This is a genomic window from Curtobacterium sp. 1544 (assembly GCF_040544915.1).
Classification (GTDB): Bacteria; Actinomycetota; Actinomycetes; order Actinomycetales; family Microbacteriaceae; genus Curtobacterium; species Curtobacterium pusillum_C.
Genome location: NZ_JBEPKX010000021.1, coordinates 1 through 57,099 on the forward strand (window position 1 = coordinate 1; position 57,099 = coordinate 57,099).

Genomic DNA, 57,099 nt, shown 5'->3' on the forward strand with positions numbered 1-57,099 from the left:
CCCGGGGGGGGGCGGGCTCCCGGGGCCCGGTGGGGCCCCCCTTCTCCCCCCCCCCCGGGGGGGGGGGGGGCGCGCGGGGGGGGGGGGGGGGGCCGGGGGGGGGGGGCCCCGGGGCCCCCGCGCCTCCAGTCCGTCTGCGGTCGCGTCAGCGGCGCGTGCTTGGATGGTCGCGTGACTGACGCGCCCCTCTCCGACGAACCCGCCTCCTTCGAGGTCACCGACTCCACCGTCGTCTACGAGGGGGCGGTCTGGGACGTCCGACGCGACACGATCGCGTACCACGACGACACGATGGTGCGGGAGTACATCGACCACACGGGTGCCGTCGCCGTCTACGCCGAGGACTCCGAGGGCCGCGTCCTCGTCATCCAGCAGTACCGGCACCCCGTCCGCGTGCGCGACTGGGAGCTGCCGGCGGGCCTGCTGGACATGGAGGGCGAGGACCGGCTCACCGCGGCGAAGCGCGAGCTGGCAGAGGAGGCCGATCTCGAGGCCGACGAGTGGGAGCACCTCGTCACGTACAACACGTCCTCCGGGGGGAGCGACGAGTTCCTGCAGGTCTTCCGTGCCCGCGGCGTCCGACCCACCGCGACGGCCTTCGACCGCGAGGCCGAGGAGGCCGACATCGTGAAGCGCTGGGTCCCGCGGGCCGAGCTGGTGGAGGCGATCCTCGACGGACGGCTGCACAACTCCGGGCTCGTCGTGGCCGTGCTCGCGGTGGACGCTGCCGAGCGGCGCGCGTCGTGAGCCTCGCGGACCTCGTCGAGGCTGCAAGCTGGACGCACGAGCCCGCCGCGACCGTCCTCGACGGTGGTCGCCTCCGGGTGGAGGCCCTCGAAGGCAGCGACGCCTGGCGCACCACCTCGTACGGGTTCGTCCACGACTCCGAGCACGCGCTGCTCCAGCCCGCCGACGGGGCGTTCTCGGTCGAGGTGTCGTTCGTGCTCGACTACGCGGAGCAGTTCGACCAGGCCGGCGTCTTCCTCCGCGTCGACGAGCGGACGTGGATCAAGGCGGGTGTCGAGGTCTCCGACGGACAGCCGCAGGTCGGTGCCGTCGTCACGCACGGGGTGTCGGACTGGTCGGTCGCGCCGGTGCTGGAGTGGGTCGGACGGACGGTGACGGTCCGGGCGAGCCGGGACGGTGACGCCGTGACGATCCGAGCGTGGGCGGACGGGGAGGAGCCACGCCTGGTCCGGGTCGCACCGCTCGCGCCCGACGCGGTGGTGGCAGCGGGGCTCTTCTGCGCCGCGCCGACGCGCAGCGGGCTGACGGTGACGTTCACCGGGTACCGGGTGGGCGAGCCGGACGCCGCGCTGCACTGACGGGCGCTGTGCCGGTTAGCCTTTCGGGGTGATGCCCCTCGACCGTGCCACGGAGACCTACCTGCGGCACATCGCGATCGAGCGCGGGCTTTCGCAGCACACCCTGTCGGCGTACCGGCGGGACCTCGGGACGTTCGCGTCCTGGATCGCGACCGCTCCGGTCGTCGAGTCGGACGGAGCCGACCGGGCCGGGGGCTCCGCGGTGCTCGACGACGTCGGGCGCATCGGCCGTGCGGACCTCGCCGGCTTCGTGACACACCTGGCCACCCGACCGTCGGGCCCGTTGGCGCCCCGGTCGGTCGCGCGGATGCTCAGCTCGGTGCGCTCGTTCACGGCGTTCGCCGCCGGGGAGGGCTGGCTGCAGCTCGACCCGGGTGCGTCCGTCCGTCCGCCGAAGGCGCCGATGCGGCTGCCGAAGGCGATCTCCGTGCACGACATGGAGCGGTTGCTCGCCGCGGCGTCGACCGGGTCCGCGGACGGCGCGGCCGACGATCTCGTCGGACTGCGGGACAAGGCGTTGCTCGAACTGCTCTACGCCACCGGGGCGCGGATCTCCGAGGCCGTGGGGCTCTCGGTCGACGACGTCACGACGCTGTCGGACGCCGGCGGGGAGCTCTCCGTGGTGAAGGTCACCGGCAAGGGGAACAAGCAGCGTGTGGTCCCGCTCGGCAGCTACGCCCGGGCCGCGATCGACGCCTACCTCGTGCGGGCGCGGCCGGTGTTCGCGGCGCGAGGGGCATCGACTCCGGCGCTGTTCCTCGGCGCCCGGGGAGCGCGGCTGTCCCGGCAGAGCGCCTGGCTCGTGATCCAGGCGGCGGCGTCACGCGCTGAGCTCGCCGAGCACGTGTCGCCGCACACCTTCCGGCACTCGTTCGCGACGCACCTGCTCGAGGGCGGGGCCGACGTGCGTGTCGTGCAGGAACTGCTCGGGCACGCGAGCGTCGCGACGACGCAGATCTACACGATGGTCACGGCGGACATGCTCCGGGACGTGTACCAGACGTCGCACCCGCGGGCCCGGCGGTAGCGGCGCGGGCGGGCGCACCCGTCAGAACAGGTGGAACTGTGACGACGCGGCCACCGCGGCGGTCGCCACCCCGAGGACCAGGGCGCTCGCCGAAGCACTCCGGGCGAGGACACGCCAGCCGCCGGTCGCGCCCGGCCACACCACGGCGAGCAAGCCGGTGACGATCGCGGCGGCGCTGCACACGCCCCACGGGTTCATCACCACCGAGAGTGCGGCGAACAGGACGGCGAGCGACGAGAACGCGCTGAACCGGTGCACGCCCGAACCGCCGGACGCCCAGGACCCCGTCCGGACCGCTGCCGGTTGCACCGAGAACGACGGACCCACCGGCGCGACGGCGACCGGGACGATCGGCTCGGTACGGCTCGGCAACACGCGGGTGGCGGCTCCCCAGGCGTGACCGTCCCACCAGCGCAGGCGGCTGGCGTCCTGCGGGTCCGGGAACCAGCCGGCGGCCGGCAGCGTCACGGGGAGCTCCTCGAGGTGCGGTGGATGGTGCCCCTCGACGCTACGGGAGTGCGGAAACCGGCCACAGTCCCAGGCCGGGTGTCAGCAGAAGTGCCGACACCCGGAGCGGTTCACGCGGGGACGGGCGCCGCGTCCACCTCGCGCATGACGTCCTTCACCGCGGCGAGCAGCCGGGCGTTGAAGTCCACGCCGAGCTGGTTCGGCACCGTGACGAGCACCGTGTCCGCCGCCCGTACGGCCTTGTCGGCCGCGAGTTCCGCCACGAGGTCCTCCGGCGACCCGATGTACGAGCGACCGAACCGGGCGAGGCCTCCGTCGAGGTGCCCGACCTGGTCCTGCCCCTCGACCTGCGCCCGCACGCCGAAGTAGTGCCGCGACTCGTCGTCGACGATCGGGATGATGCTGCGCGAGACCGAGACCCGCGGGGTCCGCTCCCACCCCATCTGCTCCCACGTCGACCGGAAGCGCTCGATCTGCTCGGCCTGGAGCTCGTCGAACGGCACACCGGTGTCCTCGGTGAGCAGGGTCGACGACATCAGGTTCATGCCCTGTTCGGCGGTCCACTCGGCGGTCGCCCGTGTGCCGGCGCCCCACCAGATGCGGTCGCCGAGCCCGTCGGACAGCGGGGAGATCGGCAGCGAGCCGACCGAGCCGGTCATCTGCGGGTTCGCGTTCGCCATCGGTTCCCCGGCGATCGCCCGGCGGAACACGTCGGTGTGCGTCCGCGCCATGTCGCCGCCGTTCTCGTCGGAGGAGTCCGGCACGTACCCGAACTGCTGGTAACCGGCGAGGGCGGTCTCGGGTGACCCGCGGGAGACGCCGAGCTGCAGTCGGCCGCCGGAGATGAGGTCGGCCGCTGCCGCTTCCTCGGCCATGTACAGCGGGTTCTCGTACCGCATGTCGATCACGCCGGTACCGATCTCGATGCGGCTGGTCCGGGCGGCGATCGCGGAGAGCAGCGGGAACGGTGCGGCCTGCTGCGGGGCGAAGTGGTGGACGCGGAAGTACGCGCCGTCGACGCCTGCTTCCTCGGCGGCGACCGCGAGGTCGATCGCCTGCACGAGGGCCTCGCGGCCGCTGCGCACCTTGGAGCCCGGCACGTCGCGCCAGTGTCCGAACGACAGGAACCCGATCTTCGTCATGTCGATACGAACGTATTCGACCGCATGGCCATTCCGTGACGACTACGGTGTCCGGCATGGACGATCCCCAGCAGGCGCTCGAGACGGAACGCGTGCGCAACGAGCGGCTCCTCGCGGACGTCGAGCGGAGCATGCGGGACGTCAGCGACGCCCGGCTGGACGCCAACTCCGACGACGAGCACGACCCGGAGGGTGCGACCCTCGCCTGGGAGCGTGGCTCGCTCGGCGCGGTGCGCGACGACGCGCGCGAGCGGCTCCGGCTGGTCGACGCCGCGCTCGCGCGGCTCGACGCGGGAACCTACGGGCGCTGCGCGGTCGGCGGCGAGCCGATCCCGGAGGCTCGGCTCGACGCCGTCCCGTGGGCCGCGACGTGCGTCGCCCACGCATGACGGGCCCGTAGACGGTCACCAGCTGACGGACTGGAGGCGCGGGTCGGGCCCGCCCCGCGCCTCCAGTCCGGATCCGCGCCGCCTTCGGAACGCACCGCGCGTCCACCGCGCGCGCCGAGGATTCCCAGCCGCGCGCCCTACATTTCCGCACATGGAAGGCGACCCGAACGAGCGGACCGACGCGGTCGAACGCGCCGAGGCGCCGCATCGCCGGTTCCAGTGGTTCCACGACGTCCGGGCCTGGATCCACGCCCGGCCGCACCTGCACCTCTTCTACAAGGTGCTCGTCGGGATCGTCGGCGGGCTGGTCGTCGTGATCGGGCTGATCCTCGTCCCGCTGCCGGGGCCCGGGTGGCTCGTGGTGTTCATCGGGCTGACGATCCTCGCGAGCGAGTTCCACTTCTTCCACAAGATCATCACGTGGCTCCGAGCCCAGCTGCACCGCTTCTGGGACTGGGCGAAGGCGCACGGGCCGCAGTGGTTGCGGAACGCCGCCGACCGGGGCAAGGCGGACGTCGATGCGGCACACGCCGACGCCCACCGCAGTGTCGGCGTCCGCAAGCGCGCTCGCCCCGGCCATTGACGCGCGCCCTCGCGCACCGCGGGTCCGGCGAGCCGGCCGCGTGTGACGTGCGCGCGCCGCTCAGTCGGCGGACGCCACCCGGACGGAGCCGGTGCAGGTGCGCTCGAGGACCTCGGCGGCCTGTTCCTCCACCACGGCGGCGTCCCGCGACACGAGCTGCAGCACGAGGGCGACCGCGGCGGCGAGGACGATGAACGCGCCGTACCCGGCGATGACCGGCACGAGGCCGACCGTCGGCTCGAGCAGGCCACCGATGACGGCCGGGACGCCGAAGGCCAGGTAGCTCACGACGTAGATCGTCGACAGGAGTCCGGCGCGGTGGGTCGGGGCGGCGGTCGCGAGGAGCATCCGCAGCGGTGCCTGGAACCCGGCGCCGAAGCCGACGCCGGCGATCGCGCTGCCGACGACCAGTCCGGGCAGGGAGTTCGCCATCACGAACGCGACGGTGACGATCGGTCCGAGCACGAGGGCGACGAGTCCGACCATGACCGCGCGGCGGGCGTCCATCCGCTGCGTCGCGAGCCCCGTCAGCGCGCCGACGCCGGTGACGACGGCGATGAGGGCTCCGGCGGCGAAGTGGTTCGTGATCCCGAACACCGCTCCGAGGGCCGAGGGGACGAGCGACAGGAACATCCCGCCGAGGGCCCAGCTGGCGACGAGGGAGCCGGCGACGCTGCGGAAGAGTCGGCGCGAGGACCGGGGGACGCTGATGCGCGGCGCGAGGGAGCGGAGGGCTCCGGGGCGTCGGGTGACCCGCTCGGGGACGACCACGAGCGCGATGACCATGAGCACGAGGAGCGCCCCGAACAGCACGTAGACGAGCTGTTCCGGCGCGGGACCCCACTGCACGAGGGCGCCGCTCGACATGGCCCCGGTGGCGAGGGCGATCGGCGGGATGACACCGTTCAGGACGCCGGCGAGGTTCGGGAACCGCTCGAGGGAGTTGTCGATGAGCGCGGCTCCGAGCGCGCCGATGAGCAGGCCGACCGAGATGCCCTGCACGATGCGGTCGACGATGAGTGCGCCGACGCCGTCCGCGATCGCGAAGAGCCCGAGCGACAGCGCGACACCGAGTCCGCCGACGACGAGCACGGGCTTGCGGCCGACGTGGTCCGACAGGCGGCCGGCGACCAGCAGGCTCGCGAGCAGGCCGGCGACGTAGATCGCGAACACGCCGGTGAGCATGAGCGGCGTGAGGTGCCACTCGGCTGCGTAGACGGGGTAGATCGGCGAGGGGACCGCGGACGAGGCGACGGACACCAGGAGCATCGCCGCGAGGATCCAGAACCCGGCGACCGAGCGAGCTGACTGCGCCATGTGCGCCACCTTCCGTTGCGAACGGGACAGTACGAAGAGAGTCGTACAGTATCGAGTCGTGCTGTACGACGCAAGTCGTACTACGAGCCGAACGGTGGTAGCGTCCCGTCCATGCCCGCGCCCGTGGATGCCCCCGAACACCTGCCGCAACCGTCCGTGGCGGAGATGGACCTCCCCGTCGTCATGGACGCCCTGAGCGACCCCATCCGGCTCGCGATCCTGCACCGGTACCTCGTGGACGCCGCCGGTGGGATCCGCAGCTGCGGGTGGGTCGGCATCGACCGGCCGAAGTCCACGCTGACCCACCACTTCCGCGTCCTGCGCGAGGCCGGGTTGCTCGAGCAGCAGCAGGAGGGCCTCACCCGCTCGAGCCGCGTGCGCATCGACGACGTGCAGCAGCGGTTCCCGGGCCTGCTCGACCTGGTGTTCGCGTGGCAGGTCCCCGCGGCACTCATGCGCGAGGACGTCCCCGCGTGAGCGCCACCCACGTCCTGCCGACGATCGTCGCGGACGCCGCCGTCACCGATGCGCTGCGCCAGGACCTGACCGACGCCGGGTTCACCGTCGAACGGGTCGACGCGCTGTGGGGCGCCGAGGCTGCGGCGTCGCTGCACCGCGGTTCCCGGGTGGCCGCACTCCGTGCTCTCGCCGCTCGGGACACGACGGCACTCACCACCCTCGCCACGCTCTTCGTGCTCGGGCTCCCCGTGTCGCGGCCCGACGCCGAGCGTGCGTTCGCGACGACCGGAGTCGCGGCCGTCGCCGCCGCCGGGCTCGTCCGGGCGGACGGCGACGGTGACGCGGCCGTCCGACCGACCGTGGACCTCCGCCCCTACGCCTTCGTCGACGACCTCGGCGCGGGCAGCTGGTGGATCGTCTCCGACCTCGGGGAACTCGCACTCGGCACGGCCCTCGGCGAGGAGCACGTCCTCGGCATCGGCGGTGCGACCACCACGCTGTCCGGCCTGCAGGTCCCCGTGCACGTCCGCCGGGTGCTCGACCTCGGCACCGGCTGCGGCATCCAGGCCCTGCACGCCCGACGATTCGCCGACCAGGTGGTCGCGACCGACATCTCGCACCGCGCGCTCGACATCGCCCGGTTCAACGCGGACCTCAACGGCGTCGACGGGATCGAGTTCCGGTACGGCTCGCTGTTCGAACCGGTCGCGGGGGAGCGCTTCGACCGCATCGTGTCGAACCCGCCGTTCGTGATCACGCCCCGCCGCGAGGGTGTCCCCTCGTACGAGTACCGCGACGGCGGCATGGTCGGTGACGCCCTGGTGGAGACCGTCCTCCGCGGGCTGACGGACCACCTGGAACCCGGTGGGACCGCGCAGCTGCTCGGCAACTGGGAGTACCACTGGGGCGTCGACGGACTCGACCGCGTGCGCTCCTGGTTCGAGGACGCCGACGCCGACGGGCGAGGGCTCGACGCGTGGGTGCTCGAGCGGGAGCGGCAGGACCCGGCCGCCTACGCCGAGACCTGGATCCGCGACGGCGGCACGAAGCCCGGCACGGAGGAGTTCGACGACCTGGTGGACGCCTGGCTCGACGACTTCCAGGACCGCCGGGTCACCGGCGTCGGCTTCGGCTACGTCGTGGTCCGGAAGCCCCTGCCGGGAGGCACGGTGCAGCTCCGCCGCTTCGAGCGCGTCCCCGAGACGCTCGGCTCCAACCCCGCGGGGCTGGGCGCGACGGTGGCGCGCGCGCTCGACGCGGCCGCGTGGCTGGCCGCGCACGACGACGTCGCGCTGGCATCGGCGCACCTCGTGGTGGCGGGCGACGTCACCGAAGAGCGCCACTACTGGCCCGGCAACGACGACCCCACCGTGATGACCCTCGTGCAGGGCGGCGGGCTCGGTCGTCGTGTGGACGCCGACACGGCGCTCGCCGCGTTCGTCGGGGCCTGCGACGGCGACCTGTCGGTGGCCGCGATCGTCGGGGCGCTCGCGCAGATCACGGGCGTCGACGAACAGGCACTCGCGGCGGACCTGCTGCCGGCCGCGCGTGACCTGGTGCTCGACGGGCTGTTGGCGCCCCGGGCCTGAGCGTCAGGAGCGGTGGTCGCGCCAGCTGTGCTCGGGGGCGTAGCCGAGGAGCTCACGGGCCTTCTCCGACGACAGCAGTGAGCTGACGCCGTCGATGTCCGCGCGACGCTCGATGTCCGGCACGTACCGGTCGACGAGTTCGATCGTCGGGGTGTCCATGACGGTGTCCGGGCTGGCGATGACGAACGCCTCGAACCCGGTGAGCTCGGCCTCGACGGCCCGGCGCACGGCCTGCGCGCCGTCCCGGGAATCGATGTAGGACCAGAGGTTGAACGTCTTCGCCTCGGGGGTGGCGTCCCACGGGAACGCCGGGTAGTCGGTCTCGTCCATCACGTTCGAGAACCGCAGGCCGATCATCTTCAGCTCGGGGTCCCAGTGGGTGAAGTGCCGGGCCATCTCCTCCTCGACGGCCTTGCCGAGGGAGTACGACGACTTCGGGCGGACGGCGAAGTCCTCGTCGACGGGCAGGTACGGCGGGTGGTGCTCGCCCATGGGGATGCCGAGCAGGGTCTCGCTCGACGCCCACACCAGGTTCTTTATCTTCGCGGCACGTGCGGCGTGGAAGACGTTGATCGACGCCGTGACGTTGTTCGTGATCAGGGCGACGTCGGGCACCTGGCCCGGCGCGGGGATCGCGCCGAGGTGCACCACGGCGTCGACGTGGTCGTACCGGTCGTCCACGCCGGTGAAGGCACCGAGCACCTGGCCGTAGTCACCGAGGTCGGTGCGGACGAACTGCACCCGCTCGGGCTTGTCGGGGGAGGGGACGCGGTCGAGCAGGACCACGTCGTACCCGTGCGCGTCGAGGTCGCGCACCACCGCTCGTCCGAGCTTGCCGCTGCCACCGGTCACCACTACACGCGTCATCGCGTTGCTCCACATCGTCGTCGGGCCGACGTCGCCGTCGGCACGACCCATCTTGCCGTGCGGTCGCCGGGCGTTCCCAGGCCCTGCCGGTACCTGTCCGCGCGACGCAGGCCGCGCCTCTCCCCACCGGCACGGCCGGCCCGCCGCTGGCGCGTCGGTCCGGAACCGGCGGCGTGGGCCCTGGCTACGAGGAGGGGACCGCCTGCGCGATCGCGAGCCGCGCGACCAGCTCGACGTGCTCGGCCATGTCGCGCGTCGGGTCGAAGAGCCACTGGATCTGCATGCCGTCCGAGACCGCGAGCAGCACGCTCGTCAGCTCCTCGACGTCGACGTCGGAGCGGAGCCGACCGTCCTCCTGCATGGCGCGGAAGTCGGCGGACAGGTCCTTCCGGCTGCGCTCGTAGCGCTGCCGGAAGTACTCGTGCGCGGGGTGCTCCGGGTCCGTCGCTGCCGCAGCGGAGAGGTTCACGAACATCTGCACGAGTCCGGGCACCTCGGCGTTGTGCCGCACGATCGCCGCGAGCAGCTCGGCGGGGTCGTCGGCGTGCCAGTCGTGCTGCAGGTCCATCTCGTCGCGTCGGCGGAGGATCTCGACCCAGAGTTCGTCCTTCGAGTCGAAGTAGTGCAGCAGCCCGGCCTGGGTGAGCCCCACGGCGTCGGCGATGTCCTTGATGCTCGTGCGCCGGAAGCCCTGCTGCGCGACGAGCTCGAGCGCCGTCGTGAGGATCTCCCCACGCTTCGCGATGCCCTTCGCGTACGAACCCCGTCGTGCCATGGCAGGACTGTACCGCCCGGAGTCCGTCCAGAAAACCTAGCAGTGATTGGTTTTGATGGTACGGTGGCGTGAGCCGCCGAGGAAGGCGTGCGAGTCGCCGACGACGGTGGCGTACCCGATGGAGGTTGCAGTGGCCAACGACGCCCTGACCGTTTCCGACACCCCGACTGCAGTCGCGCCCACGCGCGGTCGAGGTGCGCCGCTCATGTACACGCTCGGCATGCCGATCGCGATGCTCGGTCTGTACATCGCCCTGCTGCCCCCGGTCCTCGTCGCGATGGCGCTCAAGGTCGCCGAGATCGCGCCGGACAACCAGGCGGGCGTGCTCGGCCTGGCGCTCGGGATCGGCGCGTTCGCCGCGATGGTCGCCAACCCCCTGGCCGGTCGCTTCAGCGACCGGACCGCCGGGAGGCTCGGCATGCGTCGTCCGTGGATCATCGGTGGCACCGTGGTCGGGTTCGCAGCCCTCGTGGTCGTCGCGACGACGTCCTCCACCGTCGTGCTCGTGATCGGCTGGGGCATCGCGCAGATCGCCTACAACGCCACGATCGCGGCGCTCACGGCCGTCATGCCGGACCACGTCACGCGCTCGCAGCGCGGTCGGGTCGCAGCACTGCTCGGCCTCGCGCAGAACCTCGCACTCGTGGGCGGCACGTTCCTCGTGCAGCTCTTCTCGACCTCGGCGACGCAGATGATCGTCCCCGGCGCCATCGGGTCGGTCGTCGTGGTGCTCTACGCGCTCCTGTTCCGCGACCGTGTGCTGACGAACCGCCCGACCTCGAAGCTGGGCATCGGGCAGCTCTTCGGCTCGTTCGTCTTCAACCCCGTGAAGCACCCGGACCTCGGCTGGGCCTGGCTGACGCGCTTCATGATGGTCGCCGCGCAGTACACGGCGGTCAGCTACCTCACCTACTTCCTGCGGGACGACATCGGCGTGAACCAGTCGAACCTCGCGAACGCGGTGTTCCAGGGCACGCTCTGGAACGTCGTCGGCATCGTGCTGACCTCCCTGATCGCGGGGTGGCTGTCGGACAAGCTCGGCCGCCGCAAGCTCTTCGTCGCGGTCGCCGGCATCGTCGGGGTCGTCGGCCTCGTGATCATCGCGCTTTCGCCGTCGCTCGGCATGGTCCTCGTGGGCGAGTTCGTCATGGGTGCCGGCATGGGCGTGTTCTACGCCGTCGACCTCGCCCTCATCACCGACGTGCTGCCCTCCGACCAGGACAACGCGAAGGACCTCGGCGTGGTGAACATCGCGCAGGCCCTGCCGCAGTCGATCGTCCCGGCCGCCGCCCCCGGCGTGATCGCCCTGACCGGCGGCTACAGCGGCTTCTTCATCACCGGCGCCGTCGTCGGGCTGCTCGGCATCGTCTCGGTGTCCCGCATCCGCGGCGTCCGCTGACGCCCGTCGACCCACGAAAGGACCGATCACCGTGACTGATCTGCAGACCGTGAGCACCGCCTCCAGTCCGCTGGCGGAGCGCATCGACGCGCTCCTGGAGCAGCTGACCACCGAGGAGAAGGTGCAGCTGCTCACCGGGCGTGACTTCTGGACCACCTGGCCGATCGAGAAGATCGGGCTCCGCCGCATCCTGATGTCGGACGGCCCCTCCGGCGTCCGTGGCGAGGTCTGGGACGAGCGCGACCCGTCGCTGAACCTGCCGTCCGCGACCGCCCTGTCGGCGTCGTGGGACCGCGCGATCGCGAAGCGCTACGGCGCCGCAGCGGCCGTCGAGGCCCGCCGCAAGGGCGTCGACGTCGTCCTCGGCCCGACCATCAACCTGCACCGCTCGCCCCTCGGCGGTCGGCACTTCGAGGCGTTCAGCGAGGACCCGGTGCTCACCGGTGACCTGGCGGCGTCCTACGTCGAGGGCGTGCAGGAGAACGGCGTCGCCGCGACGCCGAAGCACTACATCGCGAACGACTACGAGACCGACCGCTTCACCGCGTCGACCGAGGTGAGCGACCGTGCCCTGCGGGAGCTGTACCTGCTCGCGTTCGAGAAGGCCGTGACCGAGGCGCACGCCTGGGCGATCATGTCGTCCTACAACTCGATCAACGGCGTCACCGCGTCCGAGAACGAGCTGCTCGAGACGCCGCTGAACTCGGAGTGGGGCTTCGACGGCATCGTCGTCTCCGACTGGACCGGCGTCCGCTCGGTCGACTCGGCGAAGGCGTCGCAGGACGTCGCGATGCCCGGGCCGAACCAGTGGTGGAGCGAGGGGCCCCTCCTCGACGCCGTACGCTCCGGCGACGTCCCCGAGGCCGCGATCGACCGCAAGGTCCGTCGGATCCTGACCCTCGCCGCCCGCGTCGGCGCGCTCGAGGGCTTCGAGCCGGTCGCCGCGTCGCCCGTGCACGTCGAGGACGGCATCGCGTTCGTCCGCGAGGCCGAGGCCGAGGGCACCGTCCTCGTCCGCAACACCGGCGTCCTGCCGCTCGATGCCCCCGCGGTGTCGCGCATCGCCGTGATCGGCCACAACGCCGACCAGGCCCGCACCCAGGGCGGCGGCTCGGCCACCGTCGTGCCGTCGCAGGTCGTCTCGCCGCTCGACGGGATCCGCTCGGCGTTCCCGGGGGCCACGGTCGACTACGAGATCGGCGCCGTCGTGCAGGAGGGCATCGCGGAGTTCCCGCTGTCCACCATCACGAACCCCGGGACCGGCGAGCCCGGTGCCCGCGTCGCGTTCGTGCGCGACGGAACCGAGCTGTACGTCGAGGACCGCCGCGCCACCGCGCTGTTCTGGTTCGGCGGCGACGCCCCGACGCGCGAGGCCGACCGGCTCGACATCACGACGACCTACACGGCGCCCTCGACGGGCACCGTCCGGATCGGCATCGGCGCTGCCGGGCGCTCCCGCATGTGGATCGACGGCGAGCTCGTGCTCGACGAGGACGTCCCGTTCGAGGGCGACCAGCTCGGCGCAGCCTTCCTCAACCCGCCGGCGCGTTCCGTCCCCGTGTCCGTGACGGAGGGCCAGCAGGTCGCGATCCGGATCGAGTACGACGTCATCCAGGACGAGACCCTCGGCGGTGTGCTCGCGTACCAGTTCGGCACCGAGCCGTCCGACGAGGACCCGTCGGTCCTCATCGACGCCGCCGTCGCGACGGCCACCGGCGCGGACGTCGCCGTGGTCGTGGTCGGCACGAACTCGAAGGTCGAGTCCGAGGGCTACGACCGCACCTCGCTCGCGCTCCCCGGCCACCAGGACGACCTCGTCCGCGCGGTCGCCGCGGCGAACCCGAACACGATCGTGGTCGTGAACGCGGGTTCGCCGGTGGAGATGCCGTGGCGGAACGACGTCGCTGCGGTCCTCCTCACCTGGTTCGGCGGGCAGGAGTACGGCAACGCGGTCGCCGACGTCCTCACGGGTGCGACGGAGCCGGGCGGGCGCCTGCCCACCACCTGGCCGGCGACGATGGCCGACGTCCCCGTGCTCGACGTCACCCCGGTCGACGGGAAGGTGTCCTACGACGAGGGCGTGCACATCGGCTACCGGGCGTGGCTCCGTGCCGGTACCGAGCCGGCGTACCCGTTCGGCCACGGCCTCGGCTACACGACCTGGACGATCGACGGCGTCACGGCGACGCCGACGGTGCGCGAGGGCGATGCGGTGATCGTGACGGCGACCGTCGCGAACACGGGTGACCGCGCCGGCAAGCACGTCGTGCAGGTGTACGCGTCGCGGGAGTCCTCGGCGGTCGACCGTCCGGTGCGCTGGCTCGTCGGCTTCGCCCCGGTGCGGCTCGGTGCGGGCGAGTCGACCGAGGTGTCGATCGAGGTCCCGGCCCGGGCGTTCGCCCACTGGGACGGCGCCTGGGCCTACGAGGCCGGAGCGTTCACGCTGCACGTCGGCGCATCGGTGATGGCCGAATCCGGCAGAGTTCAGGTCGATCTGGACTGAAGTCGTCCGGTTTCCGCGCTCGTGCGATGTTCATTCAGTAACATCGATCTGCGCCAGGCGGCTGGTTACCGTCGGCGCGCGCACCGAGACGGGGTCGTCACGTGAGCGACACGGCCTCCTGATCCGGCCGATGGAGCCCTGGTGATCCTGGTGCGTCCAGAATGCGTCCCCGCGTCCGCGCGGGGGCGCATTCGTCTTCGGTGGGCGCAGGACAACCGGTTGACTTCCGCTGATCGCTTCTGCTCAGTCGAACAAACTGCTGACAATGTGTCAGGAAGTAGGTCCACAATCCGCGGTTTCGTGTGACAAACCGCCCGGTAGGTGGAACGATGAGGACGCCATCCCGTACGGATCAGGGACGAGATGGCCATCCGGCAGGGCTCCCGGGAGCCTCACCATCCCCGCTGCGGGCCCGCCGGATGCCCTGCTCGGCCGGAGCTCAGCGTCCCTCCCGCACCGCCGGGGCGATCTCCTCGGCGACGATGCGCAGGATGCGTTCGTGCGACGCCGCGTCGCCGTTCGCGGGCAGGGTGATCACCAGCTCGTCCGTCGACGTCACGGCGGGATCGGCGAGCAGGGCGTCGACGATGGCCGCGGGCTCGCCGGAGAGGACCTTGCTGAACCGGAACGGCGGGGTGCCCGACAGCGGTCGGCCCTCGTCGTCCATGCCGCTCGCGTACCCGGTCAGGAACTCCTCGTGCACCGCACGGTCGTGGTCGTCGAGCAGGGGGACGACGATGCGGCCGACGGCCACCTTCGGTGTGCGCCCGGTGTGTTCGCCAGCGCCCTGGAGCTCGGCGAACCGGTTCCGGTACGCCGCGATCTGCGCCGCCTGCGCCTCGGCGAACGGTGCGCCGGTGTCCTCGGTGTTCAGGGTCGAGCAGTGCAGCAGCAGCCCCTTCTCGGCCGTGCGGACCGCGGTGCCCATGCTGCCGCCGCCCCACCACACCCGGCCGCGGAGGTCCGGGCTGAGCGGCTGCAGCGTCAGGTCCGCGCCGGCCGGGATGCTCTCGTAGCCCTTCCCGGCGCTGCCGAGCGGGTCGCCGTCCAGGACCTCGAGCAGGCGTGCCGCGCGGGCTTCGGCCTCGTCGCGGAAACTCCGCTCCGAGCCGCCGAACACGGGGTCGAGGATCGGCCCGTACCCGGCGATGCCCGTGCTGATGCCGAGCTGCACGCGGCCGCCGCTGAGGAGGTCCACCGTGCTGGCGTCCTCGGCGAGACGCACCGGGTCCTCGTAGCGCATACCGAGCACGGCGGTGCCGAAACCGATCGTGCGCGTGCGCTGGGCTGCCGCGGCGAAGAAGGTCATCGGGCTCGTCAGGAACGGTTCGAAGTGGCGTCCGCGCACCCAGCCCGTTCCGTAGCCGAGTGCCTCGGCGGTCTCGAACAGGCGGAGCCCGTCCTCGAGTGCGGCGGCCGCACCCGCGGTACCGCCGTGGTTCGGGACGAAGGAGAGGAAGCCGAGTTCGCGCACGACGCGAGTCTATGCGGACGCATCCAAGCTGGGCCTGGAGGCGCGGGGCGGGCCCGCACCGTGCCTCCCGTCCGTCTCCTGGTCACCACCCACCTGGGAGGATGGACCCATGACGGACGTCACCACGCTCCCACCGCTCGTCGCGGCACTGCCGGCCGCCGACGGCGGCGCCGTCGACCCCGACGAGGTCTACGAGGCCTTCGCCGCGTGGGCCGCCGAGGGCGGACGACCGCTGTACCCGGCGCAGGACGAAGCCGTCATCGAACTGGTGTCCGGCGCGAACGTCGTCCTGAGCACCCCCACCGGCACCGGGAAGTCCCTCGTCGCCGCCGGGGCGCACTTCGCCGCGCTCGCCGAGGGCAAGCGGAGCTACTACACGGCACCGATCAAGGCGCTCGTCTCCGAGAAGTTCTTCCAGCTCGTCGAACTGTTCGGTGCGCAGAACGTCGGCATGGTCACCGGTGACTCGAGCGTCAACGCCGACGCCCCGATCGTGTGCTGCACCGCGGAGATCCTGGCGAACCTCGCACTCCGGCAGGGACCCGACGCTGATGTGGACGTCGTCGTGATGGACGAGTTCCACTACTACGGCGACCCCGACCGCGGGTGGGCGTGGCAGGTGCCGCTCCTCGTGCTCGAGCGTGCGCAGTTCCTGCTCATGTCCGCGACCCTCGGCGACGTCACCACCATCGCCGACGACCTGTCCCGGCGGACCGGACGCCCCACCGCCCGCGTGACCGGGGTCTCGCGTCCCGTGCCCCTCGAGTACGAGTACGTCATGACGCCCGTGCAGGAGACCGTCGAGCGGCTGCTGGACGAGGGCAAGGCACCGATCTACATCGTGCACTTCGCGCAGGCCGCGGCGCTCGAACGGGCGCAGGCGCTGATGTCCGCGCGCGTGGCCGATCGCGATCGTCGTGATCAGATCGCCGACGCGATCGCGGGCTTCCGGTTCAGTGCCGGGTTCGGGCAGACCCTGTCGCGACTCATCCGGGCCGGCATCGGGGTCCACCACGCCGGCATGCTGCCGAAGTACCGACGGCTCGTCGAGCAGCTCGCCCAGCGCGGACTCCTGCCCGTGATCTGCGGCACCGACACCCTGGGTGTCGGGATCAACGTGCCGATCCGTTCGGTGCTGCTCACCGGGCTGACGAAGTTCGACGGCACGAAGATGCGGCAGCTCTCCGCCCGTGAGTTCCACCAGATCGCCGGTCGCGCCGGACGAGCCGGGTACGACACCGAGGGCGACGTCGTGGCCGAGGCGCCCGAACACGACATCGAGAACGCACGGTCGCTCGCCAAGGCCGGCGACGACCCGAAGAAGAAGAACAAGATCAAGCGCAAGAAGGCGCCCGAGGGGTTCGTCTCGTGGGGACAGGCGTCGTTCGAGCGGCTCATCGCGGCCGAACCCGAGCCGATGGTCTCGCGCATGCGCATCACGCACGCGATGGTGCTCTCCGTCGTGGCGCGCGGCGGTTCGGCGTTCGATGACGTCCGGGCACTCGTCTTCGACAACCACGAACCCCGGGCACGGCAGCTCGCCATGGCCCGGCGTGCGTTGACGATCGCGCGGACGCTGATCAACGCCCGGGTCATCGAGAAGGTCGACGGCGAGTACCGGTTGACCGTCGACATCGCGCCGAACTTCGCGCTCAACCAGCCGCTGTCGCCGTTCGCGCTCGCCGCGTTCGAGTTGCTCGACCCCTCGTCGCCCACCTACGCACTCGACATGGTGTCCATCGTCGAGGCCACCCTCGACGACCCCCGGGCGATCCTGTCGCAGCAGCAGTTCAAGGAGCGCGGTGAGGCCGTCGCCCGGATGAAGCAGGAGGGCATCGAGTACGACGAGCGGATGGAGTTGCTCGAGGAGGTCACGTGGCCCAAGCCGCTCGCGACGCTGCTCGAAGCGGCGTACGAGGCCTACGCCGCCGAGCAGCCGTGGGTGCTCGACTTCGCGCTCTCGCCCAAGGCCGTCGTCCGGGACATGTACGAGCGGGCGATGACCTTCGGCGACTTCGTGCGGTTCTACCAGCTCACCCGCTCCGAGGGACTCGTCCTCCGGTACCTGTCCGACGCGTACCGGACCATGCGGCAGACCATCGCCGACGAGCAGCGCACCCCGGAGCTCGACGACCTGATCGAGTGGCTCGGCGAGGTCGTCAAGCAGACCGACTCGTCGCTCGTCGACGAGTGGGAGGCGTTGCTGAACGGAGACGTCCTGCTCGCGTCGGAGGAACACGAGGAGATCGCGCCGCCGCAGCCCTCGCGACTCACGGGGAACCCGCGTGCCTTCCGGGTCCTCGTTCGCAACGCCCTGTTCCAGCGGGTGCTGCTCGCCGCGGCGGACGACGTCGCCGGACTCGGGGCGTTGGACGGGGCCTCGGGCTTCGGCGAGGACGCCTGGGACGCCGTGCTCGAGGAGTACTACGAGGCGCACGACGAGGTCGGGACGGATGCCGACGCCCGGTCGATGCAGTACCTGGTGCTGGACGAGGCCGGGGCCGTCGGCACAGCTGGCTCGGCGCGGGTCTGGCGTGCGCGGCAGATCTTCGCGGATCCCTCGGGTGACAAGGACTTCGGGTTCTCGGCGACGATCGACCTCGATGCGTCCGACGAAGCCGGTGAAGCGGTCGTGCGGGTCACCGAGATCGGCCGGTTCGACGGCTGGGCCGAGGTGGACGTCGACTGAGCGCATGCCGATCACCGTTCGAGACCTCGGCGCCGACGACGTCGACGCGCTGCAACGGGTGCTCGAGAGCGTCCCCGACTACGCCGAACGAATAACCGGGTACCCGCCCGGGCCGTCCGACGGTCTGAGTGCCCTGCTGGCGGTGCCCGACGGGTTCGACCCCGCGCACAAGCACGGGATCGGGCTGTGGGACGGGCCCGAACTGGTCGCGTTCGCCGACGTGCTCGTCGGGTACCCGTCGGTGTCCGTCGCCTTCATCGGCCTGCTCGTCGTCCGCGGTGACCGGCACGGGCGGGGGCTCGGCCGGAGGATGCACGACGCGGTCGTCGAGCGAGCGCATGCGGTGAGCACCGTCGATCGGCTGCGACTGGGGATCGTCGCGACGAACGCCGGGGTCGCGGAGCCGTTCTGGCGGGCGCTGGGGTACGAGCCGACGGGGGAGGAGAAGCCGTACCGGTACGACCACCTCGAGAGCGCGGTGGCGTTGTGGGAGCGCGGCATCTGACGAGCCGGACCCGCTGCGGCCGGTGCGGCCGGTGTCGGCACCGCCTCGTCTGCGAGTCGCCGTGTCGTCGCGGTCAGAACAGGGTCGCGGGCGGCGTCGCCTCCGGCAGGGCGGCCGGCTCGGTGACCTCGACCCCGGGCCAGCCCGGCCCGTGCGGGACGTCGGTGCCCTGCTGGTAGGCGGTCGCAGCACCGCGGGCACGGACGTCTGCTGCCTCGTTCATCTCGTGACCGACGTGGCCGCGGACCCACTCGAACGTGACCTTGCGGCCCTGGAGCTCGGCGTCGAGCTCCTTGATGATCTCGACGTTCATGACCGGCTTGCCGTCGGCCTTCCGCCAGCCCTTCCGCTTCCACCCGGCCAGCCACTCCGTGCAGGCCTTGATGGCGTACTGGCTGTCGCAGAGGATGTGCAGCGCTTCGCCGGTGTCCTTCGTCGCCCGGAGTAGCTGGAGCACGGCGGTGAGCTCGCCCTGGTTGTTCGTGGCGTTCGGCCAACCCCCGGCGGCCCAGCGGTCGTCGTCGACGTACCAGGCCCAGCCGGCGGGGCCGGGGTTGCCGAGGGCTGAGCCGTCTGCTGCGGCGACGATCGTCACGGTGGGACCTCCTGCGTGTGGCGAGTGCTGGTCAACCGTAACGGACCGCACCGACCGCACGGCACTCAGCGCGTGGCGGGGTCCAGGTTGAGGATCGTGTCCTCGTAGATCCAGCCGTTGTCCCGCACCTTCATGGTGGGGTTGAGCCAGCGGAGCTCTGCCATCGTGATGCCGAAGCGCTCCGCCACGGTGGTCTGTTCGTCACCGTGGGCGACCTGGTACGTCGACGGAGTGCCGCCGTCGGAGAAGACCTTGCCGTCCTTGCCGAACACGTAGCCGTACGCGCCGGGGCGGTCCTTGCCGACGGTCACGTGGAGGTCCGGGAACGGGGCGGGGAGCTTCCACGGCAGGGCTCCGACCGCCAGGACGGATCCCACCCACGGACGCGTGTCCGAGTCGCCGCCTTCCTTGGGTGCCGGGACGAGGACGACGTCGTGCAGCCAGTCCGGGTAGGCACCGGCCGCTGCGAGACTGACGGTCGCCGGTGCGTCCGCGTTGGGCTCCCAGGTGGTGGCGGCGACGGCCGCGTTGTCCCAGTAGTCGCCGTACTTCGCCGTGCGGCGGAACTCGACCGTCATCGGCTGCGGTTCCGTCGTCCGGTAGTCCGAGAACTGCGCCTCGAACCGGCCGTGGTCGTCGGCGACCACCCGGACGTGGATGCTGGTGTCCCCGCTCTTCGACACCGCATCGGTCTCGGCGACGACGGTGCCCGCCGGGACGATCTGCTTCGACGCGACGTGCTCCGTGCCGGGCGTCGAGTCCGGCTTCGGCGTCTGGCCGGTGGCGTCCTCGGCCGCCCGGGTCGGCTTCGGCACGCTGTCGTCCCCGCCGAACGCCGTGCATCCCGTGAGCAGCAGCCCCGTCAGTACCGTGCCGATGACCGCTGTCGTCGCGGTGCGTGGTCCTCGCATCGTTCCCCCTCGCCGAGATCGTAACGGGGGCGTGTGGGGAAGACAGCCGTCGTGACCGAACTGGTACTCGGGACACAGCGCCTACCGTGCACGGCATGAGTGACCTCGCACCGAACGAACCCGGTCCCGAACCGACCGATGCCCGCACCGACGACGACCTCGAGCAGGACGGCATCGATCCGTCGAAGGTGGTCGCTGCTCCCGGGACGGGAGGCTCCGACGACGCCGGCGACGTCGAGCCCGAACCGGGCGACCTGCACCTGCCGTGGCAGTCGGAGGAGGACCGCCGGCCCTAGCGCGCCCTCACGACACCGAGTCCGGGTGCGACCCCGTCCGCTGCCCCGACTCGAGCGACGCGATCGCCGCCAGCTCGTCGTCGCTCAGCACGAACCCGTCGACGTCGAGGTTCGACCGGATGCGCGACGGCGTCACCGACTTCGGCAGCACCACCACCCCCTGCTGGACGTTCCACCGCACGAGCACCTGCGCAACGCTCACCCCGTGGGCGTCCGCGATGCCCGTGAGCACCGGTTCCTCGATGAGCCGGCCGCGCCCGAGCGGCGACCACGCACCCGTCACGATTCCGTGCCGCTCGTGGAACGCCATGAGGTCGCGCTGCGGCAACCACGGGTGCCGCTCGACCTGGTTGAGCGCCGGGACCTCGCCGGTCTCGCCGATGATCCGTTCCAGGTGCGGCACCTGGAAGTTCGAGACACCGACGCTGCGCGCCCGGCCGGACTCGCGCAGCTCGACGAGTGCCCGCCAGGTCTCGACGTAGCGGTCGTTCGCCGCGGCCGGCCAGTGGATGAGGTACAGGTCGACGGTGTCGAGTCCCAGCCGCTCGAGACTGCCGTCGAACGCCCGCAGGGTCGCGTCGCGCCCCTGGTGGTCGTTCCACACCTTGGTCGTCACGAAGACGTCGTCACGGTCCAGCCTGGAGGCACGGATCGCCTTCCCGACGCCGGTCTCGTTGCCGTACATCTCGGCTGTGTCGACGTGCCGGTAGCCGGCGTCCAGCGCCAGACCGACGGCCGTCTCGGCTTCGGCGTCGTCGACCTTGTAGACGCCGAAGCCGATCGCGGGGATCGATGCGCCGTCGCGGAGGGGGACTGAGGTGACCATGCACCCATCCTGCCGATCGTGGCGGGCGCATGCCGCGCCTCCAGGCCGGGTTTCGCACCACGAGATCGACGTGACGCGCGTCGATCGACGCGCGGGATTTCGAAACGCGCGTGTTTCGACGACCGGGGTCAAGTGGGGATCGTCACCGGCTCGGTGTCGGGGATCGGGCTCGCGTCGCGACCGCGCAGGTCGGGGAGCCACCGCTTCGTGACGAGGGGCAGGACGACCCCGACGGCGGCCATCACGGCGCTGACCATCATGCCGCCGGACGCTCCGTGGCTGTCGATGAGGAAGCCCGCGACCGCCGAACCGCCCGCAGCCCCGATGAGCTGGCCGGTGCCCATCCAGCCGTAGGCCTCTGCCGTGTCCGAGAACTTCACCGTCGCGGACACCGACCCGAACATGACGGCGAGGGCCGGGGCGATGCCCGCACCCGCGATCACGAGCGCGAGGCAGAGCCACCAGAAGTTCGTGCCGCCGACGGCCAGGGCGAGCCCAACGAACACGATCGACATGCGCGTCCACAGGGTGTTCCGTGAGATCGGGCGGTGGCCGAGCGTCAGACCGCCGATGAGCGAACCGACCGCGAAGACGGCCAGGACGATGCCGGCGTTCGGGCTGCCCTCGCCGAAGACGCTCGTGACGCTCGCCTCGACCGCGGCGCACGCCCCGATGAGGAGGAGTCCGGTGAGGGTGGCCACGACGACGGACGGCCGCTTCAGCACGACGCCGAACGCCCGCTTCGACCGGGGGATGCGGACCCGGCCGAGCTCGGGGGAGCCGATGAACCAGGCGCCACCGACGACCAGGAACACCATCGCGAGGACGATCGCCTGCACGGTGCCGACCTGCGTCGCGACGAACGTGGTGATGACCGGGCCGGCGACCCAGATGAGTTCCTGCGCGCTCGCGTCGAGGGAGAAGAGGGGAGTGAGCTGCGAAGAGGTCACCATCTTGGGGTAGATGGTGCGCACGGCGGGCTGCACGGGCGGGACCGCGAGGCCGCCGATGAACCCGACGACCACGTACCCCCAGAGCGGCATGACCACGAAGGCGATCACGCCCATGCTCACGAGCGCGAAGATGCTCGTCAGGACGAGGACCGGACGCATGCCCCAGCTGCCCATCCACCGACTGGTGAGCGGGCCCGCGAGCGCCTGGCCGACACTCGTGGTCGCGAGCACGAGGCCCGCGGCGCCGTACGAGTGGAAGACGTGCTCGACGTGCAGCAGGTAGGCCAGCGACAGCATCCCGAACGGGAAGCGTGCGGTGAGCTGCGCGGCGATGACACGACCCACGCCAGGGGTCTTCAGGAGGGGGCCGTACGTGCTCACGACACGAGTGTACGGACCGGACGGCAGGGGGTGTCACCCGTCCGGGGGAGGTGTGGACGGCGGTCCGCTCGCGAGGCATCCGCGACACGCCGACGCGCTGATTCCACACATGTGGATCGAACCTGTCCACGGGTGTGGGGAAGTGTCGGTGGTCGGCTGGAGAATGGCGGAATCACGGGCCTCTCCGAGCTGTTCACACTGTGGAGGAGCTTGTGGAGAACTACACGGCTGTAACACTTCCTCTTGTGGTCGGTGACTCCGCCAGCCACTAGATGTAGTGTGGAGCCATCGCAGCGGCCCCTCCCGGACCTCGGCTGCGGACCAGCATCAGCACCACCTCCACAGCACGTACCACCCAGCAAGAAACCAGGGGAGAACATGGCCGTCACCGTCTACACCAAGCCGTCCTGCGTCCAGTGCACCGCGACGTACCGGGCCCTCGACAACAAGGGCATCGAGTACGAAGTGCACGACGTCTCCACGGACGAGGCCGCGCTCGAGCACGTCAAGAGCCTCGGCTACATGCAGGCCCCCGTCGTCGTGACCGACGACGACCACTGGTCGGGCTTCCGCCCCGACAAGATCGCGACGCTCAGCGCCGAACTGGCGTAACGCGCTTCACGTCCGCGGGTGGTGCCCCGAGCTCGTTCAGGAGGCTCGGATCACCACCCCGGACACCCCACGGTCCGTCTGTCCGCACCTTCTCACCCGGAGGGGCACCATGAGCCGACTGGTCTACTTCTCGAGCGTGTCCGGGTACACCGCGCGCTTCGTCGAGAAGCTCGGCCGCGACGCGGACCGGATCCCGCTCTACCCGAGCGACCCGTTCCTCCACGTGGACGAGCCCTACGTGCTGTTCCTGCCCACCTACGGCGGCGGCAACGGCGAGGGCGCGGTCCCCAAGCAGGTCATCAAGTTCCTCAACGACGCGCACAACCGCTCGCTCATCCGCGGTGTGGTCGTCGGCGGCAACACGAACTTCGGTGAGGCCTACGGCCTCGCGGGGGACGTCATCGCACAGAAGTGCAACGTCCCCGTTCTCTACAGATTCGAACTCTTCGGGACCCCTGACGACGTGTCGGCGGTCAACTCAGGATTGGATGCATTTTGGACGCAGCAGTTGCAGACGTCGATCTGACGTCGCCGCAGACGGGGATGGACTACCACTCCCTCAACGCGATGCTCAACCTCTACGACGCGGACGGGAACATCCAGTTCGACAAGGATCGTGAGGCCGCCAAGCAGTTCTTCCTGCAGCACGTCAACCAGAACACCGTCTTCTTCCACAACCTGAAGGAGCGGCTCGACTACCTGGTCGAGAACGAGTACTACGAGCGCGAGACGATCGACATGTACTCGCTCGAGTTCATCCAGAAGCTCAACGACCTGGCGTACTCGAAGAAGTTCCGGTTCCAGACGTTCCTCGGCGCGTTCAAGTACTACACGAGCTACACGCTCAAGACGTTCGACGGCAAGCGCTACCTCGAGCGCTTCGAGGACCGCGTCGTGATGACCGCCCTCGGCCTGGCGCAGGGCAACGAGCAGCTCGCGATCGACCTCGTCGAGGAGATCGTCGCCGGCCGCTTCCAGCCGGCGACCCCGACGTTCCTCAACACCGCGAAGGCCCAGCGCGGCGAGCTCGTCTCCTGCTTCCTCCTCCGCATCGAGGACAACATGGAGTCGATCTCGCGCGGCATCAACTCCTCGCTGCAGCTCTCGAAGCGCGGCGGCGGCGTGGCCCTGCTCCTCTCCAACATCCGCGAGGCCGGCGCCCCGATCAAGCAGATCGAGAACCAGTCCTCGGGCATCATCCCCGTGATGAAGCTGCTGGAAGACTCCTTCTCCTACGCGAACCAACTCGGTGCGCGTCAGGGTGCCGGTGCCGTCTACCTGTCGGCGCACCACCCGGACATCATGCGGTTCCTCGACACCAAGCGTGAGAACGCCGACGAGAAGATCCGCATCAAGACGCTCTCGCTGGGCGTCGTCGTGCCGGACATCACGTTCGAGCTCGCGAAGAACAACGAGGACATGTACCTGTTCTCGCCGTACGACGTCGAGAAGGTCTACGGCGTCCCGTTCGGCGACGTCCCGATCTCCGAGAACTACCGCGCGATGGTCGACGACCCGCGCATCAAGAAGACGAAGATCAAGGCGCGTGACTTCTTCACGACGATCGCCGAGATCCAGTTCGAGTCGGGCTACCCGTACATCGTGTTCGAGGACACGGTGAACAAGGCCAACCCGATCAAGGGTCGGATCAACATGTCCAACCTGTGCTCGGAGATCCTGCAGGTCAACACGCCGACCACGTTCAACGAGGACCTCTCATACAAGGAGATCGGTAAGGACATCTCCTGCAACCTCGGCTCGCTGAACATCGCGCTGACGATGGACTCGCCGGACTTCGGTCGCACCATCGAGACCGCCATCCGCGGCCTCACCTCGGTGTCGCAGATGTCGCACATCTCGTCGGTCCGCTCCGTCGAGGACGGCAACGACAAGTCGCACGCCATCGGCCTCGGCCAGATGAACCTGCACGGCTACCTCGCTCGCGAGCGCGTGTACTACGGCTCCGAAGAGGGCATCGACTTCACGAACATCTACTTCTACACGGTGCTGTTCCACGCCCTGCGTGCGTCGAACACGATCGCGATCGAGACCGGCGAGACCTTCGACGGCTTCCGCGACTCGAAGTACGCGTCGGGTGAGTTCTTCGACAAGTACACCGACGCCGTCTGGGCACCCGCGACTTCGCGCGTGGAGGAGCTCTTCGCCAAGGCGAACATCGCGATCCCGACGCAGGAGGACTGGGCCGCGCTGAAGGCCTCCGTCCAGGAGCACGGCATCTACAACCAGAACCTGCAGGCCGTCCCGCCGACCGGTTCGATCTCGTACATCAACCACTCCACCTCGTCGATCCACCCGATCGCGTCGAAGATCGAGATCCGCAAGGAAGGCAAGCTCGGTCGCGTCTACTACCCGGCGCCGTTCATGACGAACGACAACCTGGACTACTACCAGGACGCGTACGAGATCGGCCCGGAGAAGATCATCGACACGTACGCCGCGGCGACGCAGCACGTGGACCAGGGTCTGTCGCTCACGCTGTTCTTCAAGGACACCGCGACCACGCGCGACATCAACAAGGCGCAGATCTACGCATGGCGCAAGGGCATCAAGACGATCTACTACATCCGTCTGCGCCAGCTCGCGCTCGAGGGCACCGAGGTCGAGGGCTGCGTCAGCTGCATGCTGTAGCGGCTGGTCGCTGACGCGACTGCCCACATCCTGGAGGCGCGGTGCCAGCCCGCACCGCGCCTCCAGCCCGTCACTTAGTCACCATCTCTACAAAGGAACGTGCGTTGGTCGAGAAGCTGAAGCTCATCGATTCGGTCCAGGCCATCAACTGGAACCGCATCCAGGACGACAAGGACGTCGAGGTCTGGAACCGCCTCGTCAACAACTTCTGGCTGCCCGAGAAGGTGCCGCTGTCGAACGACGTGCAGTCGTGGAACACGCTCACGCCGGCCGAGCAGAAGCTGACCATGCGCGTCTTCACCGGACTGACGCTCCTGGACACCATCCAGGGCACCGTCGGCGCCGTGTCGCTCATCCCCGACGCGATCACCCCGCACGAAGAAGCCGTCTACACGAACATCGCGTTCATGGAGTCGGTGCACGCCAAGAGCTACTCGTCGATCTTCTCGACTCTCGCGTCGACGCCCGAGATCGATGAAGCCTTCCGCTGGTCCGAGGAGAACCCGAACCTGCAGAAGAAGGCCCAGATCGTCATGGACTACTACCAGGGCGACCAGCCGCTGAAGCGCAAGGTCGCCTCGACGCTGCTCGAGTCGTTCCTGTTCTACTCCGGCTTCTACCTGCCGATGCACTGGTCCTCGCGTGCGAAGCTCACGAACACCGCCGACCTCATTCGCCTGATCATCCGTGACGAAGCCGTCCACGGGTACTACATCGGGTACAAGTACCAGAAGGGGCTCGAGCAGCTCGGCCAGGCCGAGCGGGACGAGCTGAAGGACTACACGTTCTCGCTGCTGTTCGAGCTGTACGAGAACGAGGTGCAGTACACGCAGGACCTCTACGACGAAGTCGGTCTCACCGAGGACGTCAAGAAGTTCCTGCACTACAACGCCAACAAGGCGCTGATGAACCTGGGCTACGAGCCGATGTTCCCGAAGAACATCACGGACGTGAACCCGGCGATCCTGTCCGCCCTGTCGCCGAACGCTGACGAGAACCACGACTTCTTCTCGGGGTCGGGGTCGTCGTACGTGATCGGCAAGGCTGTGAACACTGAGGACGAGGACTGGGACTTCTAGGTCTCGCTCGCACTGGGGAGCGCCCCGCTGGCTTCGGCCGGCGGGGCGTTGGATCGCAGCCATACGTGGGTTTCGTCAAGCTACCTTGCTCATCGGGCTGATCTCGGCGCCCGACATTGGGTGCCATCGTCCGACTTTGGGTGCCATCTCGCTCTCGCATCCTGCTTATGCGGAGACGTGGGCTGGTGGCTTCGGGGTGGTATCGACCGAGCCACATGGCTGACAGCGTTGCAATCCTGACCCGACAGGCGCCTGAGCAGCCACCAGTTGCTCATCCAGGCCCGCGGTATTTTCGCCTCGATCAAGCAGATCCGTGATTTCATACGAGTTCGTTCCGGCGGAGCGATCGGATCAAAAGGAGTCCGTCCCGGTGGCATGTCCGCCGCTTGTGCGCGCTAATTCAGTCTATCGCCCGACGCTGCTTTCGTTTGCCTGCGCATGTTTAATTGCCGGCAATTTCGATCAATCCGATAAGAACTATTATCGGAGCTGACGCGGCAGGCGTGCACAGTGCCGCCGACGGCAAAAACGACGGCAAAAACGACGGCAGAAACGAGGGCAAGTGGACGAGGCGGGCGAGACCATCGAGATGGGTCGCGCGATGAGCTCGCCGGGCGTTCGCACTGTTCGTCGCGGTGCGTCTGCTGAGGAGCGTGCCGCGGCAGGCGGTCCCGGACAGCGTTCGCGCGGCTCCGCACCGCTGCGGGGGAGGGGCGCCCGGCTAGTTCGGGTGCCGTGGTGGTGCCGGCGGACGCGTCGCCGCGCGTCTTTGCCGAAGCGTCCCTGTCGCCGAACACGATCCGCGCGTACCGGTCGGACCTGCGGCATTTCGCGCGGTGGCGGGCCGGTTTCCTCGACCACGAGATCTCCGAACCGCACGAGCTCGAGCAGGTCAGTACCGCGCCGGTCGATCCGACCGAGGTTGCGGCGTTCCTCGCGGATAAGGCCAACGCTGTCCTCGCCGATGGCGGCCAGCGGTACGCGCCGGCAACGATCAGTCGCTACGTCGCCGCGATCGACTGGGAACACGCTCGCCGCGGCCACACCCCACCCGGCTCCACCCCGATCGTCCGCGACGTGTTGAAGGGCATCCGCCGCACCCGGTCGGTGCCGGTGCGGCGGGCGAAGCCGATGACGCTGAAGGCGCTGCAGACGACGCTGCTGCAGATCGACGTCGCTGACCTGCAGACCGGTGTCCTAGGGACCCGCGATCAGGCGTTGCTGCTGTTCAGATTCGTCGGCGCGTTCCGCGAATCCGAACTCACTGCGCTGACGGTCGCCGATCTCCGCCTCTTCGATGGCGAGGGCGTCTACGCCCGTGTCCGGAAGTCCAAGACCGACCAGGACGGCGCCGGCCGGATCAAGGTGCTGCAACAGGGCGCGAACCCGGTCACCTGCGTCCCCTGCGCGTACGTCCGACTGTCCCGACTGATGGCCGCGCAGGACGCCCGCGGTGAAGCGGGCCTCTTCGCCGCGTTCACCGGCGCGAGTCTCGCCGTGCACATCTGCGCCGACGGGCTCGGCCCGGATCGGTTGCCGCCGTCGATGCCGTTCTTCCGAGCCGTGTCGAAGTGGGGCCTGTTCCGGAGCAGCGGCATCAGCCCGACCACGGTAGGGAAGGCCGTCGCCCGCCGCGCGAGGGCCGCCGGGCTCGGGGAGGACGGCTGGTCTGGGCACTCCCTCCGCGCCGGATTCGTCACCGAAGCACGCAACGCCGGCGCCACGGACGTGGAGATCATGAACCAGACCCACCACACCAACGCCGCCACCCTGCAGATCTACGACCGCGAATACGCACCCCTCGTCCGCAACGCGGTCACCCGGATGCGCTTGTGAACCCCCAAACCTCCCCCAAACTCGGCCTTGACAGCAGGGCACTGCTCGAGGCGCACTGGGGCCGATTCGTCGCGTGGTGCGAGGCGGCAGACCACGATTCGCTCCCTGCGACGGGAGCAACGATCGAGCAGTTCCTGACGCTGTTCCCCGGGAGCGCGTCGACGCAGCGGCTCCGCCGGCGCACGATCCGCGCACACCACCTCGCCGCCGGCATCCCGGACCCGATACCCACGGTGGAGGCCCGGGTGTGGCCGCGACCAGAAGCCCCCGACCAGGCGGCCGTTGGAGGGGTGCTCGCGGCGATCCCGAAGTACCGGTACCCGGTCGGGCTCCGCGGCCGCCGCGACGCGTTTCTCATAGTCCTCCTTGGGGTCCTCCACCTGACCCGCGAACAAGCCCGCGCTATTACCCCTGCGGACCTCGCGGTGACGAGCATTGTCCGGATCCGCGGCCACGTCGTTACCTCAGTCGACGATCCGGCGTCGTGTGCGGCGTGTGCGGTGACCCGATGGCCGCGCATCGTCGGACCCGTCTGGACCGGATTCCGCGGCGACGTCATCAGACTCCTCGACCCCACAAAGGGGAACCTCGACCGGCACGACTGCGAGCAGGCGGTACCGGGGGAATGGCGTCGGGCGGAGCAACTGCTGTTGCCGTTAGACATTCACGGTTGGGCACGAACCGGTGTCGCGTTGTCGGGACGGTCGATGACGAGCCTCATTCCGAGCCGACGAGCAGCCGCCGCTGACGGTCCACCGCAGAGGGAGGTCCTCGGATTGGTCGAGCGGCGGCCCTCACGGTTCGACACGCTCACACTGCAGGAGACCTACACCGAGCTCGGCGCTACAGAAGCCGCTGTCGACACCGCACTCGCCAGACTCACCGCCATCTGGAACGACGCTCAAACGCTCGGCGCAGACCTCGACCAGGCAGCTACTCCACGCAAGCAGGAGATAGCAGCCGATACCAACAGATAGCGGCCCACCACCGGGCGTCGATGCGCTAGCGAGGACTATCAGACATCAGCCCGCACTGGCGTCCGCTGGGCCGTTCGTAATGAGCGCGGGAAGGGCCGTGCGCACCACTGGGTGCACACGGCCCTTCCTCTCTTCCCGCGCTAGCCGGCCTCTCGATTGAGATGGATAACGTGGTCGACGGCGTCCTGCCATCCGGATGCGTCGATGTCAGCGTGGATCATGTCCGGCAGCAGGCTCGTTTGAACCGTGAACTTCAGGGCCCGAGGTACAACAGGGATCCACCATGATGCGGTCGCGAATCCTGGAACCGCGCTGGCGTTGAAGAATTCCAACGGTTGCTCGCTCCGCGGATCGTTGACCCACAGTGTCTCGTTGGCCAGGACCTCGAGTCGGACGGGTTCGCGGCCTGGCCTCGTGCCGGTGAGGTCGGGCCAGTCGTCAGGATCCTCCGACACCGCGGTTGGGTCCCAGACGAGCGTCGAGGAGAAGAGCAGCGCCTGACTATGTAACCGGAACGCATCCAGCCAGAGTGATACTGGGCCTTCGGTCGCGAGAACCAACCGGTCCTGCAGTGCCCACGGCACTTCGGCCCGGCGGAGATCGATCAGGTCGGACATGCGCTTTCCTTCCACCGTTCTACTCAGGGTCACGCGATCAGTAACGGCAGTTCAAGTTGCTGCCTGCCCCGCACTTCGCGGTGCCAGTCTTTGCGCTGTCGTAGTAGGTCGTCTTGTTGGGCGTGAAGTACGCCTCCATCTGAACCCGGTCCACGATGCCCTTACCCGCGGCGGACGTTGGGTGATCCAGGTACACGTTCCCGGACCCGGAGCCATTCTCCGGCCCGCTCTTGCCTGCGAAGGTGTCACCGCACGCCGACCCGTTGCACAGCGCTGAAATGTACGCGTAGATCTTCGTGAGGTGACCGGCGCCGGTGCGAATGGAGGTGAAGTTGTACTTGTCGGAGCGGTAGCCGGGGCTGATCTTCCAAGTCTGCCGGGTCTTGTCCGTGATGTCGCACCCGTCAGGGCTGCAGTATCCGCCGTCGATCTCGGTGTTCATCTGCCAGGTTGCGTTTGAGTTGATGGCAACACCGCGGAGCTCATAGGTCAAGCCAGACGCAAGTACGTGAACTTTCGAGGAAGCTGCCGTCGATGGGCCCTGAAGCGCATCGAGAGCATCAGCAATCGCACGCGTCTGTTCGATCGCCGACGCGTTGGAAGCCGCGCCAGGGACAGAAACGGTCTTCCCGCCCGTCGTGTCAGCCTGAAGCGACCGCAAATCTGCGGCCCATGCGTCGGCTGACTGGGGATCAGCGCTCACGGACCGGGTCACGAGCGTGCGAAGCGTCTCGTCCGGAGACCCAACGAACCAGACAGTGCCGCTGGCGGGCGTGGCCCGACCTGGGGCAGGCGTATCGGTCGGCGTCGGCGTAGATGTTCGCGTCGGCGAAGCTGTCGGAGTTGGTGACTCGGGAGCTACCGGATTGTGTGTTGACTCCGGGGCCGTGGTCGGCGCGGGCGCGGACGTTGAAGCTGGGGTTGGCGTCGCGGTCCCGTCTGCGTTCGCGATCGTCGGCAGCATCAGTGTGGCGATGACACATCCGCTTGCTACCGCCGCGGTGGTGATTGTTCGAAGCTTCATACAGGTCCCCTAACGATCGGGAGGCGACCCTCTCGCCCCCACGATGACCATCGAGCAGCAGCCAACGACCGGTCAAGAGCATTCAAGAAGGCTGTGGTGAGCATCAAGAGCCGAAGCCGGACGGGTCCCCTACGACTCCGTCGACAACTTCGATGAGCCGACGGTAGGAGTCGTGGCGCCAGGTCTAGACCCTCAGGCAGACCTGTTGCAACGTCCGCAATCGAACCCCAACGAGACGCTAGGAGCGCCGACGGACGCCGTCGCGCTGCGGTATACCCCAGCACGCCACTCTCACAGACCGCGGCCGCCCGCCGAGAGCACCAGACTTGCTTGGCAGAGACCGGTACGTGCCATAGCATCGTGTGACCGTCAGTGAGGACAACTCGTGAATGATCTAAGCCTACTTCTTGGCGATAAAGCCAATGACGCCTACGTGGCGGCACGAAGTGGTGACTACCAACTCCTGCTCGGCGCGGGCGCAAGCTTCGGAAGCAAGAACGCGCGACAGCGGCCGCTGCCAATGGCCGCTTCCCTGATCGCAATGTTGCAGGAAAAATTTCCCGCGGCCCTCATCGAAGACGGTAACTCCTTGCAGCGGGCCTATCAGCGGGCGGTCTACGACGTCGGAAAGAATGAAGTCTGGAAGTACCTCAAAGAGGTATTTGGAGGAGCCACACACGAAGAATGGTTTACGCATCTAGCCGGCTTACCGTGGGGCCGCGTGTGGACGCTAAACATCGACGACGTTTTTGAGCGGGCGTTTGCGCAGAGCCGTCGACAGAGAGTGACGCGGCTCAGGGTGATTGACTGGACTGATGAGTTCTCGGAATCAGACGACCTGCAAATCGTGCACTTGCATGGCTCAATCATCGAGCCAGAGCCTACTCCACTCGTATTCTCTTTTTCCGACTATGCTAACGCTATCGCCCGAACGCCAGTGTGGGATCAGATACTCAGGGGGAGCGTCGTTACCAAGCCGTTCATTATCATCGGTGCGAAGGGTCTGGATGAACCAGACCTAGAGGCCACTTTGGTAGCGAGCCGACCCAGTTCAACAGCCCCGTCCATCATTGTTGACCCGCATGTCACTCCGGGCCAGCGGCGCGAGATGGAACACTTGGGATACATAGTGTTCGAGGGTACTGCGGAGGATTTCACTCGACAGTGGTCCACACTTGTTGGCCTCGACTCGGCAGCCCTGGCTACCCTTTACGAAACGACCGCTGTTTCTATTCCACAGTTCTCGGAATTACGGCTCGAAGATTCTGTCATTCCATTGCGGAATCATGACTTTCTGGGCGGAAGCAAGCCTCAGTGGGCCGATGCAAGGATGGGGTCAATCGCGGAGTTCGATTGGATGTCGCGCGTACTACGAGAAAGCCGTGCTTGGGTGCGAGATCTTCAGCGCACAAGTGCTCTTCATGTCATCTTTTCCGATCGTCTAGCCGGTCTTTCGGCCGGACTGCTATTTATCGCGGCCGAACTCCGGGAAAGCGCGGCCACAATCCTTGTTTTCGACCGCGTTGCGAAATTCAACAAGAAACGAGTTCTCGATTTTTGTGCAGGGAGGGGGCCGGTGGTCATTATTTGCGACTCGTCTCATGAATTTACGATGTTTTTCGATGAGTTGCTGACTGATGCGCAGAATGAGACAGATTGCTCAATCCTCGTTATATTTGGTGAGACCACTCTGCATGAGCTGCAAGTCGACAACCACTTCCGATCGGTTACCGTGCCGCGATCGACCACTATCGTTTACAGCCGCAGGAATGCCGCTGACGCGCGACGGATTGAGTCTCTGCTCAATCGCCGCGGACGCCTTGGCCGTCTTGAGCAGCTGCCGCCAGCCGCGCGGCGAGCGCACTTTAGAGACCGGGACATCTTCGGAGCCATGGGTGAGGTAGAGGGAGCCCCGGGTTTCCAGAATCGTCTCGCTGTGGAGCTTCGATCCCTCTCCAAAGAGTGGCACGCTGACCTGCTGATGATGCTGGCCATAGCGTCCGCGGGCAACCATCAGGTAGGGATATCAGAGGCTGCTATCGGCGTTGGCGTTGGCGCCGATCAGCTCCTAAACGATATCTCCGAGCACTCGGCATTGAATGCGCTTGTCGAAGTTGCGGGGGACCTTCTATACGCGCGTCAGCGGAGCGCAGCCCTCAAGCAAATGTTTGATAGAAATGAAGCCGACGCTCGTCTGGCTTCCTTGAGTCGGGTCACGCGCAACCTTGGCGGGCTCGCTACGAGCGCAAGCTTGAAGGAGCGAAATCGGCCTGCATCGTTGGTGGGTGGTTTGATGCAGGCTCGTGTTTTGCGGAACGCCTTCAAAGGCGCCAATATTGATGCATATTACGACTCGCTGTTGCCTGTTTTTGGTGCATGGAATGCTCGCTTTTGGGAGCAGCGGGCAATCAATGCGAAGCATGAAGGGGATTGGGGACCGGCCGAGAGCTGGGCAAGCCGCGCGGTGACGATCAAAGATGACGCGTATACACAAACGACGCTTGGGACCATCTTGCTGAATAAGTCAGCGGTGTCTCTGGAGTACGGTGATCAGACTTGGATGGATCTGTATCGTCGGGGTAGAGACCACCTCGACGAGGCGTTGTATATTGATGTGGGGAACCGTGTTGCAGCCATTTCCTATCTCGAAAACACGATGAATTTGCTCCGAAGTGCGACTCGGAGTGCTTCCGGCATGAACGAGTCAGACGAGCTGGCGGTGATTAGGGCCGACTGGAGTGCGCATTACGCATCTGTGCAGCTGGTCGGTGGAGTAGATGATTCTGCCCGGCGACGAGCATCGGAGCTTGGTCGCGAGTTCGAGGCCCAGTACGGGGTACTTTCTGGGCTCTCTTTCGGCAGTGCTGAGGACTCCCCAAAACCGTCAACAAGGCGCCGCGCAGCGCCTGGGCCAGAGCAGAAGCGGTCGGGCAGAAATAGGCGTCGAAGGGCGCGTCGGAACAGACCCAACGACTGACATAAGAGCGTCGTATCGGCGTACATGAGAACGGCCGGCCACCCCGTGGGGTGGCCGGCCGATTCGCTTAAGGGAGCGGTCAGTGCGCGGCGTCGTATGCGTCGCGGACGGCCTGGCTGATGCGGCCGCGGGAGGAGACCTCGTGGCCGTTCGCGTTCGCCCACTCGCGGATCTTCGTGAGCTCTTCCGAGTTGCCACGCTTCGGTGCACTGCCGGCTGCAGCGCGGCCAGATCGACCGGTGACTTTGCGGGCTGCGGCGACATAGTCGGAGAACGCTTCGCGGAGCGCCTCGGCGTTGTCGTCGGTGAGATCGATCTCGTAGTGGCCGCCGTCGAAGGAGAAGGACACGGTGTGGCCATGGCCGTCTTCGATGGTGTCGCCGGTGAGGTCGTCGACGAGGTGCGTGGTGACTTTCTGCGCCATAGTGAGGTCGCCTTTCGCTCGGGGATCGCCTCCACCCTGGCATAGCTGACCCCGTAGAACGCTTCGTTCGCTCTTCTTCCGATCGGCCAGTCGGGCAGACTGAGCGGTGATGTCTGAATCCTCGCCAGCCGCATCCGGGTATACCGCTGCTCTCGCTGAGCTGAAGCAGCAAGTGCGCGCTGCCCGGTTCACGGCGCAGCGGCGCGTGAACACGGAACTTATCCGTCTGTACTGGGGGATCGGCGCGACTATCCTGCAGCGCCAGGGCGATGAAGGATGGGGGAGCAACGTCATCAGCCGGCTCGCGACGGATCTGCGTGCTGAGTTCCCCGAGATGAAGGGGTTCTCCCGAGCGAACCTGTTCTACATGCGCCGGTTCGCGGGGGAGTGGTCGGCGGATGCAGTTGTCCAACAGGCTGTTGGACAATTGCCGCGGGGGCACATCACGGTCCTCCTCGACCGGCTAGATGACCATGAGCTCCGTGACTGGTATGCCGGCCAGGCGGCAGCGCATGGGTGGTCGCGGAACGTACTTGAGCACCACCTCCGGTCAGAGGCGCACACCCGGCTGCAGGCGGCGCGACGAACTTTGCTGAGGTGCTCCCGCCGGCGGAGTCGGATCTGGCGCAGCAGATCACGAAAGACCCGTACGTGCTCGACTTCCTGGCCCTCGACGGTGACGCGAAGGAGCGCCACCTCGAGCAGGCACTCGTCGACCGGATCATCGACACCCTCCGCGAGCTCGGCGAGGGCTTCGCGTTCGTCGGCCGGCAGGTGCACTTCGACGTCGACGGCGACGATTTCTACGTCGATCTGCTCTTCTTCCACGTCGAACAGCTCCGGTACGTGGTCATCGAGCTCAAGACCGGGAAGTTCAAGCCCGAGTACCTCGGTCAGCTCGGCTTCTACGTCGCACTCGTCAACGACAAGCTTCGCCGCCCCCAACATGCGGACACCGTTGGACTGCTGCTGGTCGCGGACAAGAACGACGCCGTCGTCCGGTACTCCCTCGCGGGGCAGCAGACCCCCATCGGTGTCGCCAGCTACGACCTCCTCCCACCAGCGGTACGCGCTGCTCTACCGTCGGAAGCCGACCTCGCAGCCGCACTGACGACGGAGACCGACACCCTCGAACCCTGACCTGGAGCACGTACAACCGGAAGCTTCCACCGTGTCTCACGAAGGGAGCCGTCACTGGACAGATCGCCGGGCGGGCCTGTTGAGACACCGAGGCCCCCGGATCTTCGCGGGATCCCGAATCGGCCGCGACGTGTGCGGTAGCCGATCGGCTAGCGGACTCGTATTGGTGACCTGGGCGCCGGTATCCGCTTAGCCGCTGAGTGGTTTGGTGGAGCGACGCGTGTGGCTGCTCATGTTCGCTTGCACGTTTCTGGTCAAGCGGGCTTGTGCGGCGTTCTCGTCCGCCCGTACGCCACGGCCCAGGTCGTCAGTGCTGACAGGAAAAGGGCCAGTGCGAGGGCTCCGGTGACCCAAGCCACGGTCTGAGCGTTGCTTGCGATCTCCCACTGACTCTTGGTCGCAACGTAAGAGTGAGTAGTCGAACTACCGAGCACCCATGCCGGGCGCAAGGGAGATGCCTCATGGGTGGCGATCATGGCGACGATCGCTGAGGCTGCGGCCGCGAGGACCAGGACATAAACGAGTACACGCGAAGGACGACGGGGTAACAGGTTCACGCGCTGACTGTATCTGGTCGTCGTGATCGTGGCGATGGGCAGGGGTTGGGCCTCCTCCCGTGGCGTCTTTTTCATGAAGACACACTCATACCGGTCCGGTACAACCTGCTCTGACCTGGTGTTTTAGTCTCTGGCCCCCATTCGGGTAGCACCTCTCCTTCTCGACTGATTCTTATGCTTTGACGACTGACAGCACCACCTGCTGTCGACATGACGTAGGGGGTTTCGTGCGCTCGTTGCTGCACGCTCCGCGCTCGAGGACGCGCAGCATCGCTGCCGCGACGCTCGGCGCGCTGGCGCTTGTTGGTTCGCTGCTGGTGGCAACACCGGCACAGGCGTTGAACGACACCGGCACCGGTGGCGTGTTCGTTCCAACGACCGGTCGGATCTTGGACACGAAGAACAACATCGGCGGGTACAGCACGCCGATGCCGGCGAAGGCATGGCGGACCGTGCAGGTCACCGGCACCGCAGGGCTGCCTGATGACGGCACCGTTGGCGCGGTCTCCGTTGTCGCAACCGTGGCGGACATTCCCGGTCAAGGGCAGCTGTTCGGTCGGCCCGACGCCGACACCAGCCAGACCCTCATGGGTATTTACGGTGGCGAGGCGAAGCAGAACACGTCGTTCTCGTCCGTTCTCGCCGTCAGTTCGGACGGCACCGTCCAGGTGTATGCCGAGACGAGCGTCCGGCTGATCCTGGACGTGCAGGGCTACTACACGGCCAACACTGACGGCACCGCACCGGGCGGGTTTGTTCCGTCGAACGGGAAGCGGGTCGCGGACAGCCGTTCCGGGACCGGCATCCCGAAGGCGCAGCTCACCAGCGGCAAGTCCGCCACCCTCCAGGTGACCGGCACCGCTGGCGTTCCTGCTGGTGCGTCCGCGGTGATCGTGAACCTCATCGCGTTGAACAGCACCTCGAGCGTGGGCTACCTCACCCCGTACGCCACCGGTGCGACGCGGCCTGCGAACTCGTTCAACTACGCCGGCGGCGTGATCACGACGATGCAGGCGCAGGTGCCGCTGTCCGCGGATGGCAAGATCACCATCTACAACGCCAACAGCACGATCGATCTCGCGATCGACGTGCAGGGGTACTTCACCGCCGCAGGTAAGGGCGGGGCGGTGTTCACCCCGGGGCAGGGCCGCATCGTCGACACTCGCAACACTGGCGGGAACCTCGCCGGTAATGAGACCCGCGCGTACGACGTCGCCGGGAAGGCCGGCGTCCCAGTGATGGGGTCCGGCGTGAACGCGGTCGTGTTGACGCTGACAAGCATCGCCACCAACGGTGGCGGTTGGGGCCGGGTCTGGGCTAACGGCACCACCGAACCTGACACCGCCTCTCTCCGCTATGAGGACGGCACTATTCGCACCAACACGATCACCGTCCCACTGGGCGCGAACGGGAAGATCAACCTCCACAACATCGGCGCCGGCGCCACGAACTTCGTCATCGACATCCAAGGGTGGTATGCCAACCCACAAGCGCCGCAGCTGGCGTGTGATGCGCCGTACTCACCGAATTCCTGGACGACCACCGTGCCCGACGCAATCAACTGCACGGTGACGGCTGCACCGACTCCGGAGTCTGGTTACACCGTTGATCTGACCGACAACGACGTGTCCATGAGTGAGCTGGAACTGTCTGACACCACCAGCACGTCAGTTACCTCCCTCGTGGTCCCGTTCGGAGGCATCAACACGCTGAGCGCGGCTCTGCTTGATGATGACGGGAACGAACTCGCGACGACGAGCTACCAGCTTGGGTTTGGGGACTGGGCAACAAGAGAGCAGCAGACAACGCCGGCGTCCGGGATGACTCTTACGATGACGCCTACTCTCAGTGTGCAGCCGACAGGCGACTACTACGGCGATGGTGACAACGTGCAGTTCACCGTGTCGGAAGACCCAAACGGCGTCTCTGCCCCGGTGGTGTCGAGCACCGAGGGCGCAAGCGACTGGGATGTCCCGACGGGAGCACTGCAGGACGGCCACACCTACTACTGGACGGCTACGATTACCGGCCCATCCGGGCCGTCGCAGCAGAACACGACGGTCACTACTGCGCCATCCTCGTTCATCGTGTCTGCGTCGGAGGCGGAGCCGACGGTCACCGCTGTTTCGGATACCGATACCGATACCGATACCGATACTGACTCGGCGACGCCATCGGATCAGACGTCGGTGATGACGACGGCAACCTACGTGCGCACGACGGGGTACACCGTGCAGCTCGCGAAGGCGAAGCAGCAGCCCCACAATACGTACATCGCCAGCAGCTGGAAGGACGTCAACAGTAAGACTGTCTACCTCCGAAACGGCGCTTGGTTCAAGATCCGCGATAGCCACAACCTCAGCATCAAGGCAGTCCGAGTTTCCACGCAGTACCCGGACTCGAAGAAACCAGAAGCTGGCTCGCCGAACTACGTGTACAAGGCAACGTTCCAGGAGCGTTCCTCGCGGGGCAGGCTGATCCACCAGCAGGTTGTGCGCACAATTGTGTCGTTCCGCAGTTACGAGTGGGGCGGGACGAAGGGCGTCATCTCGTCCTACTGCCCGCCGATCAAGGGGAAGTGCCCATCGTGGATCAAGGAGACAGTGGGATAGCCAATGGACGATCTATCACGCTCCTCCTTCGCTTGGTTGCTCGTCCACCTCGCAACTATCGTGCAAGCGCAGCCACGCGGCACCTTCGTCGTCGACCGGATCGTAAACGAGCACAGTGCAGCCGAGCTCGCCCTGGCATCAGGAAAAAGCGCACGCATCCCCTTGGTATCAATCGACGAGCGAAGCCTGCCGGAACTGACGCGCGCTGTGCAGACGGTCGATAGCTCAATTTCTGCGCCGATGCCGGGAGCGGTCGCCATCGCCCGCGAATTCGGTGACGAGTGGGATGGTTGGGCGTCAGCGCTGCTCGACTTCGGAGGCTACGAGTGGGCATTTCGAGAGCCGAACGACCGGCTGCGGTACGTCTTGATAGAGCGGGACGAACACCACTTCCGTGTGACCGCAGACCTGGGTACTGGACCGGGTTTTTCTCGGCTGTACCCTTTGGCCCTCGATGGGCAGATTGAAGAGTTCCAGGCTCGCGACTTCGGCTTCGACGCGGCTGCGGCACTGAAGCTCTAAGCAGTGGGCAAGGCGCGGTCCCTCCAGAAGGGGCCGCGCCTTGTGCGTCTAGTTGCGGTGCAACTCAACTGGACGACAGGCTCCGGTAGACAAGCTGTCGTCGAACGCCACGAAAACGCCTTAGCTGTTTGCCGCTTCCACCATCGCCAATTCGTTCCGAGAAGAGCTTTATCGGAACTGACGCGACAGGCGTGCACAGTGCTGGCCGAGCGCGGAGGAGGGCACGTGAGCACCGAACTGCAGCGCAATGCGGGCCGTGGCGACGTGCAGTCGACCTCCGTTCCGCGTGCGACGCGTGGACGCGAGGCGTCGGATGCGGATCGTGCTGCTGCCGAGCGGTCTCGGACGGCGTTCGCGCGGCTCCGAGCTGCTGCGGGGGAGGGGGCATCCGCCGCTGGCGCCTCGGTGACGGTGCCGGCGGACGCTTCGCCGCGAGCGTTCGCGGAAGCGTCACTGTCGCCGAACACGATCCGCGCCTACCAGTCGGACCTCCGGCAGTTCGCCCGCTGGCGCGCCGGCTTCCTCGACCACGAGGTCTCCGAGCCACACGAGCTCGAGCTGATCAGGGCGGCACCGGTCGACCCGGCGGAGGTGGCGGCGTTTCTCGCGGATAAGGCCAACGCCGTCCTCCCCGACGGTGCGCAGCGGTACGCACCAGCGACGATCAGCCGGTACGTCGCGGCGATCGACTGGGAGCACGCTCGTCGCGGACACACCCCACCCGGCTCCAGACCCATCGTCCGCGACGTATTGAAGGGGATCCGCCGCACCCGCTCCGTCCCGGTACGACGGGCGAAACCGATGACCTTGAAGGCGCTGCAGACGACGTTGCTGAAGATCGACATCGCCGACCTGCAGACCGGCGCGCTCGCCACCCGAGACCACGCGTTGCCGCTGTTCGGGTTCGTCGGCGCGTTCCGCGAGTCCGAGCTCACCGCACTGACCGTCGCCGACCTCCGCCTCGTCGACGGCGAGGGCGTCTACGCGCGCGTGCGGAAGTCGAAGACGGACCAGGACGGCATCGGGCGGATCAAGCCGCTGCAGCAGGGTGCGAATCCGGTTACCTGCGCCCCGTGCTCGTTCGTCCGGCTGTCCCGCCTCATGGCCGCGCAAGACGCTCGCGGAGAGGCAGGCCTGTTCGCTGCGATCACCGGCGCGAGTCTGGCCGTCCACGTCTGCGCCGACGGGCTCGGTGCCGATCGGTTGCCGGCGTCGATGCCGTTCTTCCGCGCAGTGTCGAAGTGGGGACTGTTCCGGAACACCGACATCAGCCCCACCACTGTCGGGAAGGCCGTCGCCCGCCGCGCGCGTGCAGCCGGGCTAGGTCGTGTTGCTAAACGGTCGGCCGGAACCGTTCGGTCATCCTTGGATTGTGTCGCGTGACGTGATCTCTGACGAGACGTGGTCTGTCATCGGTCCGCTGTTCCCGCCTGCAAAAACGAGAGGACGCCCGCCAGTCGATCGTCGGGTCATCGTGGAAGCGGTGGTGTGGCGGTTCCGGACGGGCGCTCCGTGGCGAGACCTGCCGGAGCGGTTCGGAAACTGGAACACGATCTACCGCAACTTCGACCGATGGGCGAAGAACGGCCTTTGGGCGCGTGTTCTCGAACACGTGCAAGGCGTAGCCGAGCGCAATGGGGACATCGACTGGGTGGCGTCGATCGATTCCACGAGCGCACGCGTGCATCAGCATGGAGCGACACTGCCACGGGCTAAAAAGGGGCACTTCGAACTACAACAAGTCCGCCGCTGAGCCGTCGGATCATGCGATCGGCCGGTCGCGCGGCGGGCTCACGACGAAGACACATCTCGTTTGCGACGGCAGAGGCCGACCACTCGGGTTCGTCGTAACCGGCGGCCAGGTCGCCGACACCATCATGTTGCCGGCGACGATGAACCAGATCCGCGTCCCGACCGCGGGACGTCCACGACTTCGGCCGGACCGGTTGCGCGCCGACAAGGGATACCCATCGAAGGCCAACCGCGCATGGCTGCGGGCACGGGACGTCAAGACGACGATCCCTGAGCGCAACGACCAAATCGCACACCGCCGAAAGCGTCCGGGCCGGCCCATTGTGTTCGACGCGGACGACTACAAGGGCCGGAACGTCGTCGAGCGGTGTTTCAACCGGCTGAAACAGTGGCGGGGCATCGCGATGCGCTCCGACAAGACCGCCCGCAACTACCACGCAGCCCTCTGCCTCGCCGCGACCATGCTGTGGGCCGAGAGACCCACCTCTTCTTCTCCGAACTGATCTTCAGTTTGCCGATGCCGACACAGCGTAGGTAGATTCCTCGACGCCTCGCCCGTCCTTTGTGAGCGTCGTCGCGACCAGATTCATGCCAAGCCGCTCGCAAAGCGCACGCGAAGATTCGTTGGCGGCGTCCGTCTTAGCTACTACTTGAAGGAAGCCCCAGTCGCTGAGGGCAGCAGCCAGGAGAGCTCCCACAGCTTCAGTTGCCAGGCCCTTCCCACCGAAACGGGGATTGAACACGTAACCAATCTCGGCGCTGTCATCGTGAAGCCAGACGAGCCCGACCTCTCCGACAACTTCGCCTGTCTCAAGAAGCTCGACCACCAGAACCAGCTCGTCGCCGGGACCGTCGAACCGCGCTGCAGCGTACAGGGAGAGCTCACTCGCGGTGTGCTCCCGAGTCCACGTTCCAGCGCTCAGGTACTGAGCCACGTCCGGTCTCGACCTATAGGCGAGGACCGCACCGACGTCAGCTTCACGAGGCCGCCTCATTCGGAGTCTGGATGTATCGAGCACACGAAGACCGTAGCTGAGCGAGCATTTAGCAACACGCCCTAGTGCCCGAAGAGCAGAGCTGGTCGACTTGACCACCGCGGTTGAGCTCCAGGCGATCGGGCTCTTTGACTTCGAGAACCCAGCTGCGTCGTCAACGGAGCTTGCGTCGAAGTTGGAAGCGCTGCGCTACCGCATCAAGAACGCGGTTCGTGACAAGCGCGCGGTGACCACAGCGCCACGATTCACGTTCAACAACTCCGAAGCGCAGGGCCGGAAGTTCATGACGGACATGGCGAAGGTGCTGCTGCGTGCATACAATGCGGAAGCGGATAACGCCATCAAGGCCACTCGAGCTGGCAACTTGCACGTCGCGCAGACGCGGCTCAGCAAGGCCGCGGAGCAGATCGCGAAGAGCGGCACGATGATCGATCTTCGCATTGAGCCGAGCTACCACCAGATGCGGCTTGAGGAGATCGCCCTCGCCAACGAGCACCTCCAGACGGTGCAGGCGGAAAAGGAACGCGAGCGAGAATGCCGAGCGGAACTCCGCGAGCAGCAGCGCGCTGCCGCTGAACTGCAAGCCGAGCACGACCGTCTCGAGAAGGAACGCCAGCACTACCTGTCCACTCTTGCTGCCTTGCAGGCAAACGGCGACGCGGAAGGTGCCGCGCGCGTCCAAGCGCGGCTTGAGGACGTCGACCGCGCCATTACCGATGTCGACTATCGAGCAGCCAATGTGCGAGCGGGCTACGTATACGTGATTTCCAACGTCGGAGCGTTCGGGGAACGCATGGTGAAAATCGGCATGACGAGGCGCCTGAAGCCAATGGACCGCGTCATCGAACTCGGCGACGCGTCAGTGCCGTTCCGTTTCGACGTGCACGCGTTGTTCTTCGCCGACGACGCTGTCGGAGTGGAGACGATGCTGCACCAGACGTTCGCGAACCAGCGGGTGAACAAGGTCAACCTCCGACGTGAGTTCTTCTACGTCACGCCGGCCGAGGTACTTGACGCCCTCAAAAGCCATGCAGTCGAGGTGGTCGAGTACACCGTGGAGCCCGCGGCGGAAGAGTTCCGGACGAGTGAGCTTGCGGCTGACACGTCCACACCAGCGGCTCCGAGCGGCGGATCGATGTCGTACGTGGGATCCGTCGCGTCAGCAGAAGATTGAGTTGGTTGAGACGCATTCAGTGAGGCGGGCCTCCGCCCGCTGACATAACTTCGCCCTATCGGCGCCAACGAGAAGAGCCGGCCACTCCGAAGGGTGGCCGGCTCTTCTGCATGGGGGAGTGGTGTCAGTGTGCGGCGTCGTAGGCGTCGCGGACGGCCTGGCTGATGCGGCCGCGGGAGGAGACCTCATGACCGTTCGCGTTCGCCCACTCGCGGATTTTCGCGAGCTCTTCTGAGTTGCCGCGCTTTGGGCTGCTGCTGGCGCTGGTGCGACCGGTGCGGCCGCTGATCTTCCGGGCCGCGGCGACGTAGTCGGAGAACGCTTCACGAAGCGCGTCCGCGTTGTCGTCCGTGAGGTCGATTTCGTAGTGGGCGCCGTCGAAGCCGAAGGTAACGGTGCGGCCCTTGCCGTCTTCGATGGTGTCGCCGGTGAGGTCGTCGACGAGGTGCGTGGTGACTTTCTGCGCCATGTGGAGGTCGCCTTTCATTCGGGGGTCGCTTCCACCTTGGCATAGGTGGCCCCGGAGAATCTTTGTTCGGTGTCTTGTTTTCGGGAGGTCGGGCAGACTGGATGGTGACGTCTGATTCGTCGCCGGCCGTATCCGGGTATGCCGCAGCGCTTGCCGAGCTGAAGCAGTAAGTGCGCGCTGCCCGATTCACACCACAGCGCCGCGTGAACACCGAGCTGATTCGTCACTATTTGGGTATCGGCGCAACCGTCCTGCAGCGGCAAGGTGACGAGGGGCTGAGGAGCAATGTTATCCCTCGGCTCGCGCAGGAGCTGCGTGCAGAGTTCGACGGGCAGGTCGGCCTGGTCTGCTCGGAGAGGGACACACCGGCGCGTTCAAATTGACATAAGACTGCGTGCGGCAGGTGACGGCCTGGGGGCGTCCTGATGCAAAGTGACCGCGTACCTCGTCCGAGGGGCATTTGATGCTGGCATTGCCAAAACCTGCAGTCATGCGGACCAAAACCTGCAGACTTAGCCGATTCCCGTTGAAGCGCCACCCAACCTGGCCATTGACTGAGCGCAACCATCGTTCGTTCCAGCCCTGGTACCTGGCAGGGCTGCCTCTTCTAGGGGAATCTCTGTGTCAATTTCTGACTCCATCCGCCGCTGGCGCAAGAACGCGCCACCTGCTTCGCGCAGCACGTCGCGTCGTGTGCGCTTCACCTCGTTGATCGCGATCGGCGCTCTCGCTGTCTCGGGCCTCGCTGCCGTGGGGGTGGTTGCCGCGCCGACGGCAGCGCACGCGGAAGCGAACGCCGAGGGTGCGCCGATCTTCGCGAACAACACCTTCTACGCATATGCGCAGGCGGGGGAGACGGTCGACTTCAATTTCACGAAGGACGTGCGATCGCGGGCCGCGGGTACGGGCGTCACCATCAATGCGTACGCACCTGACGGGACACTCGCCGGGACGTGCACGATCACTGCCGAATCCACTCAGGGCACCGCATGCGGTCGGACGGGACTGACCTCGAGCACGACTGGCGCATGGAAGATCGTCGCGACGATGACCGAGCAGTCGGGCAACGACAGCTTTGACTGGAACATCACCGTGAACAACGGTGGTGTTGCGCAGTCCGGTCGGGTGTGGTCGACGCGGTACACGATCCTCCAGAGTGGCGGGTCGGCCAATCTCCAGGATCTGACCTACTACATGGTCAATGACACCGGGTACCAGTACACGGTCAACCTCAACGACTACAACGGCATCGGGTCGGTAATCCAGGCGAACAGCATCGGCAACCCGACTGCTGACTGCGCCCCGACGTACCAGTCGAAGGACGGCAGCCTGGACTCGAACTGTGGGACGAACTTCCGGATCTTCTTCCAGCAGCCCTCAGCAATGCTCCCCGCAACGGCAACCTCGCCTGACGGCACCCTCATCGTCAAGCCTGCGCCGTTGACGGCGCAGGACCTCGCCGTGAACGACCTGAAATTCACACCGGCCTCGGCGAACTCCGCTAACGGCACCTTCACCTACTCGATCAACGACCGCTTCCAGGGCGGCTACAAGCTGCAGGTCGACACCAACGGCAACGGCTCCTACGACGACGCGGTCGACCGGACGATCCAGCTCGGTGCTGACGGTTCCGGCAGCTACAGCTACGACTTCGACGGTCTCGACGGGCAGGGTAATCCGATCGCGGACTGCACGCTCATGAACGCTCGGATCCTGTACGACAAGGTCGGCGAGATCCACGTCCTCAACCAGGACGTCGAAGGGCGCGCCGGCGGGATCCAGATCACCCGCACCAACGGTGCCAGCTCCCCGGACAGCACCATCTACTGGGACGACACCAACCTCAGCACGGATGGGCGCACCACCACGACTCCGCAGGTCGACGGCACCGCTGGCGTCAACAGCACCGGTGGCGTGCACGGCTGGGCCTACGACGGCGCCGGGAACGCTTGGGGTAACAACCGAGTGATCGATGACTGGACCTACTTGCCGCTGAACTCCGGCACGGGTGATATCGCGATTGGTGGGCTCTGCTACACGGTCGCGAAGTCCTCGAGCGCCACCAGTGCGGTCGCGGGGGACGAGGTCACGTACACGGTGAAGGTCACCAGCACCGGTACCGGCAACTACACCGCCGAGAACCCGGCGTCGTTCTCGGACGACTTGTCGAAGGTCACCGACGACGCCACGTACAACGGTGACGCGGCCGTGTCGTACTCGGGTTCCTCGACCGCGGCAGCGCCCGTGGTGAACGGGAACACGCTGACCTGGGCCGGGCCTCTCGCAGCCGGTGAGGTCGCCACGATCACGTACTCCTTCACCGTCAACGACCCCGACACCGGGGACAAGCACCTCGAGAACGCGGTCACCCCGACTGCGCCGGGAGGTGGGTGCATCACGCCGGAGGGGTGCATCACGGACACGCCGGTTGCGTCGTACACGGTCGAGAAGGCTGCGTCCACGGCGACCGCAGATGCGGGCAGCACGGTTACATACACGGTGACGGTCACCAACACCGGTCAGGTTGCCTACACCGACGCAGCCCCCGCGACCTTCGACGATGACCTCTCGAAGGTCCTCGACGACGCCACCTACAACGACGACGTCTCCGCGGGCGGCACGGTCACCGGGAACACGCTCTCGTGGAAGGGCGCGATCCCAATCGGCGGATCGACGAAGGTCACGTACTCGGTCACGGTGAACAACCCCGACACCGGAGACCGGAAGCTGACCAACGCGGTCGTCCCGACCACCCCGGGTGGCGGATGCGTGCGCCCTGGCGGCTGCACCACCACCACGGTCGTCCCGCCGGCTTCCTACACGGTCGCGAAGGCTGCATCCTCCGCTTCCGCGAAGCCCGGCCAGACGGTGACCTACACGGTGACAGTGACGAACACCGGTGCTGAGGACTACACCTCGGCTCGTCCGGCGTCCTTCAAGGACGACCTGTCAAAGGTCCTCGACGACGCCACCTACAACGGTGACGCCTCCAACGGGGCGACGGTGAAGGGGCACACGCTGTCCTGGGCTGGTCCGCTGAAGGCTGGTGCGACGGTGAAGGTGACGTACTCCGTGACGGTCAACGACCCCGACACCGGAGACCGGAAGCTGACCAACGCGGTCGTCCCGACCACCCCGGGCGGTGTCTGCGACCCGGACGGCGTCTGCGTGACCACCACCACGGTCCCGCCGACCCCGACTGACCCGGGCATCCCGCCGGCAGGTCCGTCGGTCGCGACCGGTGGCACCGCGCTCGCCCCGGCGCCGGTATGGCCCTGGATCGGCTCCGGAGCAGCAGCGCTGGCCGGGATGGTCACGCTGGCGCTGATGGCACTGCGTCGTCGGGGTGCGAACCTCGGTGACTGACACCACCCATGAAGGCGGGCGACGCCGACGATGGATCTTCCTCATCGTCGGCGTCGCCACCGCCCTCGCACTCGTGATGAGCGTCCTCGGCTACATCACCACGCACTCCGGACCGGTCGACCTCAACGGCAACCGGGTCCAGGCGGAAGACGTCCCGACCGCGGCCGCCTCGGCGTCCGCGGTGGCCGACTCGGGTGGGCAGTTCGTCGTGAAGTCCGTCGGCCTCGACGTGCCGCTGGGAGCGTTGAACGCCGTCGGTGGGACGGTGGAGCCGACCGGGTTCACGTCCGCGTATTGGATCCGCAACGAAGGCGTCTCGACGAAGGACCCAGCGAAGGGAACCGTGTTCGTGGTGATGCACTCACTCCGCAACGGCGGTGTCGGACCGGGCAACTACCTCATCGACGTCAAGGACCAGAAGTCGAAGGTCGGTCTCGGCACGACGATCCAAGTCGACGGCGTCACCTACAAGGTGACCGGCGCGCAGGCGGTGAAGAAGACCGACCTGTCACGGTCCGCGACGATCTGGGCGGACACCCCGAACCGGCTCGTCGTCATCACCTGCCTGCAGCGCCCCCAGGGCGGACCATCGGTCGACAACATGGTGATCCAAGCCGTCCGGACCTGACAGACCTGCTCTGCCGACAGCGCGTGTTCGGGTCACGCGAGGGTTCCCGGCAGAGCGGCACCGGGGCTGGTTACCCCGGTGAGCGTGAAACGTGGTGGGGCCGCCTCCCCCTAGGGGCAGCCCCACCACCACTTGCCGATTGTGACCGACAGATGTCCTGTTAAGGGGATGCGAAGGTTCCTCGCCTGCGGTTGTGAGATTCTCCGGGGATGGGGATTGGAATCACGGCGTTCTTGGCCGACAGTGCGGAGACGGTGAACGGGAAGCTCTACGTCCTGGGTGCCGGATGGGACCAGCTGGTCGTGTCGGCACTGCCGGCGGTACAGCAACGCGTCGCGGTGGGCGTGCTGTTGCAGGTGGGGTGGAACGATACGGACGTCGAGCACGCTGTGACGTTGCGGCTCGAGACCGAAGACGGCGACCCCGTCCCGCTGGCACGGCACGCCGCGGGAATGCCGGTCGGAACCGCCGTCGCGGCGATCGGGCATCGGTTCACGGTTGGGCGGAGTCCGTGGGTGCGCGCAGGGGATGACCAGACACACCCGGTGACGTTCACGATCAACGATCTGCTGCTCGAGCGGGTGGGCGGCTACTCATGGGTCATCGAGGTCGACGGCGCGATCGCGCACCGGCTGCCGATGCGGGTCGTACAGCACACGGGCTAACGCAGAACCCGCCCGCACTCACGGCAGCCGGCGACGACCGTCGTGTTGCTTATTAGTCGCCCTGGGCGCGGGCGAGCGCGCGCGTGAGCTGTCGCGCCGACGTGAACCCGCACCGCTCGGCGAGGTCGCGAGCGGGGATCAACGCCGTCGCGGTGCTGATCTGGTTCGCTTCGGCAACGCGGCGCCGCTCGACCTCCCGACGTGGTGTCGTACCCATGCTCGTGAACGCAGCATGCAATGTTCGCTCGCTGACGGAGAGCTCACGGGCAAGGCGAGCGACGTTGAACGCAGGGTCATGGAAGTTCGACCCGATCACCGCCAGCGCGGCCATGAACAAGCCGTCACGGTGATGAGGGGCGCCGTGTTGCCGGTCGCCGCTTTCCTCGACGACCGCGGCGAGCATGCTCTCCAGCGACTGCGCGATGTGGTGCCGCGCGAGTTCGGTTGCCGGTGGGGGCGCTTGCAGGAGCGCGTTCGTCATGTTCGTCAGTACCTGCACCGCGGCACCGCTGGTGCCGATGGGTTCCCCGAACCGGAATCGGGCCCGGTTGGGGTCCAGCGCGGTCGAATCGATGTGCCAGACGAATCGTGCCGTCTCGGTCAACGTCTTCGCGGTCGTCGGCGCTGCGCCGTCGAGAAGGATCAGCGATCCGGGCTCCGCGATCACGGCTTCACCGTCGACGGTGAACCGGAAGCCGCCTTCCACCGTCAGCACCAGGTAGATGCGTTCCGGCGCGGTCGTGAGGGCGTACTCGGCGGAGCGCGACCACGCGTGGCCCATCCCGAACCGGGGATGCTGCGCGATCTTCGCGACGAGTGTCGTGTCGATCCGCCCATGCGGATGCCAGCCGAAATCGTCACACCGTTCCGCGGCTGCAATACCCATCGTCACAAGCCCCACCTCCGCTGGGAGTTTGCAGGACAGCTGACGTTCGACGCCATCAGTCGCAGCAACGAAATCGATCTCATACCCCCACAATGCGGGGTGCGAGGTGCCAGATTCTGCAGCGATCGCGTCAAATTCTGCTGACTTCGGAGATCGCGCTGGGAATGCTCTTAACCTGACCAAAGACTGGGTGCGCCGTCTGAGAGGCACGGCGCCCGTGTGTATCCCTGCGCCCGGGGAACCCGTTGAGAGGGATCAGGATGAAGTTGAGCTGGCCGGGCGCGTTGCGGCGCCCGAAGAATCGTGTCGGGGTTGGGGTGATGCCGCGGCTGCGGTCCCGCCGTCTTCGGTCCGCGTCGATGGTCGGAGCTTTGGTGCTGACCGCGACGCTGTTGGGCGGTGCAGCCGTCAGCGGGGTGGGGCAGGCTCCCGCCGCGGCCGCTACGCAGGGGTGTGGGTATGCCGACAACTCCGCTAACAACGGCAAGTACGCGAACACCATCTGCTGGTTCGATTTCGCCGACTTCAATGAGGCGACTGCGCGCACGGCAGCGGGTCAGCCTATGCAGGTGACCCTGGACGGTGGGTACACCGCCGAGTTCACCACGCGCATCACGGACGTCGCAGGCGACGCGCAGATGAGCATGGAGAAGCGCAGCACACCGCTGGAGACACGCTTCGCGTTCGGAACCGACGCCTACCGCGGCATTCCGGGCCTGGACAGCCTCTACAGCGAGTACGGCGCCGACCCGACCGCATTCAAGGGCGCGAACCTCAGCTTCGACAACATTCGCGTCGTCGATTCCGCCGGGAACCCGGTCACCGGGTACTCCTTCGTCGCCGCCGACACAGAGGACAACGTCCAGGGCGAATCCTTCACCTGGAGCTCGGACAAGCCGCTGGACGAAATCGAGCGGCTGGCGCCCAACGGCGGCTGGGGTTGCAAGAACCCAGTCGGCGTCGGCACGACGCAGATCAGCTGCGCCGGGACCGGCGCGGGCGGGTCCAGCACCGCGGGCGGCAAGTCGACGTCGCTGCTGGTCGCTGCGGACACACCGTCGAACTTCACGACGCAGTGGCAGACGTCTGCGCGGTCGGGTGTCGCGATCGGTATCCAGACGGCGAAGGTGACCATCAACAAGCAGGTCGCGAGCCGCATCAACTCCGCTGACTCCTTCGACCTCGCCGTCACCTCTCCGGAACGCACTGCCGTCGGAACGGCCAGCACCGGCACGGCGAACACGGCGACGACAGGTGCGATCACCACCCTGCCGCGGACCACGGGCGCCAGCTACCAGTTGGGGGAGACCGCGACCGCGGGCTCACCGACCCTGCTCTCCAACTACACCGCGTCCTGGGCGTGTGTGAACGCTGCTGGATCGGACACCCCGTTGCCATCCGGCACCGGCACCTCGAAACAGGTCGCTCCCGCCATCGGCGATGACATCACCTGCACCATCACGAACACCGCCAAGGCGGCCACCCTCTCGATCGAGAAGCATGCGGGAACCCCGGTCGACGTGAACGAGGACGGTCTCACCGACGTCGGCGACACCATCCAGTACACCTTCACGGTGACCAACACCGGCGACCTGACCATGTCGAACATCGGTGTCACGGATGCCAAGGTCGGCAGTGTGACGTGCCCGGAGCCCACTCTTGCCCCTGGCGCTTCGCAGGAGTGCACCGCGGACGAGCCGTACGTGATCACCGCGGACGACCTCACCAACGGCTCGGTCGACAACTCCGCAACCGCCAACGGCACCCCGCCGGGCTCCACCACGCCGGTCACGTCGACCCCGTCGACGACGTCGACGCCGACCACGACCCCGGCGCCGGCGCTGACGATGGTGAAGTCCGCGTCGCCGTCCGGCGAAGGCAACTTCACGCCCGGGCAGAAGATCACCTACTCGTTCCTCGTGACGAACACCGGTAACGTGCCGCTGAGCGACATCACGATCAACGAAGGCGACTTCACCGGTACCGGCACCATGTCGGACCCGACCTGCCCCGAGCCGACCCTCGCCGCCGGCGCGAACGAGACCTGCACCGCGACGTACACGCTCACCCAGGCAGACGTTGACTCCGGCTCGGTGACCAACAGTGCGACCGCTGGCGGCACGCCGCCGGAGAACGGTGGCACTCCGCCGACGTCGCCGCCATCGGAGGTGACCGTGCCGATCCCGGACAACCCGGCGATCACGGTCGCGAAGACCGCGTCCGCGTCGACAGCAAGCGAAGCGGGCCAGCAGATCACGTACTCGTTCAAGGTCACCAACACCGGCAACGTGACCCTGCGGAACGTGACCGTCAACGAGGGCGACTTCTCCGGCACCGGCGAGCTCTCCGACGTCGTCTGCCCCGAGCCGACCCTGGCGTCTGGTGCTGCTGAGACGTGCACGGCAACGTACACGGTGACCCAGGCCGACATCGACAACGGTGGCTCCATCACGAACACCGCCACCGCGACCGGCACCCCGCCCAACGGTGGCACCCCGCCGGTGTCGCCGCCGTCGTCCTCGACCGTTACGGTCGAGCAGTCCCCGTCGATGACGGTCGTGAAGTCGGCCTCGACTGACGGTGCGTCGTACAAGGTGGGTGAGGTGGTGACGTACTCCTTCGTCGTCACCAACACCGGCAACGTGACGATCACGGACCCGAAGATCGATGACTCGAAGTTCTCCGGCACCGGTGAGCTGTCGCCGATCACGTGCCCGGCGGAGTCGGCCACGATGGCACCCGCGGCGCAGGTCACCTGTACGGCGACGTACACGGTGACGCAGGCCGACGTGGACGCGGGCAAGATCACGAACACCGCGACCGTTGGCGGGACCACCCCTGATGGCGGCAACACGCCGCCGTCGGACCCGTCGACCGTGACGGTGCCGAACACGGCCCAGCCGAGCCTTGCCCTGGTGAAGACCTCCGACGTGGCGAAGATCACCACGGTGGGTCAGACGTTGACGTACTCGTTCAAGATCACCAACACCGGGAACGTGACGCAGAAGAACGTCACCGCGAAGGAAGGCAAGTTCACCGGCTCCGGAAAGCTCTCCGAGCCGACCTGCCCGGCAGCGGCGGCCTCCCTGGCGCCGGGCGCTTCGGTGACCTGCACGGCGACCTATCACGTCACCGCGGCGGACCTCACCAGCGGCACCTTGTCGAACACCGCCACCGCGGCCGGCACCGACCCGTCGGGCGACCCGACCGTTTCGGTCCCGTCAACGGCAACCGTGAAGGCGATCGCTCCGCCGACCCCGCCTGGTCTGGCGTTTACCGGTACGGAGCTGGTCGGTCCCGGTATCGGGCTGGCGCTGATGCTCCTCGCGCTCGGCGGTGGGCTGATGGTGGTCCGACGTCGTCGCCTGAACGGTGAGACGCAGGACAACGCCTAACGAGTCCATGGTCCGGCCGGCGCTGCTCGCACACACTTGAGTGCCGGCCGGACCATGGATCACCGCACGGTCTGCCTGATCCCAGACCGTGCGGTGACCCCTCAGCGGTGGGGCTGAGGAGCGGGACCCCATCCGGGTTCCGCGACACGATCGGCGGCCGCCCTGGCGAGCCGCCGATCGTGCTTCCAACGACCAACCACACGGACCTACCGTCATCACCCCACGAACAGGGCAACTGTCCATGAGTGATCACAAGCTCCGCCTCGCGCTTCTGGACGCGCGGACCCGCCGGATGGTCCGGCACACCTCGGATCCGGTTGAGCGTGCCCTCGCCCTCGTGGTGATCAGCCGCGCTGTTGCCGACAACGCCGCCGTCGCAGCATCAGCACGCACCAACACCGGCTCGCTCGGGATACGCGGCACCGAACAGGTCCTCACCGCTGCGCTCGAGCACCTGCACGCCATTCGGCGTGCAGTCCACCACAACCGGCAGACGGACGCGCACGATGACTGACATCGGACCCGTCATGCTGCAGGTCCTCGTCGCGGCTCGCACCAAAGAGGCCACCGCACACGGACCAGCGAGACGCGACGCGTTCCGGATCACGAGGTTCCTGCTCGCGGGCAGCATCGCCGCCGGGTACACACCATCCGACCTCGCAGCTGCTCTCGGGGTCACAGCGGGCTCCATCCGCACGCGCGCAGATACTGACGGACCGATCCCAGGCACCGTCTTCGCCACCTACGCCGGCATCGGCCTCGAGACCCTCACCGCCTGGCAAGAGGCCGGCTGGCTGCCCACTGGCGAACCAGATCCCGAGTGCCGGACGAGCTACCCCGCGTCCGCGCTCATCACCGCACTTCTGACCAGCCTGCTGACCGCACCAGCAGCACCACTGGATCAGAGCACAACGGACGGGCCCACCCCCGCCGGACGGCATCCTGACTGATCACCAGGACACCGTCAGCACTGCGTCGCTGTGTCGGGTTCACAGCTCGCAGCCCCTGCATGCCGTGTCGGGTTCACGGCATGCAGGGGCACCCCCGCAGCGCAGATCACGACGCAGTCCGCCAGCCGATCGATCATCGGACACTGCACCATCTGAGTCACCCGGATCGGACCCCGATCCGCTCCCTTGCCTGAAGATCGAAGTATGCGCATCGGAGAACTCGCTGCCAGGACTGGAGCAAGCGTGAGAGCGCTGCGCTACTACGAGCAACAGGGCTTGCTCGCACCGCAGCGGACCGCCGCCGGGCAGCGGGTGTACAGCCCACAGCATGAGAGCGCCGTCGCTACCATCCGCGACTTGCTCGCCGCTGGCTTCTGCAGCTCAGTGATCAGGGCACTCCTGCCCGCGCTGTCAGATCCCGTCATGTCATCCGAGCGACTACGGTCCACCGTCGATGCTGCCGAAACACGGCTCCGCAGCGAGAAACACGTGATCACGCAAGAACTTGATCGCCTGGCGGAACTGCGCACTCAATGGGGCCTTGCCCCTCACCCGCACGTCAGGAACGAGAGTGGGAGTCATGACGAATCCCACGACCCCGAAGCAGCTCCGTTTGATCATCGAGACCGACGACTTCGACGAGGCGGTCCGCTTCTACCGTGACACGCTCGGCATGCCCGAACAGGTCGCGTTTGCCACGGACGGCGATGACCGAGTTGCGATCCTCCATGCAGGTATCGCCACGATCGAGCTCGCCACTCCCACCCACGCGAGCAACATCGACGAAGTCGAGGGCATGCCACCGGCGCACCCCGGCGCTCCGGTCCTCCGGATCGCGCTGGAGGTGGAGGACACTGATCTCACCGTCGCTCGTACGACCGAAGCTGGGGCCGACCTTCTCGCCCCGCCGATCCGGACCCCCTTCCGGTCGAAGAACGCGCGTGTGCAGGGTCCTGCGGGGTGGCAGATCACGTTCTTTCAGGAACTCGAGACTCTGCAGGACCGTCGAGAGAGTCCCGGGTTCACGACTGACGACAGACGCGCCCGGTAGACCAGCCGCTCGATGCAGAGCGGCCCAACGTGTCCGACAGGCGATCGGCTACCGGACGGTCGGCTCTGCCTTCACCCAAGCGTTGCCGATGGACTTGATCTGGTCGTCTACGGCCATACCTGTGACGTCGAGGATGAGGTCTACCGGTGGCGGAGTGGCACTGATCCGGTGCAGTAGCTCGAATTCTTCGTCCGTTATGTAAACCGGACGGGTGGTTGCGCGTGTTCGGGCCTGGTCGAGGGAGATCGCGAGGTGCACGATGAAGCACTCGGGTAGGTGCGAGCGGTACACGGGTAGGACCTCGGAGGTCACGATGTCCGAGGCCGTGACAACAAAGCCGGCACCGCTGAGGTTTCGCGCGAGGTCGGCAGTGTTGCGGGCCGCGAGCGCGTGCTGCGCTCTTCCGTCCGGGCCGGACCACGACGTGGAGGCCCCGGCGACGATGAGCTGACGGATGTCGTCACTATCGATGTAGGCAGCTCGCTCCTGAGCACCGGCGAGAGCCCGAGCGCAGGTCGTCTTACCGACTGCCGGGCCACCTGAGAGGAGTAGCGGTCGCATCGTTGCGTCCCTTCGGCAGTAGATCAATTCAGACTACGACGCGTTCAGGTGCGCGATCGGCTATCAAGACGCATCGGGAGCGACCTGATCGATCGACGCGGGAGGGCCGCCACTCGCGGCCCTCCCGCCTCCTGTCAGAGCGCCCGAGCGTAGTCGACGGTCGGGTACGGGATGAAGCCGAGGGATTCGTAGAGCGCTCGTGCCGGGGCGTGGAACTCGTCGCCGCCCGTTCCGATGTGCACCACGGCGACCCCAAGCTCTCCGAGCCTCGTCAATGCCGCGGAGCAGAGCGCTCGGGCGACTCCTCGCCGTCGAGCGTCAGGGTGGACGGCAACCATCTCCAGTCGTCCGGAGGTCGCACCGGTGGTGTTCCAGCCGACGTAGCCGAGTGGTTCGCCGTGTTCTTCCGCCAGTGTGATGAAGCGGCCCTCGTCGGGAGCCAGCAGGGAAGGGACTTCCTGGCGGTAGTCGTCTTCCCAGTGCCCGTGGTCGTGCGCGGTGACTTCGGCCCGTAGCTGCACGAGGGAGCCGGCGAGGAGAGGCCGGAAAGTCTCAATCGTGAGTGCGGTGAGCGCGGGCAGGTCGAGCGGCGTGCAGTCGCGGATGTGCATGGTCGTGCTTCTTTCGTGAGCAGTCTGAAGGCTCCACGCCCGGGGTTTTGGTGGAGGAGAGCGACGGCCTGAGCCGTCCCTTCAGTGGCGCGTGCGACAGCTCGCGAAGCAGTCCATGTGACCACGGTAACCGGGCGGTGCCAGCCGGGGAAGAGGTGCGTCCTCCCGCGCACCGGTCACCCATCGGCTTGCGGGACGCGGCTGTTCGGGCCGGGTCAACGGCTGAGGAGTTCATCCGAGATGGTCCAGAGTCGCTGCGCGAGTGCGGGGTCGAGCACCCAGGCCGTTACTCCGTGCGGGTGGTCGGCGAGTGCTGCGTCGTCGGGCACTGTGTATGCCTCCTGGCAGTCGGCGAAGTAGTGGCCGCCCGTGTGGGCGAACTCCTCCGAGACGGCGGCGGTCATGGTCGTCGCGGCGCTCGGACCACCCGCGCCTGCATTGACGGGTGTGGCCAGCGCGGCTCCTACTCCCAGGACGGGATCCGGACCCCGCACCGCGCATCCCGGGCCTGGCGTTCACGGGTACGGAGCTCGTCGGCCCCGGCATCGGCCTGGCGCTGATGCTGCTCGCCCTGGGTGGTGGGCTGCTGACCGTCCGACGTCGCCGCCAGAACAGTGACGAGATCGACAACGCCTAACGAGTTCAGGGTCCGGCCGGCACAGGCTCGCGCACACGTTCGTGCCGGTCGAACCCTGAACCACCGCCGGCCGGGCCTGACCCCCGGCCGGCGGTGCCCTCCTCAGGACTCGGGAATCTGAGGACGCGCGGGACCAACCATCCCGCACCCCGCGATCTGCGGGCCGCGCCTCCCTGCGGCCCGCAGATCGTGCTCTCACCCCACAAACCATCCAGGACAAGAAGCGGGGACCGAGCGAGGCCCTCTCGATGCCGGCCACGGTCCTGAGGCCCGTGCGCGCGGTCCTCTACAACGCGGCTACCGCGAGGAGGTTGACTGCCGCTGCGGGCAGCCCGATGGGGCCGAGGATCCCGGCGATGTGCGCAGACGTCGCGGCCGCCCTACTCGCCGGCGAGCCGCTCGAGCACCCGGCGAGCGGCCGATGACATCTCTGGTCGGACGCCGAGGCGCTCCAGGTACT

Annotated in this window: 54 protein-coding genes and 1 pseudogene (1 of these 55 only partly in view); 35 read left to right on the forward strand and 20 right to left on the reverse strand. The window is 67.4% G+C overall.

Going from position 1 to position 57,099, the window contains the following annotated elements; all coding sequences use genetic code 11:
- Positions 1–171: 171 nt before the first annotated feature.
- From ABIC61_RS12560 to ABIC61_RS12570, 3 genes are read left to right on the forward strand one after another with little or no spacing between them, the layout of a single operon-like run.
- Entirely contained in the window at positions 172–747 is a 576-nt protein-coding gene (locus ABIC61_RS12560; RefSeq protein WP_144750896.1) for an NUDIX domain-containing protein, read from the forward strand.
- Complete coding sequence (locus tag ABIC61_RS12565; RefSeq protein ID WP_354030168.1) at positions 744–1,325, forward strand: DUF1349 domain-containing protein; 582 nt, start codon at positions 744–746, stop codon at positions 1,323–1,325. Before ABIC61_RS12560 ends, ABIC61_RS12565 begins: the two co-directional genes overlap by 4 nt.
- Before the next feature lie 31 nt (positions 1,326–1,356).
- On the forward strand, positions 1,357–2,352 hold the full coding sequence (locus ABIC61_RS12570) for a site-specific tyrosine recombinase XerD (protein ID WP_354030169.1): 996 nt from the start codon (positions 1,357–1,359) through the stop codon (positions 2,350–2,352).
- A 21-nt stretch (positions 2,353–2,373) separates the two neighbouring features.
- Here the strand turns inward: ABIC61_RS12570 and ABIC61_RS12575 are convergent, their stop codons facing one another.
- Both ABIC61_RS12575 and ABIC61_RS12580 read right to left on the reverse strand, forming a co-directional pair.
- Positions 2,374–2,820: a DUF2510 domain-containing protein gene (locus ABIC61_RS12575; RefSeq protein WP_144750902.1), complete on the reverse strand. Its 447-nt coding sequence runs from the start codon at positions 2,818–2,820 to the stop codon at positions 2,374–2,376.
- A gap of 110 nt (positions 2,821–2,930) precedes the next feature.
- Positions 2,931–3,962, reverse strand: a complete 1,032-nt coding sequence (locus ABIC61_RS12580) for an LLM class flavin-dependent oxidoreductase (protein WP_502908807.1) — start codon at positions 3,960–3,962, stop codon at positions 2,931–2,933.
- Positions 3,963–4,018: 56 nt separating this feature from the next.
- On the opposite strand from ABIC61_RS12580, the gene ABIC61_RS12585 reads away from it, so the two are divergent.
- Together ABIC61_RS12585 and ABIC61_RS12590 are read left to right on the forward strand one after the other, a co-directional pair.
- Positions 4,019–4,351, forward strand: a complete 333-nt coding sequence (locus ABIC61_RS12585; RefSeq protein WP_354030170.1) for a TraR/DksA family transcriptional regulator — start codon at positions 4,019–4,021, stop codon at positions 4,349–4,351.
- 151 nt (positions 4,352–4,502) lie between these two features.
- Positions 4,503–4,934 (forward strand): TIGR02611 family protein, encoded by a 432-nt coding sequence (locus ABIC61_RS12590; protein WP_144750908.1) that lies wholly within the window; start codon positions 4,503–4,505, stop codon positions 4,932–4,934.
- Positions 4,935–4,994: 60 nt separating this feature from the next.
- Here ABIC61_RS12590 and ABIC61_RS12595 read toward each other — a convergent pair whose 3' ends face one another.
- Complete coding sequence (locus ABIC61_RS12595) at positions 4,995–6,251, reverse strand: MFS transporter (protein ID WP_354030171.1); 1,257 nt, start codon at positions 6,249–6,251, stop codon at positions 4,995–4,997.
- 111 nt (positions 6,252–6,362) lie between these two features.
- On the opposite strand from ABIC61_RS12595, the gene ABIC61_RS12600 reads away from it, so the two are divergent.
- On the forward strand, positions 6,363–6,728 hold the full coding sequence (locus tag ABIC61_RS12600) for an ArsR/SmtB family transcription factor (protein ID WP_144750912.1): 366 nt from the start codon (positions 6,363–6,365) through the stop codon (positions 6,726–6,728).
- On the forward strand, positions 6,725–8,299 hold the full coding sequence (locus ABIC61_RS12605; RefSeq protein ID WP_354030172.1) for a DUF7059 domain-containing protein: 1,575 nt from the start codon (positions 6,725–6,727) through the stop codon (positions 8,297–8,299). The genes ABIC61_RS12600 and ABIC61_RS12605 overlap by 4 nt, the downstream gene beginning before the upstream one ends.
- Before the next feature lie 3 nt (positions 8,300–8,302).
- On the opposite strand, the gene ABIC61_RS12610 is transcribed toward ABIC61_RS12605, so the two are convergent.
- Together ABIC61_RS12610 and ABIC61_RS12615 are read right to left on the reverse strand one after the other, a co-directional pair.
- Complete coding sequence (locus ABIC61_RS12610; protein WP_354030173.1) at positions 8,303–9,166, reverse strand: NAD-dependent epimerase/dehydratase family protein; 864 nt, start codon at positions 9,164–9,166, stop codon at positions 8,303–8,305.
- A 184-nt stretch (positions 9,167–9,350) separates the two neighbouring features.
- Positions 9,351–9,941, reverse strand: a complete 591-nt coding sequence (locus tag ABIC61_RS12615) for a TetR/AcrR family transcriptional regulator (protein ID WP_354030174.1) — start codon at positions 9,939–9,941, stop codon at positions 9,351–9,353.
- Positions 9,942–10,071: 130 nt separating this feature from the next.
- Between ABIC61_RS12615 and ABIC61_RS12620 the strand changes: the two genes are divergently transcribed.
- Together ABIC61_RS12620 and ABIC61_RS12625 are read left to right on the forward strand one after the other, a co-directional pair.
- On the forward strand, positions 10,072–11,340 hold the full coding sequence (locus ABIC61_RS12620; RefSeq protein WP_354030175.1) for an MFS transporter: 1,269 nt from the start codon (positions 10,072–10,074) through the stop codon (positions 11,338–11,340).
- A 31-nt stretch (positions 11,341–11,371) separates the two neighbouring features.
- Positions 11,372–13,843 (forward strand): glycoside hydrolase family 3 protein, encoded by a 2,472-nt coding sequence (locus ABIC61_RS12625; protein WP_502908808.1) that lies wholly within the window; start codon positions 11,372–11,374, stop codon positions 13,841–13,843.
- A gap of 439 nt (positions 13,844–14,282) precedes the next feature.
- Here ABIC61_RS12625 and ABIC61_RS12630 read toward each other — a convergent pair whose 3' ends face one another.
- Positions 14,283–15,317, reverse strand: coding sequence for an LLM class flavin-dependent oxidoreductase (locus tag ABIC61_RS12630; protein ID WP_354030176.1), 1,035 nt, complete (start codon positions 15,315–15,317; stop codon positions 14,283–14,285).
- A gap of 109 nt (positions 15,318–15,426) precedes the next feature.
- On the opposite strand from ABIC61_RS12630, the gene ABIC61_RS12635 reads away from it, so the two are divergent.
- Both ABIC61_RS12635 and ABIC61_RS12640 read left to right on the forward strand, forming a co-directional pair.
- Positions 15,427–18,006 carry a DEAD/DEAH box helicase gene (locus tag ABIC61_RS12635; RefSeq protein ID WP_354030177.1) on the forward strand — a complete coding sequence of 860 codons (2,580 nt, stop codon included), beginning with the start codon at positions 15,427–15,429 and terminating at the stop codon, positions 18,004–18,006.
- Between the two features lie 4 nt (positions 18,007–18,010).
- A complete protein-coding gene (locus ABIC61_RS12640; RefSeq protein WP_354030178.1) occupies positions 18,011–18,511 on the forward strand; it encodes a GNAT family N-acetyltransferase in 501 nt (166 codons plus the stop codon).
- 73 nt (positions 18,512–18,584) lie between these two features.
- Here the strand turns inward: ABIC61_RS12640 and ABIC61_RS12645 are convergent, their stop codons facing one another.
- Together ABIC61_RS12645 and ABIC61_RS12650 are read right to left on the reverse strand one after the other, a co-directional pair.
- Positions 18,585–19,106: a ribonuclease H family protein gene (locus ABIC61_RS12645; protein ID WP_354030179.1), complete on the reverse strand. Its 522-nt coding sequence runs from the start codon at positions 19,104–19,106 to the stop codon at positions 18,585–18,587.
- A 65-nt stretch (positions 19,107–19,171) separates the two neighbouring features.
- Positions 19,172–20,017, reverse strand: a complete 846-nt coding sequence (locus ABIC61_RS12650) for a hypothetical protein (RefSeq protein ID WP_354030180.1) — start codon at positions 20,015–20,017, stop codon at positions 19,172–19,174.
- Between the two features lie 95 nt (positions 20,018–20,112).
- Between ABIC61_RS12650 and ABIC61_RS12655 the strand changes: the two genes are divergently transcribed.
- A complete protein-coding gene (locus ABIC61_RS12655) occupies positions 20,113–20,313 on the forward strand; it encodes a hypothetical protein (RefSeq protein WP_079237127.1) in 201 nt (66 codons plus the stop codon).
- 7 nt (positions 20,314–20,320) lie between these two features.
- Here ABIC61_RS12655 and ABIC61_RS12660 read toward each other — a convergent pair whose 3' ends face one another.
- The gene (locus tag ABIC61_RS12660) at positions 20,321–21,139 is read right to left on the reverse strand and encodes an aldo/keto reductase (protein ID WP_354030181.1); all 819 of its coding nucleotides are present in this window, start codon (positions 21,137–21,139) and stop codon (positions 20,321–20,323) included.
- A gap of 128 nt (positions 21,140–21,267) precedes the next feature.
- Positions 21,268–22,473 carry an MFS transporter gene (locus ABIC61_RS12665; protein ID WP_354030182.1) on the reverse strand — a complete coding sequence of 402 codons (1,206 nt, stop codon included), beginning with the start codon at positions 22,471–22,473 and terminating at the stop codon, positions 21,268–21,270.
- Positions 22,474–22,851: 378 nt separating this feature from the next.
- On the opposite strand from ABIC61_RS12665, the gene nrdH reads away from it, so the two are divergent.
- The 6 genes from nrdH to ABIC61_RS12695 all read left to right on the forward strand — a co-directional run bounded on the left by nrdH (position 22,852) and on the right by ABIC61_RS12695 (position 29,626).
- The gene (gene nrdH / locus ABIC61_RS12670) at positions 22,852–23,085 is read left to right on the forward strand and encodes a glutaredoxin-like protein NrdH (protein ID WP_017886897.1); all 234 of its coding nucleotides are present in this window, start codon (positions 22,852–22,854) and stop codon (positions 23,083–23,085) included.
- 109 nt (positions 23,086–23,194) lie between these two features.
- Positions 23,195–23,611, forward strand: coding sequence for a class Ib ribonucleoside-diphosphate reductase assembly flavoprotein NrdI (gene nrdI / locus ABIC61_RS12675; RefSeq protein ID WP_144750933.1), 417 nt, complete (start codon positions 23,195–23,197; stop codon positions 23,609–23,611).
- 17 nt (positions 23,612–23,628) lie between these two features.
- Complete coding sequence (nrdE, locus tag ABIC61_RS12680) at positions 23,629–25,734, forward strand: class 1b ribonucleoside-diphosphate reductase subunit alpha (RefSeq protein WP_354030216.1); 2,106 nt, start codon at positions 23,629–23,631, stop codon at positions 25,732–25,734.
- 104 nt (positions 25,735–25,838) lie between these two features.
- The gene (gene nrdF, locus ABIC61_RS12685; protein ID WP_079237121.1) at positions 25,839–26,813 is read left to right on the forward strand and encodes a class 1b ribonucleoside-diphosphate reductase subunit beta; all 975 of its coding nucleotides are present in this window, start codon (positions 25,839–25,841) and stop codon (positions 26,811–26,813) included.
- A gap of 738 nt (positions 26,814–27,551) precedes the next feature.
- Positions 27,552–28,649, forward strand: a complete 1,098-nt coding sequence (locus ABIC61_RS12690) for a site-specific integrase (RefSeq protein WP_354030183.1) — start codon at positions 27,552–27,554, stop codon at positions 28,647–28,649.
- Positions 28,646–29,626, forward strand: a complete 981-nt coding sequence (locus ABIC61_RS12695) for a hypothetical protein (RefSeq protein WP_354030184.1) — start codon at positions 28,646–28,648, stop codon at positions 29,624–29,626. The genes ABIC61_RS12690 and ABIC61_RS12695 overlap by 4 nt, the downstream gene beginning before the upstream one ends.
- Positions 29,627–29,766: 140 nt before the next feature.
- Here the strand turns inward: ABIC61_RS12695 and ABIC61_RS12700 are convergent, their stop codons facing one another.
- A complete protein-coding gene (locus ABIC61_RS12700) occupies positions 29,767–30,243 on the reverse strand; it encodes a hypothetical protein (RefSeq protein WP_354030185.1) in 477 nt (158 codons plus the stop codon).
- Between the two features lie 37 nt (positions 30,244–30,280).
- Positions 30,281–30,736, reverse strand: a complete 456-nt coding sequence (locus tag ABIC61_RS12705) for a hypothetical protein (protein ID WP_354030186.1) — start codon at positions 30,734–30,736, stop codon at positions 30,281–30,283.
- Positions 30,737–31,652: 916 nt separating this feature from the next.
- On the opposite strand from ABIC61_RS12705, the gene ABIC61_RS12710 reads away from it, so the two are divergent.
- On the forward strand, positions 31,653–34,244 hold the full coding sequence (locus ABIC61_RS12710) for an SIR2 family protein (protein ID WP_354030187.1): 2,592 nt from the start codon (positions 31,653–31,655) through the stop codon (positions 34,242–34,244).
- Positions 34,245–34,323: 79 nt separating this feature from the next.
- Here the strand turns inward: ABIC61_RS12710 and ABIC61_RS12715 are convergent, their stop codons facing one another.
- Positions 34,324–34,668 carry a histone-like nucleoid-structuring protein Lsr2 gene (locus tag ABIC61_RS12715; protein WP_354030188.1) on the reverse strand — a complete coding sequence of 115 codons (345 nt, stop codon included), beginning with the start codon at positions 34,666–34,668 and terminating at the stop codon, positions 34,324–34,326.
- 205 nt (positions 34,669–34,873) lie between these two features.
- On the opposite strand from ABIC61_RS12715, the pseudogene ABIC61_RS12720 reads away from it, so the two are divergent.
- The 6 genes and pseudogenes from ABIC61_RS12720 to ABIC61_RS12745 all read left to right on the forward strand — a co-directional run bounded on the left by ABIC61_RS12720 (position 34,874) and on the right by ABIC61_RS12745 (position 41,754).
- A pseudogene (locus ABIC61_RS12720) lies at positions 34,874–35,808 on the forward strand (PDDEXK nuclease domain-containing protein).
- Between the two features lie 784 nt (positions 35,809–36,592).
- Complete coding sequence (locus ABIC61_RS12725) at positions 36,593–38,977, forward strand: hypothetical protein (RefSeq protein WP_354030189.1); 2,385 nt, start codon at positions 36,593–36,595, stop codon at positions 38,975–38,977.
- Between the two features lie 3 nt (positions 38,978–38,980).
- On the forward strand, positions 38,981–39,499 hold the full coding sequence (locus ABIC61_RS12730) for a hypothetical protein (protein WP_354030190.1): 519 nt from the start codon (positions 38,981–38,983) through the stop codon (positions 39,497–39,499).
- A 225-nt stretch (positions 39,500–39,724) separates the two neighbouring features.
- Positions 39,725–40,882 (forward strand): site-specific integrase, encoded by a 1,158-nt coding sequence (locus ABIC61_RS12735; RefSeq protein WP_354030191.1) that lies wholly within the window; start codon positions 39,725–39,727, stop codon positions 40,880–40,882.
- Position 40,883: 1 nt separating this feature from the next.
- Positions 40,884–41,252, forward strand: coding sequence for an IS5 family transposase (locus ABIC61_RS12740; protein WP_354030192.1), 369 nt, complete (start codon positions 40,884–40,886; stop codon positions 41,250–41,252).
- Entirely contained in the window at positions 41,191–41,754 is a 564-nt protein-coding gene (locus ABIC61_RS12745) for an IS5 family transposase (RefSeq protein WP_354030193.1), read from the forward strand. Before ABIC61_RS12740 ends, ABIC61_RS12745 begins: the two co-directional genes overlap by 62 nt.
- A gap of 3 nt (positions 41,755–41,757) precedes the next feature.
- Here ABIC61_RS12745 and ABIC61_RS12750 read toward each other — a convergent pair whose 3' ends face one another.
- Positions 41,758–42,246, reverse strand: coding sequence for a GNAT family N-acetyltransferase (locus ABIC61_RS12750; protein ID WP_354030217.1), 489 nt, complete (start codon positions 42,244–42,246; stop codon positions 41,758–41,760).
- Between the two features lie 91 nt (positions 42,247–42,337).
- Here ABIC61_RS12750 and ABIC61_RS12755 point away from each other — a divergent pair, with 91 nt between their 5' ends.
- On the forward strand, positions 42,338–43,420 hold the full coding sequence (locus tag ABIC61_RS12755; protein ID WP_354030194.1) for an SNIPE associated domain-containing protein: 1,083 nt from the start codon (positions 42,338–42,340) through the stop codon (positions 43,418–43,420).
- Positions 43,421–43,544: 124 nt separating this feature from the next.
- On the opposite strand, the gene ABIC61_RS12760 is transcribed toward ABIC61_RS12755, so the two are convergent.
- Positions 43,545–43,889 carry a histone-like nucleoid-structuring protein Lsr2 gene (locus ABIC61_RS12760; RefSeq protein ID WP_354030195.1) on the reverse strand — a complete coding sequence of 115 codons (345 nt, stop codon included), beginning with the start codon at positions 43,887–43,889 and terminating at the stop codon, positions 43,545–43,547.
- Positions 43,890–44,936: 1,047 nt separating this feature from the next.
- Between ABIC61_RS12760 and ABIC61_RS12765 the strand changes: the two genes are divergently transcribed.
- From ABIC61_RS12765 to ABIC61_RS12775, 3 genes are all read left to right on the forward strand, one after another.
- Positions 44,937–47,255: an isopeptide-forming domain-containing fimbrial protein gene (locus tag ABIC61_RS12765; RefSeq protein ID WP_354030196.1), complete on the forward strand. Its 2,319-nt coding sequence runs from the start codon at positions 44,937–44,939 to the stop codon at positions 47,253–47,255.
- A complete protein-coding gene (locus ABIC61_RS12770; RefSeq protein WP_354030197.1) occupies positions 47,248–47,883 on the forward strand; it encodes a class F sortase in 636 nt (211 codons plus the stop codon). The genes ABIC61_RS12765 and ABIC61_RS12770 overlap by 8 nt, the downstream gene beginning before the upstream one ends.
- Positions 47,884–48,092: 209 nt before the next feature.
- Positions 48,093–48,548, forward strand: a complete 456-nt coding sequence (locus ABIC61_RS12775) for a DUF6941 family protein (RefSeq protein WP_502908809.1) — start codon at positions 48,093–48,095, stop codon at positions 48,546–48,548.
- 52 nt (positions 48,549–48,600) lie between these two features.
- Here the strand turns inward: ABIC61_RS12775 and ABIC61_RS12780 are convergent, their stop codons facing one another.
- Positions 48,601–49,434, reverse strand: a complete 834-nt coding sequence (locus tag ABIC61_RS12780; protein ID WP_354030199.1) for a helix-turn-helix domain-containing protein — start codon at positions 49,432–49,434, stop codon at positions 48,601–48,603.
- 569 nt (positions 49,435–50,003) lie between these two features.
- Between ABIC61_RS12780 and ABIC61_RS12785 the strand changes: the two genes are divergently transcribed.
- From ABIC61_RS12785 to ABIC61_RS12805, 5 genes are all read left to right on the forward strand, one after another.
- Positions 50,004–52,829 carry a CLIPPER-2 domain-containing protein gene (locus ABIC61_RS12785; RefSeq protein WP_354030200.1) on the forward strand — a complete coding sequence of 942 codons (2,826 nt, stop codon included), beginning with the start codon at positions 50,004–50,006 and terminating at the stop codon, positions 52,827–52,829.
- 241 nt (positions 52,830–53,070) lie between these two features.
- Positions 53,071–53,343: a hypothetical protein gene (locus ABIC61_RS12790; protein ID WP_354030201.1), complete on the forward strand. Its 273-nt coding sequence runs from the start codon at positions 53,071–53,073 to the stop codon at positions 53,341–53,343.
- Positions 53,336–53,779, forward strand: coding sequence for a hypothetical protein (locus ABIC61_RS12795; protein WP_354030202.1), 444 nt, complete (start codon positions 53,336–53,338; stop codon positions 53,777–53,779). Before ABIC61_RS12790 ends, ABIC61_RS12795 begins: the two co-directional genes overlap by 8 nt.
- 204 nt (positions 53,780–53,983) lie before the next feature.
- Positions 53,984–54,442, forward strand: a complete 459-nt coding sequence (locus ABIC61_RS12800) for a MerR family transcriptional regulator (protein ID WP_354030203.1) — start codon at positions 53,984–53,986, stop codon at positions 54,440–54,442.
- Entirely contained in the window at positions 54,393–54,830 is a 438-nt protein-coding gene (locus tag ABIC61_RS12805) for a VOC family protein (protein ID WP_354030204.1), read from the forward strand. Before ABIC61_RS12800 ends, ABIC61_RS12805 begins: the two co-directional genes overlap by 50 nt.
- A gap of 48 nt (positions 54,831–54,878) precedes the next feature.
- Here ABIC61_RS12805 and ABIC61_RS12810 read toward each other — a convergent pair whose 3' ends face one another.
- The 3 genes from ABIC61_RS12810 to ABIC61_RS12820 all read right to left on the reverse strand — a co-directional run bounded on the left by ABIC61_RS12810 (position 54,879) and on the right by ABIC61_RS12820 (position 56,406).
- Entirely contained in the window at positions 54,879–55,391 is a 513-nt protein-coding gene (locus tag ABIC61_RS12810) for a P-loop nucleotide/nucleoside kinase family protein (RefSeq protein WP_354030205.1), read from the reverse strand.
- 134 nt (positions 55,392–55,525) lie between these two features.
- Positions 55,526–56,002, reverse strand: a complete 477-nt coding sequence (locus ABIC61_RS12815; RefSeq protein ID WP_354030206.1) for a GNAT family N-acetyltransferase — start codon at positions 56,000–56,002, stop codon at positions 55,526–55,528.
- A gap of 215 nt (positions 56,003–56,217) precedes the next feature.
- Positions 56,218–56,406, reverse strand: a complete 189-nt coding sequence (locus ABIC61_RS12820; RefSeq protein ID WP_354030207.1) for a hypothetical protein — start codon at positions 56,404–56,406, stop codon at positions 56,218–56,220.
- Positions 56,407–56,447: 41 nt separating this feature from the next.
- Here ABIC61_RS12820 and ABIC61_RS12825 point away from each other — a divergent pair, with 41 nt between their 5' ends.
- Entirely contained in the window at positions 56,448–56,639 is a 192-nt protein-coding gene (locus ABIC61_RS12825; protein ID WP_354030208.1) for a DLW-39 family protein, read from the forward strand.
- A 380-nt stretch (positions 56,640–57,019) separates the two neighbouring features.
- On the opposite strand, the gene ABIC61_RS12830 is transcribed toward ABIC61_RS12825, so the two are convergent.
- Positions 57,020–57,099, reverse strand: partial view of a DUF1932 domain-containing protein gene (locus ABIC61_RS12830; protein WP_354030209.1) — the end only. The gene runs 685 nt beyond the window's last position; only the last 80 of its 765 coding nucleotides appear in the window; its start codon lies off the right edge, out of view — the gene reads right to left on this strand; its stop codon occupies positions 57,020–57,022.

What these genes read in the sequence shown, in the direction of transcription:
- ABIC61_RS12660 (WP_354030181.1), bottom strand. Translation starts at nt 21,139, where the DNA reads ATGGTCACCTCAGTCCCCCTCCGCGACGGCGCATCGATCCCCGCGATC.
- ABIC61_RS12700 (WP_354030185.1), bottom strand. Translation starts at nt 30,243, where the DNA reads ATGTCCGACCTGATCGATCTCCGCCGGGCCGAAGTGCCGTGGGCACTG.
- ABIC61_RS12780 (WP_354030199.1), bottom strand. Translation starts at nt 49,434, where the DNA reads ATGGGTATTGCAGCCGCGGAACGGTGTGACGATTTCGGCTGGCATCCG.
- ABIC61_RS12730 (WP_354030190.1), top strand. Translation starts at nt 38,981, where the DNA reads ATGGACGATCTATCACGCTCCTCCTTCGCTTGGTTGCTCGTCCACCTC.
- ABIC61_RS12775 (WP_502908809.1), top strand. Translation starts at nt 48,093, where the DNA reads ATGGGGATTGGAATCACGGCGTTCTTGGCCGACAGTGCGGAGACGGTG.
- nrdE (WP_354030216.1), top strand. Translation starts at nt 23,629, where the DNA reads ATGGACTACCACTCCCTCAACGCGATGCTCAACCTCTACGACGCGGAC.
- ABIC61_RS12590 (WP_144750908.1), top strand. Translation starts at nt 4,503, where the DNA reads ATGGAAGGCGACCCGAACGAGCGGACCGACGCGGTCGAACGCGCCGAG.
- ABIC61_RS12750 (WP_354030217.1), bottom strand. Translation starts at nt 42,246, where the DNA reads ATGAGGCGGCCTCGTGAAGCTGACGTCGGTGCGGTCCTCGCCTATAGG.
- nrdI (WP_144750933.1), top strand. Translation starts at nt 23,195, where the DNA reads ATGAGCCGACTGGTCTACTTCTCGAGCGTGTCCGGGTACACCGCGCGC.
- ABIC61_RS12800 (WP_354030203.1), top strand. Translation starts at nt 53,984, where the DNA reads ATGCGCATCGGAGAACTCGCTGCCAGGACTGGAGCAAGCGTGAGAGCG.
- ABIC61_RS12650 (WP_354030180.1), bottom strand. Translation starts at nt 20,017, where the DNA reads ATGCGAGGACCACGCACCGCGACGACAGCGGTCATCGGCACGGTACTG.
- ABIC61_RS12810 (WP_354030205.1), bottom strand. Translation starts at nt 55,391, where the DNA reads ATGCGACCGCTACTCCTCTCAGGTGGCCCGGCAGTCGGTAAGACGACC.
- ABIC61_RS12595 (WP_354030171.1), bottom strand. Translation starts at nt 6,251, where the DNA reads ATGGCGCAGTCAGCTCGCTCGGTCGCCGGGTTCTGGATCCTCGCGGCG.
- ABIC61_RS12815 (WP_354030206.1), bottom strand. Translation starts at nt 56,002, where the DNA reads ATGCACATCCGCGACTGCACGCCGCTCGACCTGCCCGCGCTCACCGCA.
- ABIC61_RS12745 (WP_354030193.1), top strand. Translation starts at nt 41,191, where the DNA reads ATGGAGCGACACTGCCACGGGCTAAAAAGGGGCACTTCGAACTACAAC.
- ABIC61_RS12610 (WP_354030173.1), bottom strand. Translation starts at nt 9,166, where the DNA reads ATGACGCGTGTAGTGGTGACCGGTGGCAGCGGCAAGCTCGGACGAGCG.
- ABIC61_RS12765 (WP_354030196.1), top strand. Translation starts at nt 44,937, where the DNA reads ATGACCGAGCAGTCGGGCAACGACAGCTTTGACTGGAACATCACCGTG.
- ABIC61_RS12580 (WP_502908807.1), bottom strand. Translation starts at nt 3,962, where the DNA reads ATGACGAAGATCGGGTTCCTGTCGTTCGGACACTGGCGCGACGTGCCG.
- ABIC61_RS12570 (WP_354030169.1), top strand. Translation starts at nt 1,357, where the DNA reads ATGCCCCTCGACCGTGCCACGGAGACCTACCTGCGGCACATCGCGATC.
- ABIC61_RS12635 (WP_354030177.1), top strand. Translation starts at nt 15,427, where the DNA reads ATGACGGACGTCACCACGCTCCCACCGCTCGTCGCGGCACTGCCGGCC.
- ABIC61_RS12820 (WP_354030207.1), bottom strand. Translation starts at nt 56,406, where the DNA reads ATGACCGCCGCCGTCTCGGAGGAGTTCGCCCACACGGGCGGCCACTAC.
- ABIC61_RS12790 (WP_354030201.1), top strand. Translation starts at nt 53,071, where the DNA reads ATGAGTGATCACAAGCTCCGCCTCGCGCTTCTGGACGCGCGGACCCGC.
- nrdH (WP_017886897.1), top strand. Translation starts at nt 22,852, where the DNA reads ATGGCCGTCACCGTCTACACCAAGCCGTCCTGCGTCCAGTGCACCGCG.
- ABIC61_RS12760 (WP_354030195.1), bottom strand. Translation starts at nt 43,889, where the DNA reads ATGGCGCAGAAAGTCACCACGCACCTCGTCGACGACCTCACCGGCGAC.
- ABIC61_RS12615 (WP_354030174.1), bottom strand. Translation starts at nt 9,941, where the DNA reads ATGGCACGACGGGGTTCGTACGCGAAGGGCATCGCGAAGCGTGGGGAG.
- ABIC61_RS12600 (WP_144750912.1), top strand. Translation starts at nt 6,363, where the DNA reads ATGCCCGCGCCCGTGGATGCCCCCGAACACCTGCCGCAACCGTCCGTG.
- ABIC61_RS12585 (WP_354030170.1), top strand. Translation starts at nt 4,019, where the DNA reads ATGGACGATCCCCAGCAGGCGCTCGAGACGGAACGCGTGCGCAACGAG.
- ABIC61_RS12640 (WP_354030178.1), top strand. Translation starts at nt 18,011, where the DNA reads ATGCCGATCACCGTTCGAGACCTCGGCGCCGACGACGTCGACGCGCTG.
- ABIC61_RS12715 (WP_354030188.1), bottom strand. Translation starts at nt 34,668, where the DNA reads ATGGCGCAGAAAGTCACCACGCACCTCGTCGACGACCTCACCGGCGAC.
- ABIC61_RS12795 (WP_354030202.1), top strand. Translation starts at nt 53,336, where the DNA reads ATGACTGACATCGGACCCGTCATGCTGCAGGTCCTCGTCGCGGCTCGC.
- ABIC61_RS12655 (WP_079237127.1), top strand. Translation starts at nt 20,113, where the DNA reads ATGAGTGACCTCGCACCGAACGAACCCGGTCCCGAACCGACCGATGCC.